This is a genomic window from Candidatus Baltobacteraceae bacterium, from assembly GCA_036488875.1.
Lineage (GTDB): Bacteria > Vulcanimicrobiota > Vulcanimicrobiia > Vulcanimicrobiales > Vulcanimicrobiaceae > JAFAHZ01.
Genome location: DASXGW010000001.1, coordinates 1 through 57,671, shown reverse-complemented (window position 1 = coordinate 57,671; position 57,671 = coordinate 1). Strand labels below are relative to the sequence as shown.

Genomic DNA, 57,671 nt, shown 5'->3' with positions numbered 1-57,671 from the left:
CGTGAAGGTGCTTCCGCTGATCGTAAACGGATAGGATCGCGTACTGTAGTTGTCGGCTTCCACCGCGCCGCTGTAGCCCTGCTCGTTGTTATTGACTCCGCAGCGGTTGCCGGTAAACGTGCTGTTCGAGATCGTTTCGGGACCGTATTCAGCCTCCGTGCCGACCGCGCCGCCGTCGCAGTACTGCGCGTCGACGCTGTTGGAGGTGAACGTATCACCGTTGAGACTCATGGCACCGCTGTAGTAGTTGTAGATCACCCCGCCTTCCACTTCATACACCGGTTGCGTCAGCGAAATCGGGGTGACCGCGTTCGACTTGAACGTGTCGCCGGTCGAGATCAGGGCGGGCGCGTAGGCGTAGTACTCCAGATAGATAACCCCGCCGTAGAGGTAGGCATCCCCCGGATACGTTGTCGCGCTGGTATTCGACGTAAAGGTATTGCCGCTCGAAGTAAGCGTCGAATAGCTCGCGATCGTGCCCCCGTAGAGTTCGTAGCCGTACGCACCGGCCGCCTTAGCGGCATTCGACGTAAACGTACTTTTCGTGAGCTTCAGCACGTCGTTGTTCTCGATGACACCGCCGTAGAGATAGCCGTCCTCGTCGGTGGCCGAGGTCGTCATCGCGACGTTGCCGGTGAACGTGTCGTTGTTGAGAACCGACGGATCGTCCGAGTAGATAAGTCCGCCGTCGATGTCGTAGGCCGACGTCGCGGAGTTGTTGCTGAACGTGCTGTTGCTCATGGAGATGCCGTAGTTGGCAAAGATCGTACCGCCGATAACATAGGGCTCCTCTTCGCACGGACCGCCCGTAGCGACCGCTGAATTACCGGTGAACGTGTTATTACTGCCTTGGTCCGGCTCAGAGTAGTTGAAGATAGCCCCACCAGCGATCACGTAGTGGGTGTGGAGAAAGATGTACATGGAGAATCCCTCGTCACCGCTAGCGGTGTTGTTGAGGAATTTGTTGTTGTCGAGTTCCAGCGGGCTGCTCGCCTCTTCGTAAATCGCGCCGCCCTGGCCGCCGGAGCAGTTCGTACCGCCGCCGGCGAGATTACCGCTAAACGTGCTGCCGGTAATGAGAGGCGCGGTCCCCTCGAGGTCGAGGGCGCCGCCGTAGCCTTCGCTGTCTTCGGACTTGCCGCCGGCAACGTTATTCGTAAACGCGCTGTTGGTAATCGTTACACCGGGCCCGCTGACGTCGTAGATCGCACTGCCGTCGCCGAACGCGTAAACGCTGCAGCCGTTGCCTAAGCTGCAGTTATACGGGGCGCAACCGTTAGCCGACCCGCAACCCGAGTTGGCGGCGAACTGCGACGAGTCGACGCTGACTTGACCGTAAGTTCCGTCGTTGTAGATCGCGCCGCCCTCTGAAGCCGCATTATTCGAGAAGACGCTGCCGCCGCTGATGAACAGCGAGCCGTCGACATCGTTATAGATGGCACCGCCTTCACCGTAGTTGCCAAGGCCGCTGCCTCCGTTGGCCTCGGTGCACGTGTTGGCGACGCTGTTTCCGTCGAAGGTCGTACCAATAATGTTCACGGTGCCGTTGTTGTACATGGCGCCGCCGTATTGGGCGGTCGCCGTGCACGCGTGCGGGTGCAAGGTCGCATTCTTATCGTTGTGAGCGACCTTCGGTGCCTTCTGCGCCGGGTGTTTGTGGTGCGACGGTTTGTGCGCACGCTGAGCACGCCGCGCGTGCGGCCTGCGCGCGATGGTCGTTACCACCGAGGTGTTGTCGGTTATCGCGTCGCCGCTGAGCGTGAGATTGCCGAGATTCGAAATAGCGCCGCCCGGCTGAGTGGCGACGGACGCCTTACCGGCCGTAATGACCATGCCGCTAATCGTCACGTTCACGCCGGTTTTGATGATGAAGATCTGATTGGCGTCTTTGCCGCTGACCGTCGTTCCGGTAAAAGTGCTGTTCGATTGGAGACCGTGACGGTTGCGGCGGGGACGATCGGCCTTGGTGACGCCGGCGCCCGCGATGTTGACGTTCGTTGAAATCGTGATCGGCGTAGTCAGCTGCACCGGCGAGCTCGCGGGCAGCGCGAAGACGATCGTGTCGCCCGAGTTCGCCGTGCTGACCGCGTAGCGCAGCGATCCCATTCCGGTATCTGCCGTCGTGCTGACGAGCGGTCCGAGCGTGATCTTCGGCGCGTTTGCTTTTCCTTTGACGATGTTGAACTTCGCGGTGCCGCGATTGAGTGCCGTACCGGTGCCGCCGGTCGCGCTATACGTCGTCACGACGAACGTGTCCAAACCCGAGGGTGCGCCGACCATGAACGTACACGTTCTGCCGCTCGCGCCGCTCGTGCAGTTCGGTGATGCAGCGTTGGCGTTGAAGACTTGCGCTTTGCCGCCGTTGACGGCAAAGCTTACGGATTGCGTCTGCGACGAAATCGTTGAAGGATGAATCGGCGTGCGTTCGCCGCGCTGATGTCTCGGAATGCGCATCCGAACGATAACGGGCAGATGTCGACCGCTTCCCTCGGGAGCGATACCGTACGTTCCGCTATCGCGCGACATTGTGTTATCGCTCGACATCCCGTTTGGACTGCCGACACCGGGAAGGAAGCGGTTAGCGCCGCCTCCCATACCGCTGCAACCGGCAACGAAAATGAGGGCGATACAAACGGCAATCCAACGCTTCACTGTACCTGTCTCCTGAACGAGCAACGGTATGAGGCTAAGGGCATGATAGATTCGCGAAGCAACTAGACGCCCACCTGCGCATACTTTTTATAAGTTGGCCAAGCCGAGCAAGCGTGCGCACGCAAACACAAAGCAAAAAGAAACCCCGGTCTAGAGCCGGGGTTTCGCAAATGGCTCCCGGTGCTGGACTCGAACCAGCGACCCGCTGATTAACAGTCAGCTGCTCTACCAACTGAGCTAACCGGGAACGGACTACGGGATTGTAACGGATGGCGGGGTACTTCGCAAGGATGAAACGAGACCCCGCGGCGCGCGCTGCCCTCCGCTTTGTATTAATGATGGGCGCCGTGAACTTGTTCGCGGATTTTACGTACGAAGGCGGACGCGGCATCGTCGGGGAGTTCCTCGGGCACCTCGGCGCGAGCGGCGCGATCGTCGGGCTCGTCGCCGGCGGGGGTGAGCTGGCCGGATACGCGATTCGCTCCGTGTCGGGCGCGATCGCCGACCGCACGGGCCGCTACTGGATCGACGCCTGGGTCGGGTACGCCATCAATATGCTCTGCGTGCCGGCGCTGGCGCTGGTAGGCGCGTGGCCGGCGGCCGCCGGTCTGGTCGTGGGCGAGCGCGTCGGACGCGGGATCCGAAAGCCGGTCATGTCGGCCATCATCGCGCAGGCGGGGCGCGACATGGGCGGCGGAGGCCTGGCCTTCGGCATTAACGAGTTCCTCGATCAGCTCGGCGCCACGGTCGGACCGCTCGTCGTGGCATACGCCATGGTTCGCGGCGGTGGCTACAGCCTCGGTTTCGGCGTCCTCATCGTGCCGGCAGTCATCACCTTGCTCTGCCTGCTACCCGCCAGTGCCCTGGGCCGGCATCTCGTTCCGACGCCGGGAGACGCCGACGAACCGGCGCTCAAAGACCCGGCCGCATTCCGGCGCTACCTCATCGGCGGCGCGCTGATGGCGGCGGGATTCGTCGACTTCGCGCTGATTTCGCTGCGCTTCTCGCGCGACCACATCGTCGGAGCCGCGGGCGTATCGGTCTGGTTTGCCGTTGCGATGTTCGTCGCGGCGATCGCCGCGCCGGTTCTGGGCAAGCTCTACGACCGGTTCGGCGGCGGCGTCATTGCCGTGGGCGTCGCGCTCTCGGCCGTCGCGTCGCCGTTGGCGTTTCTCGGCACCGGCGGCGTCGCATTAGCCGGCGCGGCCCTCTGGGGCTTTGGGACCGCCGTCGTCGACGCGCTGCTTCTTGCCCTCATTGCATCCGTTATAACGAAGCGTCGGGGAGCCACGACGTTCGGGTTCTTCGATCTCATCTTCGGCGTCGCGTGGTTCGCCGGAAGCGCGGTCTGTGGGGTGCTCCTGGATCACTCTGTGGTGGCCTTGGCCATCTTCTCCGTGCTGCTGCAGCTCGCGGCCATCCCGTTCTTTCTCTAAGCGATCTCTTAAAACATTAGTTGACAACGCGACGTTCCGGCGCTACACTGATCTCACCAACTAATGATTTAAGAGCTTTGGAGGAGCCCCGTGAAGTTCGGAATCGCCGTCGCCCTCGCGTCCCTGTTCAGTGTGGCCGGCCTTAACGCCGTGGCCGGCTCGTTCACCCTCCCCGCCTTTCACGACGGGATGGCCGCGCCGAAGACCATCGCAGTGGTCACGGCACGGCCCCATCGGATCGCCCCCAACCTCGTCGGCGTTCGCTAAACGCGGCGCCTTAAGGGTGCGAAGACTGCCTGCGCACCGTGACGGTCTGGCTGAGCTGGACCGTCGCATTGGCCCCGGCGGGAATGATGAAGTTCGATTTGTTGTTAGCGCCGAGCATGGCGCCGCCGATCAAACCGACGGCCCCGCCCCCGCCGGCGTGAAAGATCGTCTTGCCGATCGCGTTGCCGACGAGCATGCCGACGAGCGCACCCGCAACCGCTTTGCTGGCCGTGTTACTCGTGCTCTTGTTTGCCGCAATGCTGGACACATCGCCGTACACCGTCGCCATGCTGCCGTCGGCAAGACGCAGGTAACGTGGATGAATCACGATTTCGGGATTGCGGCCTTGGCCCGCACGCACGACCTTCGTCACGACGCCGCTGATCGTCGCGCCTTGAAAGAGCGGGTTACCGCTCGGATACGGCGGGATCACGGTCATGGTAAACGTATCGCCGACGTTGGCGTTGCTGCTATCAAGCTGTTCGTTCAACCGCGCGTTGATCACCGTTCCGTTGTACAAGGTCACGGTGTTCTGCGCGAGCGCCGACGCCGTCGTTGCGGCAAAGACGACTGCCAGCGCCATCGCGGCCAGGCTTTTCACAAACATCTTTTCTCCTACTGAAGAACGAGGTTGCTCGTTAGCTTGATCGTAACCGGCGTACCCGCCGGCATAACGATATTCTCATTAGATTTTGCTGCGTAAATGTATCCGCCGTTGGCAACGCTCGGCGGCGGCGTGACCGAGGGCTTGCTCCCCTCGCGGAACGTGATTTGAAACGCAATCGGTCCCGGCGTCACGGTGCCTCGCGGCATCGCGGGAAGCAAGAACTTCTCCCGCTCGCGCTTGACCGCCGCCATGTCGATCTGCGTGATGTTTTCTCCGAGGACTTCGGCGTGAATGCCCGCTCGCTCGCCGTTGCGCAACCGGATGTTGCTCAGCACGAAGCCGATGCGCGCCCGGTCGAGGCCTTGCGGTTGAGCGACGTCGGTGACGTGACCTTTGATCCAAGCTTCGTCGAGCGCCCCCTGTGACGGATCGTCGACGCGTAACAGAAAACCGGTGCCCGCGATCAGCGTTCGCGAGTCGATGTTGTCGGCCAGCACGCAGTGCAGCTTCGTCCCTGCCGGAACGGTTCGCGAAACCGTCGTGACGGCAGACGCGGGCAACGACGATAAGAAAACGGCGATGCCCGAAACGAGCATCGCCAATATCGAATAACGCTTCACCAAGACTCCCCCTTGCAAACGGTTACCTTGCGAAGTTGGGAACTTTCAGCGCCTCTCCTGTGAACCCAGTCGCCTTGCGCAGCGCCTCGACTCGATCCACGCGCTCCCACGGCAGATCCAGATCCGGCCGGCCGAAATGACCGTATGCCGCGGTTTGCTTGTAAATCGGACGGCGCAGATTCAAGTAGTGGATGATCGCCGCGGGACGCAGGTCGAAGACCTCCATGACGGCGTTGGCGATTTGCTCTTCGGGGATTTTGGCGGTCCCGAACGTCTCGACGAGGATGCTCATCGGCTGGGCGACGCCGATCGCGTATGCCACCTGCACTTCGCAGCGCTCCGCCAAACCGGACGCCACGACGTTCTTGGCGGCCCAGCGCGCGGCGTACGCCGCCGAACGGTCCACCTTCGTCGGATCCTTACCCGAGAACGCGCCGCCGCCGTGACGCGCCATACCGCCGTACGTGTCGGCGATGATCTTGCGCCCGGTCAATCCCGCGTCGCCTTTAGGTCCGCCGATGACGAAACGGCCGGTCGGATTGACGTAGATGCGCGTGTTCTTGTCGTGCATCGACGCCGGAATGACGTGATTGATGACGCGTTCGGTGACTTCGTTGCGGATGACCTCGAGCGGAATCTCCGGATCGTGCTGCGTCGAAACGACGACCGCCTCGACGCGAACCGGTTTGTCGCCGTCGTACTCGACGGTGACTTGCGACTTACCGTCGGGACGCAGGTACGGAATGTCGCCGTTCTTGCGCACTGCCGCCAAGTGACGCGTGAGGCTATGCGCCAACACGATCGGGAGCGGCATCAGCTCGTCGGTCTCGCGGCACGCGTACCCGAACATCATGCCCTGGTCGCCCGCGCCCGTGAGCTCGAACTCGTCGTCGTCGCCCGCCTTGGCTTCCAGCGACTTGTCGACGCCGAGCGCGATGTCGGGAGACTGCTCGTCGATTGACACGCTCACGCCGCAGGTTTCGGCGTCAAAACCGACCGCCGATTTCGTGTAGCCGATGTCGGCGATCGTCTCGCGCACGATGCGCGGGATGTCGATGTAGGTCTTCGTCGTGACTTCGCCGGCGATGTGAATCTGGCCGGTGATCGCAAACGTTTCGACCGCGACGCGCGACATCGGGTCCTCTTTGAGGAGCGCGTCCAAAACGGCGTCGGAGATTTGGTCGGCGACCTTGTCGGGGTGACCTTCGGTTACCGACTCGCTGGTGAACAGCCGTCTGTAGGCCACGTTACGTTCCCTCCGACCACGACGCCATGTACTTCACTTGCTCCGGCGTCAGGGTGTCGATGTCGACGCCCATCGAGGAGAGCTTGAGGTTGGCAACTTCTTCGTCGATCTCGATCGGAACGTCGTAGACGTGCTTCTCCATCGTCTTATGATGCTTCGCGAGATGCGCCGCAGCCATCGCTTGATTGGCAAACGACATGTCCATCACGGCGGCGGGATGGCCTTCGGCCGCGGCGAGATTGACCAGACGGCCGTCGGCGAGAATGCAGACTTTGCGGCCGTCGTGCAGCTCGTACTGCTCGACGAACGCGCGCGGTTCGGTCTTCCCCTTGGCGATCTTCTTGAGCACGTCGAGATCCAGCTCGTCGTTGAAGTGGCCCGAGTTGCAAACGATCGCGCCGTCCTTCATGAGCTTGTAATGCTCTTCGCGGATGACGTGATAGTTGCCGGTCACCGTGACGAACACGTCACCGATCTTGGCGGCGTCGTTCATCGGCATCACGCGGTAGCCGTCCATCACGGCCTCGATCGCTTTACGCGGATCGACTTCGCAGACCACGACGTGCGCGCCCATGCCGGCGCCGCGCGACGCGATACCGCGTCCGCACCAGCCGTAGCCGGCCACCACGAGGGTGCGGCCCGCGAGCAGCACGTTGGTTGCCCGGATGATTCCGTCGAGCGTCGATTGCCCGGTGCCGTAACGGTTGTCGAACATGTGCTTGGTGAGCGCGTTGTTCACGGCGATCACCGGATACGGCAGCACGCCGTCCTTCTCCATCGCCTTGAGGCGGATAACGCCCGTCGTCGTCTCTTCGCAGCCGCCGAGCATCTCGTCGAGCAGCGGCTTGTGCTTCGTGAAGATCGTGTTCACCAGATCGCAGCCGTCGTCCATCGACATCTGCGGCTTGGTCGCGATCACCGACTCGATGTGCGAGTAGTACGTCGCGTTATCTTCGCCTTTGATCGCGTACGTCGGAATGCCGTAGTCGCACAACGCCGCCGCGACGTCGTCTTGCGTCGAGAGGGGGTTACTGGCGCACAGCGCGATCTGGGCGCCGCCGGCCTGGAGCGCGAGCATCAAGTTGGCGGTCTCGGTCGTCACGTGCAGGCACGCACCGATGCGCACGCCGTGCAGCGGCTTTTCGATTTCGAAGCGGTCGCGAATTTGCGCCAAGACCGGCATGTACGCTCCGGCCCACGCGATGCGCGAACGGCCGGCTTCGGCCAGGCCACGGTCTTTGACGTCCCCGGCGGTCGTCCGATCCAATACGGGCACTACTGTATCTCCTACAATTTATGAAGGGCTGCTAGATAGGGGCTGCGCCCACTTCGATGCAGACTACCATAGGTCCGGTTTCAAGGCCAGGCCTGTGGTCGTAGCCAAAGGGGGGCCCGTGGAATCGTTCGAGCGCTACCTTAACGATCTAGCTTCGGCCAATCCGACCCCTGGCGGCGGGAGCGCGGCGACGGTCGTGGGAGCCTTGGGAGCCGCGCTGGTCGCCATGGTCGCTCGGATCGACGCCGGCAACCCGAAGTACGCCGAACACCACGGCTCGGCCGTCCGCATCGCCGAAGCGGCCGATCGCGTTCGGGCCGAACTCGGCAACGCCCGCGACCGCGACGAACGCGCCTTCGGCCGGGTGGTCAACGCTCAGAGCCTGCCCCGAACGACCGATGAGGAGAAAGCCGCCCGAGCACGCGTGCTCGAGACCGCCCTGCGCGATGCGGCCGAGGTGCCGCTGAAGTCGTGCGAGTTCTGCATCGACGTGCTTCGGCTGGCGGCGCAAGCCGCCCTGATTCCCAACCGGTCGCTCGCCAGCGATTTGGGGTGCGCCGCCGAGTTTGGTGCGGCCGCTCTGGCGGCGTGTGCGTACAACGTGCGCGTCAACCACCGCTACATGCGCGATGCCGGCGCCATCGACGCGCAAGCCAAGACGCTGGTACGCTACGAAAACGAGTGTTCGACGCTGCTCAACGAGCTGCGCCGGGGCGTCGGCGCCGCACTTCGTGGGTAGTACCATGGCGTGTTGCTCGGCATCGCGCCGGCGATTACCGTCAGTGCGTTAGCATCGCCTAGCCCATCGCCCGCACCGGGCGCGCGGGGAACGCGTACGCGCCTTACGGTTTACGCCGGCGCATCGTTGCTCTACGTATCGCAGAGTGCGTCGGGGCCCGGCGCGGTCTTCCCGCGAACGCTGCACTTTTCGTACGATCCGCAAACGCCGTACGAATTCTTTTCCAGCACACCCGGCTCGACGGGATCGGGATTTCAGCAAACGTTCCAGTTCGGTGCGGCGTATCGGACCGGGCGCCTCGCGTTAGGCTTCAACGCCGCCGGCGAAAGCGTCGCCGGCAATACGACCAACGTTCTGTACTTGGGCGAACCGTCGATGCCGGAGCTCAATCCATTCGTCAGCTCGCGATCGATGCTCTTTCAAACGTATCTGGGAGCGACCGACCCGGTTAATCTGCAGCGTTCGTCGATAATCAGCGGCTGGATCGGTGCGGCCGACGGCTCGTGGAACCTCAAAGGCGGATGGTTTCTCCCGGCGCAGAGCCTGCCGTTCGTGTTTGCGCCGCCGCCGGTGCCCAACGCGATCCCCGCAATCGCTCCGCAAATCCCGGAGCTGGCGACGCCGGGCCCCGCACTTCCCCTGCAAGGCATCGACGCAACGGCGCGGGTCGGCCGGGCGTCTTTGGAGTTCTTCGACGGCGCGCTGCCGGCCGTGTATTACGATTCGACGTTCAACGATTTCGCACGCGCAGCATCCCTCTCCGTATCGTTTACGACGCCGCGCGGCGATCGCTTCGCCGTGCAAACCGCGCGTGTCGGCGAGGGGACGCTAGGGGGCATCAATCCGATAAGTGCGGGCGTCCTGTGGGGTCAAGGTCTCGAGACGTACGTCGGACCCGAAGGACCGCAGCCGGAAAGCGACGTCTTCGGACAACACGCCACGGTCGCCGGCGTGCAGGCCGTGCTGCACCCCAATGCCGGAACCGTGCTGACGGCGGAGTACGGCCGTTCGTGGTTTTCGGCGCAGTACATCAGCGCGCCCGGACGGCCGACACCGGGCGGCTACTATCACGCCGGCGTGACGCGCGATTGGTCGCGCGGCAACGGCGTGTCGCTCGACCTCTATCGCTTTGAGCCGACGTACGCTCCCAACGTGCTGCCCTACGGAAACGTGCTAAACGACTGGCCCGTCGCGTGGTCGTGGCCGTCGAGCTGGCTCAAGGGTGATTATCAGAGCGTCGCCAACGACGACGTCTCGGTCAATCGTCAGGGTTTTAAAGCCGCGTACGACTTCGCGCGCGCGCATCTCTGCGGCAACCTCTATTATTCGCAGTTCGCCCAAGTGACGCCGTACAACGCGACGACCGCGTATCTTCCCGGGTTCACCGATCCGTTCTTTACGTCGCTGCAGGACGCGACGCTGAGCTATCGCGGCATCGTCAAGGAATATGGCGGAGTCCTCGCTTGGCGCTTCTCGAACTACGCGCTCTCGCTCGATGCCGTCGAAGATCTCGTGCACCGCGGTGCGGCGCCCGGCCAACCGAGCCAAGCGATCGATCTCGACATCCCGCAAACGACGCTGACGTTGAGCCGATCGGTTCCCGGCGCCGTCTATGCGATCGGCGAAGGGCGTTTCGGGATCTTCGGCTGCTACGCGCTCTGCGGGTCGAGCGACGTGGACGTCGCGCAGCGCGTCTACTTCGCCGGCGCGAACGTCGACGTCGGGCACAACTCGACGCTCGTCGCGGAGTGGCGGCGCTACCTCGACGACGGCGTGCCGATTGCGGGTTTTCCGCTGCCTCCGCGTTATACGGGTACGCGGATCGTGATCGAACAGCGCTTTCGGCTAGGCGAAGACTTCAGCCAACTCTAGGAACGCCGCAATGTCGGCGGGTTCGACGTCCATCCCCACGCCTTTGGTGTGATAGCGGATGTCGTGGAAATCCATTCCGGCGGTCATCACGAGATCGTACTGTTTCGCCTTTTCGCGGAACAGCGCGACGTCGTCGGAGTCGTGGAGCGGATAGAACACCTCGAGCCCCACCAAGCCGTGGCCGGCCAGTTCGTCGATCAGCACGTAATCCTTGAGCCGTCCGGGATGCGCGAGCACGGGGATTCCGCCGACCGCCGCGATCGTTTCGATCGCCTGCTGCGGCGTCGTGTAAATCTGTGGAACGTAGCCGGGCTTCCCGCGCCCGAGGAGATCGCGAAACGCGCTGTCGATGTTCTCGGTCATGCCGGCGCGCATCAGCGCTTTAGCGACGTGCGGGCGACCGACCGCGTGGGCGCCGTCGGACTCCACCAAAACCTGTGCGTACGTCAGCGGATACCCGCCGGCGTTGAGCTGAGCGACCATCGTCTCGGCACGCTTGCGGCGCTGCTCCTGATTGTACTCGAGGAGATCGTTGATCTTCGACGGACCCAGCGGCACGTTATAACCGAGTACGTGCACTTCGTTGGCGCGCCAGGTGGTGTTGATCTCGATCCCCGTGACGTAGCGCGAACCCTTGGGCGCCTCGAACGCGCCGTACGCGCCCAGCGTGTCGTGGTCGGAGATACAGAAAATCTCGACGCCGCGCTCGCCCATGAAATCGGCCAGCGCCTGTGGCGTGAGCGTTCCGTCGCTCATGTTGCTATGTGAGTGGAAGTCGACTCGCACTAGGCGATCCCTCGCTGGAAGATGCGTTTGATTTCGCTGGCTTTGCCGGATTGCGGATCGATCGCGACAACCGCCGCGCAGAACTGTTTCGTGCCGGTTTTCTGCACGAAGAACCGCTCCGACAAGCTGGTTAAGAACCGGTCGAGTACCGGACCGGCGTCCATGCCGATGACGCCGTCAGTGGGTCCGGTCATTCCCACGTCGGTAATGTAGGCGGTGCCGCCGGGAAGAACGTGTTCGTCGGCCGTCTGCACGTGCGTGTGCGTTCCGTAAATCGCCGACACGCGTCCGTCGAGGTAGCGAGCCATGGCCACCTTCTCCGACGTCGCTTCGGCGTGCACGTCGACGACGATCACCGGCGTTTTCGCGCGCAGGTCCGACACGAGCGCGTCGGCGCAGCGGAACGGATCGTCGACCGGCGGCATGAAGGTTCTGCCCATAATGTTGAGCACGCCGACCGTCACGCCGTCGACCGCGAACGTGCCCATCCCGCGGCCGGGAACGGTGGGCGGATAGTTCGCCGGACGGATGACGCGGTCGCTGGCCTCGAGGTACTCGCGGAACTCGCGCTTGTCGAAGATGTGGTTTCCGCTCGTGATGAAATCGACGCCCGACTCGAACATCTCTTGGGCGGTCTGGGCGGTCAAGCCGAAGCCGCCGGCGGCGTTCTCACCGTTGGCGATGCAGGCGCGGACGTGGTGCTGTTCGCGGGCAAGCGCGACGCATCGTTTCAGCGTTTCGCGCCCGGGGGAGCCGACGACGTCTCCGACGAGCAGTATATTGAAGGTCGCGTGTGTTATCGGCGAGCCGACGCCTTGGCTTTCTTTTGGGATTTCAGAAAGTACACCAGTACGCGCTTCTCTTCGCGGAAACCCACCAGGCTCTTGGATTGCGCGGGATCGCGGAGCGCCTCGATGGCGTAGAGCGCCGCTTCGTCCTGCGCCGCGGGATCGGCGTCGAAGTGATCGTCGGGGACGGGATTGCGTACCAGCGCGTCGGCGTAGCGTTCGGTGAAGAGTGCGGTCTGCAGCTCCAGCTCTTCCTTTGTGAAACTCTCAAGATCGCGGGTAACATGCACGAAGGTCATGCCGCGGTCGCTTTCGCACTCGACTCGTAAGGTCTCGGCTTCGTCTTTGGCGAGAACGAGAAAGCTGGCCACGTGGTCTTCGATCGCCTCGGCAACCGCAGACTGCTTGGCGCGATCCAAACGATGCCGCAGCGCATACGTTAACCGTATGGTGCGATCGGCGGGCATGGACCGAATAGACGCGAGCTCCGGAAAGCGCACGAGCAGTGCGCAGACCAGACTCACGGTATCGGCATTTTCGACCAACGCGTGCGTGCCCATAACAAGAACTAGTCGCTCCTCCAGCCCCTTCGGGCTTCTATCCCACCCCATAAACGGGAAGCAAGGCCCAGGGATTCGCGGTCCGGCGCGAATCTCTTACGAACGCCTGTTCGAAGGCCGCCCGGCCCCCCGTGGCCAACAAGAAGGCGTGACCCTGCGCCGCCTTCCGGGCGCGATCGTCCTCGGACTGGTCGCCGCCCTCGTCACCCACGCCGTCCTCTTCGGCGGCGAGCATGCGTGGGGCGGAGCCTACCATAGCGCCCTCCTTCAGTTTACCCTCGCGGCGGTGACCGGCCTCACGGCGGCCGCCGGAGCCTTGCTCTGGACGGGCGCCGCGTGTGCGGCCGACGGAACCGTACTGGCCGCCCGCATGCGCTCGCTGCTGCCGGGCTGGTTCTCCGTGGCCGTCTGCGGTACCGGATGGTACGTACTCGGTGAGTGCCTCGAAACGGCGCACGCTGGGGTACCCCTACTGGCCGTCCTCGCTATCGTCGCGCTCTCGGCCTGGCTCGTCTTGCGTTTTGCGGCGATCGCGCTGCGCGCGCTCGCTGAAATCGTCCTTTTGGTCGTGCGTTTGCTCGACGTCCAGCGTCAGCGGCGCGTGGCCTTTGAACTCACTCGGCGCATCGCGCCGCGCTACGCTCAAGATGACAAAGCGTGGCGCCGCTTTACCCGTCCTCCTCCGGTCGAGTTTGCTTTAACACGCGCGTAATCGCGCAAAAGCACTCCCGTCTCCAACCTGAGGTACCTATGTCCCGCTTCGTTGCGGCGCTCGTCGCCGTGCTTACCTGCATGCTTGTGATGCGTTCGACCGCTCAGGCGCACGTCGTCTGCGGAGACCGCGTCTTTCCCACGACACTGACCATGGACGATCCCGGAGTCGGCGATGAAGTGTCGCTGCCCACGATCGGTTGGACTCCCACACCGGGCGGTCAAAGCAACAGCTACGGATTCGAATGGGATAAATCCATCACCGAAGACGTGACCTTCGCGATCAACGACGACTACGTCACGCAGCGCGGCGCCGGTCAGCATTTAGCCGGTTGGGACAACGTCCAGCTAACGCTTAAAGATCAGCATCCCTGCAGCGACGTTCACCCGCATCAGGAGTTCGTGTGGTCGGTGGGGCTAGTACGCGAGATACCGGGAACCGGCTCGGCGCAACTGCGCAACGCGGGCGCAATCGGCAGCGTCGGAAACACTTCACCGACGTTCTACTTCGGCAAAGGCTTCGGGACGGCAAGCCCGTATTTGCGCCCCTTCGCGATTACCGGTGAGATCAGCCGCTCGTTTTCCGACACGCCTAGCCAAGACCCCAACGCGTGGAATTACGCGTTTTCGCTGCAGTATTCGATGCCCTATCTACAGCAGAACGTCAAAGCGCAGAACATCACGCCGTGGTTTACGCGTCTGACGCCACTCGTCGAAATGTCGTGGACTAGCCCGGATCAAGGTACGCCGACCGGAACGATCGCTCCCGGCCTCTTATACGACGCACCCACGTGGCAGTTGGCTGGAGAGGCAGTGTTCCCGGCCACGAAAGCGACGTCGCAAGGGCAAGGCGCGGGATTCATCCTTCAGTATCACGTGTTTCTCGACACCTTCTATAAAAGCTGGTTCGGCAAACCCATCATCAAGACGAATCTCTGGAAATAATGACGATGCGTACAATCACTGCATTCTTTCTCCTCGTCGCAATGGTGTTCGCACCCGCAGCGGTTCGGGCGCACGCGTTCCTCGACCATTCCGATCCGGCGGTCGGCAGCACGGTGCCGTCCGCACCCGCGACCATGCATATCTGGTTCACGCAGGAGCTCGAGCCGGCTTTTAGCTGGATACAAGTCACCGATAAATCCGGAGCGTCCGTGAGCGACGGAACGTCCGGGGTCGATCCGGACAACAAACAAGAGATGGACATCAAGCTCAAATCGCTGCCGGCCGGCACGTACACGGTGAAATGGCACGCCTTGTCGGTCGATACGCACACGACCCAAGGAGACTTCACGTTCCAGGTCAAGGGGAGCTAAGGCGATCGACCCGCTCTTATCGTCGACGCGTCTGCTCCACTACGCGGCGAGCGCCCTGCTCGAAGGCACCTTCGTCTTCTGGTGCATGATAGCGTGGCCGGCGTTTGCGCGAACGCCGGCAGCGCATGCGCTGCGGGAACGGCTGGATCGACGGCTCTTTGCGCTCGCTTGGGTAAGCCTGCTCGTCGCAATCGTCAGCGGCGCCGGTTGGCTCGTCATCGTCGCATCGAACATGAGCGGGATGCCGCTCGCATCGGCTCTTCAGGGCAGCGTTCTCGGGATCGTCCTGACGCAAACGCACTTCGGCATCGACTGGATCGTTCGCGCCGGACTCACCGTCGCGATAGCGATCTGCCTCGCGCTGCAGGCACGAACGCGCAGTCACGCAGTGGGCTGGGTTGGTTTGCTCGCCGCGTCCGCGTTCGTCGCCTCGCTCGCATGGGCGGGCCACGGCGCTGCGACAGAAGACGTTCCGTTCGACGCGCTTCATGCGCCGGCCGACATCTTGCATTTGCTGGCCGCAGGCGCGTGGCTCGGCGCGCTCTTACCGCTCGTCATATTTCTCGTTCAAGCCTGCCGGGACATGAGTTCGCAAGCGGTTGCGGTCGCGCGGATCGCAACGCTGCGCTTCTCGGTGCTCGGTCTCTCGGCCGTAGGGACGCTGATCGTTACCGGCGTCGTCAACACGTGGTTCTTAGCCGGCAGCGTTCCGGCGCTCCTCGGAACGCTGTACGGTCAACTCCTACTGCTGAAGATCGCGCTCTTTGCGGCGATGATTGGTGTCGCCGGTATCAATCAGCGGCGGCTCCTCCCCCACCTCGCCGACAGCGCGACCGATGACAGCCTGTGCTTGCAAATCAGCCGGCGGGTATTCGGCAACGCGACGATCGAGGCGTGTCTCGGCGTCTTCGTACTTGCCATCGTCGGCATCATCGGCATATTGCCGCCTGGACTGCACACCGAGCCGCGCTGGCCGCTCCCGTTCCGGTTTTCTCTAAGCGAAGGATTCGTTCGCGCGTACCCGACGAGTTTTTACGCGTCGACGCAGCCCTATGCGGCGCCGTCAATAGCGCGCGGCGCACCGCTGTACGCGCAGAACTGCGTCGTGTGCCACGGAGCCGGCGGACGCGGCGACGGTCCGCTTGCCGGCAAGCTTTCCGTTCGGCCGGCAAATTTGACCGAACCGCACCTGTTCGCGCACAAGGTCGGCGAGATGTTCTGGTGGATCGGCCACGGCACCGACAACGGGGTTATGCCTGGCTTTGCCGACAAGCTGTCTCCAGATCAACGGTGGGACGTGATCAACTTCGTGCTCGCGCGCGCGGCCGGCGACCTCACGCAACACACCGGTTCGCAAATCAGCACGGCAGCGGCGGTTCCACTGCCGGATTTCGCCTTCGAGCAAAACGGTGCGCAAAATACACTGAGTCAGACGCTCAAGAACGGACCGGCCCTGGTCGTCTTGTTCGCGGGGCACGCACCGCGTGCGCGGCTGGAGCAATTAGCGAAATTGCAGCCCCGTCTTGCTGCCGCCGGGCTACACGTGATTGCCGTTGCGTTACATCCGTCAACGGAGAAGAACCCGTTGATCGTAGACGTGTCGCAAGACGTTCGTGAGACACTCGAGTTGTTCGACTCGCCCGCAGACGGCGGAGAGACGGAGCTGATGCTCGATCGAGGCGCCAACATTCGCGCACGCTGGATGGCGAGTGGGGCGGGCGGTCTTGCCGATCCCAGCACCCTTCTCAGTGATGCAGCGCGGGTTAAGAGTATTCCGGTTGCGGCGGCAAATCACGCCGGTCACGGCGGCTAGCGCTGTGACTCTGCGGCAGATTCCCGGCGCGATAGTCCTCGGTTTAGTAGCCGCCCTTGTGACTCACGCCGTTCTCTTCGGCAAAGAGCACGCTTGGGGCGGCGCCTATCATAGCACGTTCATAGAGCTTACCCTTGCGGCGGTGACCGGCCTCACGTCGGCCGCCGGAGCGTTGCTATGGTCGGGGGCTCGCTGTACCGCTGACGGCACCGTGCTAGCGGCGCGCGTTCGCTCGATGCTGCCCAGCTGGGGTGGCATTGCGACGTTGGGAGCCGCGTGGTTCACGCTTGGCGAGCGCCTCGAAGCCGCGCACGCCGGCGCCCCGTTGCTCGCGATCGTCGTGATCTTGGCGCTTACCGCGTGGATAATGCTCCGCTTCGTGTCCGCCGCGCTCCGGGCGCTGGCCGGAATCGTTTTTGCAATCGCGACTGCGTGCCGCGTTATCGACCTGTCCCTCGGCAAGCTCGGAATCGCGCGTGGCGCCCCACCTCTTAACATCGCACGCGACACGGTGTGGCGCGCACGGCTTCTCCGCGCTCCTCCGGTGACTGCGAACGCCTAACGCGCACGACGCGCGTCCTTTTCGTTCGCTTTTTCCACCGAAGGAGTTCTTATGTTTCGTATTGCTGCGGCGATTGCGGCCGCGTTTTTGACGTGTTTCTTCCTTTGCGTACCCGCAAGCGCCGACTCGATCGGCATCGTGCGCGGAACCATCACCCTCGACGGCCGCCCGGCTCCGCGGGCCACCGTCACCCTCGAAGGCGAGGGGTCGAAGTTTACGACAACGACAAAACCGGACGGCGCCTACGCTTTTGCACAGGTCCCATTTGGAAACTATCGTCTCATTGCGCACGCGAAGGGTGCTCACGACCTGCAGTCGCTCCTGACGGTCACGAGCGATTCGGTTGCGACGATAAACATCGCGTTGACGACAAAACTAGCGGAAATCGCCCATACCACGGTGACCGCAACGGGAAGCGGCGTGGAGAGCAACCCGCCCTCGGTCAACATCATCGATCGCGCTGCTCTCCAGACGTCGCCGGTAAACAATAGCCTCGACAAGGTTATTGCCACCCTTCCCGGCGTTATTCAGTTCTCGTACAACGAGCCGGTGATTAACGGCTTTCACGGCGTAACGTATAACATCGACGGAGCTCCCTTGCCGTTAGCCACAACGTCGAACTTCGCCGAAATAATCGATCCGAAAGACGTCGACTCGATCGAAGTGTTGACGGGAGCCATCCCGGCGGAGTATGGCGGGGACCGCATGGGCGGCGTCGTCAACATCATCAGTAATCGGCCGACCGACATCCCCCAAGGCGTCTTCGGATCGCTCACCGGCGGCTTCGGCAACCAAGGACAGTCCACCGGAGGTCTCTCGCTGTCGTCGCGGTCGGGCTCGACGGAAGTCTTTCTAAATGCGAACTCCGATACGAGCGACCGCGGCATCGACGCACCGACGTTCAATGCGATCAACGACGAGAGCAGTGACAGCGATCAGTTCCTGCGCTCCATCACGCAGCTATCGCCGCGGAGCACGCTGGCATTCGATTACGGCAATCAACTTTCGCAATATCAAGTTCCAATTAATACCAGCACGACCAACCCGTACGATCCTATCGTCAGCGCTCCCGGAACGCTGGACACGCAGCGCGAGTACGATCACTTCTCGAATCTCAACTGGACGACGGTCTCGCGCGACGGCAACGGGGTCTTCCAAGTCATTCCCTGGTGGCGCGACACCACCATCGATTACGACGGCGACCTGCCGCTCGACGTGCTGGCCACCTCACCCGACTTCTCGGTCTGTCCGCCGACGTGCGCGAACACCATCCATGGCATCGGCTTGCAGCAGAACACGTACGCACAATACCTTGGATTGCGCGCGTCGGACTTTCGCGCAACCGAGCACCATTCGTGGAAAATCGGCTTCGACGTCAACCGGGAAACCGCGATCAGCAATCAGCTCTTCGCTTGTTATTACGTCGATTGTAAAGCGAGCGGAAAAATCGCCGACCCGTATTTCGCGTCGCCGGCGGTTCCTCAGGGCCAAGCCGGATCCCAAATCGGCGTCTATGCCGAAGACAAGTGGGAAATGGGTCCGAACGTCACCTGGAACTACGGGCTGCGCTGGGATCATTCGACCGGCTACGTAGGCGGCTTCCAAATCAGTCCGCGCATCGGTGTGACCTTGTGGGACGGCGGTCGTAACGTCGGGCACGTTTACTACGGCCGTTTCTACGCCGCGCCCCTTCTCGAAGACGTCCGTGAGGATTGCGTCGCGCTCTCGCAACAGAGCCCCTGCGCTACCGCGCACCCCGCCTACGACCTCAAGCCAGAAAGCGATTCGTATTTCGAGGTCGGAATGGTTCATTCGTTCAACTCGAGCTTCACCGGATCGTTCAACGTCTTCACCAAAAGCGTGGTGAACATTCTCGACACAACGCAGTTCCTCAACACGCCGCTGTTCGCGGTCTATAACAACTCGATCGGGACCAACAATGGCGTCGAGTTCCGCCTGCAGGACCGCATGCTCGACGGCGACCAGTGGTTCTTTACGTCGACGATTTCCGGTTCGTACGCGGCCTGTATCTCGGGAGCAACCTTCCTCTTCCCACCCAACCCCACGGGTATCTCGTGCCAAGCGCAGCTCGGGCTAGAAGATCATAGTGAAACCGTCGCTGCAACGACCGGCTACACGCACCGGTTCGGCGGCCCGCAGAAGCTGTGGTTTGCAACGATCCAAGGCAACTACGGCAGCGGCTTCCCCGTTCAGTTCGAGGATGCCAACGTCAACTTGGCGGGAACGTTACCTGCGCACACGACCGTCGACCTTTCACTCGGCCGTACGGTGACGCCGGGACGTGCTGGGCAGGACCAGGGCCTCGGAATCCAGCTGCAACTACTCAACGTCCTCAATCATCAGTATCCGATCAAGGTGGCCAACGGCTTCAACACCACGCAGATCGCCAACGGAACGTCGGTACTGTTGCGCCTAACCGCGCCATTCTGAGGTAGGCTCGTCACAACGGCAGCTCGTGCCGCGCTCCTGTAAAGGTGCGCGCACGAGTTGCTGTGTTCTGCGTCGGCCTGCTTGCCGGCGGCTTCCCGCTCGCGACACCGGCGCAAACGCCGGCGCCGGTACGCACGCTCGTCTACGGGTACGAGTCCCGCTCCGGGCCCGGCGCCACCGGTCATCCGGATAATGGCGGGTACGGCGACCCGATCGGCGAGATCAGTCCCGACGATTGTTTAAGCGGCGGCCTTAAGGTAAGCGGCAAAATGAGCGGCGGAATGGACATCGGCAACGGCGGCATCGACTGGTTTCAAGTCGACTGCAAAGGCGGCTTTGGTTATCACGTTGGTGCAGACGCCCCGCGCGATCGCGGCTCGATCACCATTGGCATGATCGGAAAACAGACCGACGGCAGTTTGGTCGTGCAGGTGACCGAAGCACACGACCAGCGTGACGCTTCATCGGTAACCTGCGTCGTCTCTCCGACCACCGCGATCATCTGCGATCCGAGCAAACCCATCTCGTTAGAGGAAGTAACGTTGCTGCGCTTCCTTTCGCCCGGCGTGGTGGATTCGAAGGGCGATCAGACGCACTGGAAGCTCGAAGACGGCGGCCCGCAGTCGTCGTTTCAGGCGACGTTCGCGGTTCTGCATAATGCGGCCGGCGTGATGACGATCGACGAGCGGCGCAGCTCCAAGGGTGAAGCCGGGCCGTACAGCACCGGTGACAGCAGCTCGACGTTCACATACGACGTCGCGCGAGCCGTTCCGACGATAATCGACGAGACGCTCGTTCAGAAAACCGTCAGTTTAGGCCAGTACCGCACGACGGAGCGCGAAACGCTCTTCCGCCTGCAGACGCCGCCGTCACGGTGACGCGAAGCGCACGCCGAGCGCAAACGTTCGGCCTTGTGCGTAGTGGTTGCCCTGTGCGTTCTCGAACGTAACGAAGTACCGGTCGTTCAAAAGGTTACCCACGCGCATCGTGAGCGCGACGTTGGGTCCCAGCGCGATACCCTTCTCCGCGTCGAAGACGATGTGAGGTGTGTACGCACATTGAAGCGTTTGCAGCGTCGCGGCGCAAGCACTCGACGATAGGCCGCTGCCGTACTCGCCGTCGACTGAGAACCAGCCGCCGCGGGCATCGTTGAGGATTGCGCCGGAGGTCGCGCCCCACTGTTGCATGTGATTGGCCGGCGTCCAATCCGTCGGCGAACCGAAACACGGTGCTAATAGCTGAGTCTCGCAGCCCTTGTTCTCAGAATACGTGTGATTGGCCGAAACGTAGACGCGACCGTTGCGCGCCAGCGGCAACTGATAGTATACCGTCTGTGTGGCGATGCGGCCCTCCGCGTAGTTGATGTCCTCGTGAAACGCCGTAACGCCCACTTGCGTGTCGTCGATGAGATCGGTGGCGTTCTTCTGCATGACGCGCAGCCCGAGATCGCCGCTCCCGACCGGCAGATGCCCCCCAATCTCGTAGTCGGAATCCCGCTGAGGCTTTAGATCGAACGACGCCGGCGTGCGCTGCAGCGGCAAGTTCAGTAGATATGCGGCCTCCGGCGAAACGTTTTGGAAGCTAAACGGCGTAAAGAATCGCCCGTAAAAAGCGTAGACGCTCGCCCGCTTGCCGAAGAAGCGCGTGAACTTGGCGCGGGGGCTCAGCTGGGAGAACCCGCGCTGGAACTGCGTCGAGAAGAGCCCAAACGCGTCTTCGCGCAACCCGTAATCGAGTTCGTAATCGCTGCCCATCTGCCAACTGTCTTGAAGGTACAGCGATTCCGTGTGCCCGACGTTTGGCGCGTTGTCGGTGACGGTGTATGCGGCTCCAGGCGTCTGGGGCGTGTATATCGGCGCCAAGAAATTCATCGGCTGCAAGGTGACGGCATACGTTTTCGGCACGAGCGTTAGGTCGTAGTTCCCGCCCATTCGTACGTCGTGGCGTTCGCTGCGCAGATCGTAGTCGCCATTGAAGGCGACGTCGCTAGCCAGCGAGTTTCCGTAGAGCGAAAACGCGCAGGTGGTCGGCGAATAGTTTCCGGTCTTAACGGCAGTCGCGCAATCGCTCGGCGTGCCGCCGTTAGCGATGTTGACGGCTTCGCCGTAGATGAAATCGTTGTACGGATCGCCGTAATCGAGAATGTTCGAGCGTTTGTAGGACGGACCGAAGGTGAGCGTCCCGTGGTCGCCGATGGCGTGGTGATACTGCAGCGCCACGAAGGTGTCGTTTTGAATCTCGTTGTCGTCGGTGCCGGGCGGTTCGCCGCCGGCGATATCGTTGGGAATCTGGAACGTCTGCAGCGAGTGGCTAAGCGTGAAGTTGACGTAATCGCCGGACGCGCTGGGAAGCGTGTAGCGCAGAAATTGATTGGTGTTGCTGCCGTTATTGTGCTGCGACGCCGGATCGGGGGGATCGAGCGCGTAGTTGGTCTGTCCGGCGTGAGTGCCGATCACGAGCGAACCCGGACCGATCGGGGTGTGATACTCCATCGAGGAATCGAACGTTCCGAACGAACCACCCTCGGCGTACCCGGAAAATCCAGGTGTCGTAGCGCCGGCGCGGGTCCCGATGTCGATGATGGCCGCGAACCGGCCCCCGTATTGCGCGGGATACGCGCCTTCCATTACGTCGACGTAGGCGGCGTTGGCCACGTCGAACTCGCTGCCGACTTCGCGGTTGATCGCTTGCGGAATGGACACACCGTCGACGATGTAGTTGATATCGCCGTGATCGCCGTTGATGTGAATCACGCCGTTGGCGCCACGAGCGGCTCCCGGCAGCTGTGCCAACAGGGAGGGAAAGTTCGTGGACGCCGGCGAGTGAGCGAGTACCGTCTGATTGAGCGTCAGATCCGTGCCCGATCCGCGAACCGGAGGCGCCGCCGGCCGGACCACGACGGTCTGGTGAATCGTCGTCAGGGGCATCAGCGTCAACCGCACATCGGTGCCCGACGTCGTCAACTCCACGCGTGCCAGCGCCCGCAGGTCACCCTTGGCCGCCAGCAAGTCATATTCGCCGACCGCCAGCGTCGAGAAGGCGAACCGTCCGCGCTCGTCGGTTCGGGTGGAGAGGCTCAGATTCTGGCCCCTTGCCGTAACCGTCGCCAGAGCGGCGGGGACGCCGTCGCTACCGACGACGGTCCCGGTCAAGACGCCGGCGAACGCCACGCCCAGCAGCATATTTGCAAACAATTCCCAAATCATATTTGCGAACGATTCGCGGAATAGGGGTGCGCCCCTGCTGCCCTTAATAGAGGCCTCCGCAGCATGCACGAACTCGACCGCGGCACGATCGTCGTCACCGGGGGCGCCGGCCTTATTGGCAGCGCCCTGATCTGGGCGTTGAACCGGCGCGGCATCGATGACATCCTCGTCGTCGACCGCCTGGACTCGTCCGAAAAATGGAAGCATCTGGTGCCGCTGCGCTTCGCCGATCTGATCGACGCCGACGATTTCGAGAAGCGCGCGATCGACGGCGACGACTTCGGGAACGTCCGCACGCTCTTTCATCTCGGCGCGTGCTCGTCGACCACCGAAACCGACGCGGACTATTTGCTGCGCAATAACTACGAGTACACGAAGCATCTCGCGGCCTGGAGTGACGCCAACGACGTGCGCTTCGTCTACGCGTCGTCGGCGGCGACCTACGGCGCGCTCGAAGACGATCTCTCCGACGAGCTCGACCTGCGCACGCTGCGCCCGCTCAACATGTACGCCTACTCAAAGCAGCTCTTCGACCTCTACGCGCATCGTACGGGCCTCGACCGGCGCGCCTGCGGCATCAAGTACTTCAACGTGTTCGGCCCCAACGAAGACCATAAGGGCGACATGCGCAGCATCGTGCACAAGGCGTTCGAACAGATCCGCGACTCGGGCTCGGTGCGCCTGTTCAAGAGCTATCGCCCGGAGTTTCGCGACGGCGAGCAGCGGCGCGACTTCATTTACGTCAAGGACGCCGTCGACATCACGATCCATCTCGCGCAGTGCGGTGCGACCGGCATTTTCAACGCCGGCTCCGGAAAAGCGCAGACCTGGCTGGAGCTCGTGCGTCCGATTTTCCACGCACTCGAGCTGCCCGAGCGCATCGAGTTCATCGACATGCCCGCCCACTTGCGCGGCAAGTACCAATACTCGACGTGCGCGCGCACGGACCGGCTGCGCGCAACGGGATACGACCGGGCGCCGGCGGCACTGGCCGATGCCGTCACCGATTACGTCACCAACTACCTCGTGCCGCAACGCTGTCTCGATCCGAAAGAAGGTATTCTTGTCTAACTCTCGCGCCGATCGCCGCCGTCAAGGCCGCGGCGAGACCGCTACGCCGCCGCCGCGCGATCCCATGCGCCCCATCTACATCGGCGTCGGCGTCGTCATCGTCGCCGTGGTCGCCGTGTTCGGAATCATGCGCTGGCAGCAAAACGCGCAACAGGAGCGCATTACCAAGATCGACGTCGCGACACCGTCGCCATGGCCGTCGCCTTCGCCCAAGCCGATCCGGCTCAAGGACGGCGGCACGATCGGCGCGCCGCACTTTCAAATGGGCAACACACCGGCCGGCGGACACGGCGATCCGGTCGACGGCATCCAGTGCTTAGGAATGGAAGGCGGTGCCCTTCACATTCACGCGCATCTCGCGCTCTTCGCCAACGGCAAACAGTATCAAGTTCCCAAGCTATTGGGCGCGACGCCGTCCCAATCGCAGGGCGTATGCCTCTACTGGATTCACACGCACGACGCGAGCGGCATCATTCACGTCGAAGCGCCGCAAATCGTCGCGCCCGAGGGCAACGGTTTCTACACGCTTGGCAACATGTTCGACATTTGGGGCCAACCGCTGGGACCCAACGGCGTTGCCGGCTTCACGGGACCGGTCACCGCCTACGTCAACGGACAACCGTACACGGGCGATCTGCACGATATTCCGCTGACCTCCCACGAGCAAATCGTCTTAGAGGTCGGCAAACCCGTCGTGCCCCCGCCGAACTACATCTTCCCAGCGGGCGATTAAAGCACTTTCTTGATTTGGGCGGCTAAATCGTCGTACGAGATTTCGCCCGTTTCGAGATAGGTGACTTTCTTGTCTTTGCCGATGACGGCGATGGTGGGAAAGGCACCTTGCAGATACAGGTTCGCGACGGATTCAGGATTGTTGGGTTCGCGAATGAGCGGATCGTACGCGATCGGATAGCGAACGTTGAACTGCTTCGCGAAGTTCAAGACGTCGAGCGGCGACGATTCGGACGTATTGTCCATCGCCGTGTCGCTGCCCGAAACGGCCACGAACGCGACGCGCGAGCCATAGGCGGCATAGAGCTTGTCGAGAACCGCGGTCTCGCGCTGACAGTGCGGACACCACGTCGCAAAGACTTCGAGAAAGACCGGCTTATCGGTTTTTGCTAAGTCGAAGAAACCGCCGGTGGTCGACGCTTGAAACTCGGGCGCGATTTGACCGACTTTTGCTTTGCCGACGATCGGGGATTGCGAAGCGTTCTGCAACTGCCGCGACGGATGCGTGACGTACCACGCAACCGCCGCGGCGACGATGAGAACGACGATGCCGATCGTTGCGATGGCGAGTTGACGCCGATTCACGAGCTTTTTACGAGCCTCCGATCGACGGACAACGCGCCGGGTGCAGCGTACGCGATGAAGGCGCTCGCAAACGCGAGAACCAGATCGAATGCAACGTGCGGCCAATCGGCAACCGCGGCGTCGCCGGGTCCGAAGCATCCGCAGGCGGCGGGAATGTGACGCACGACCGCCGAGCCGATGGCCGCTGCGTACACCGCGAACTGCGCCGCGCACACGATGGCGACGATCCGCGTAAAGAGTCCCACGATGAGATAGATTCCCAACAGGAGCTCGACGTACGGCAGTGCGAGCGCCATCGGGCCGATCGCGCCGGCGCCCAGCAGGCGGAAGCCCGCGATCGCGGCCGCCAGCTCGGCCGGGTGGCCCACTTTGAGGATCCCGGTCGCCAGCAGCAATCCGCCGACCAGAATCCGAACGACGAAAACGGCAGCCTTCACGACCCAACGAGTGTCATAAATAAAGCCGATGTCCCTTTCGCCCCCGGTGAAGAACCTTGCCGCAGCGCTAGCCGCGGCACTGTTGCTTTGCTCGTGCAGCCGGGCGCCGGCGGCTCCCGGTTTCACGCTGACCGACGATACGGGCAGCTCCTGGGCCTTAGCGTCGCAGCGCGGAACGCCCGTCGTGTTGACGTTCGGTTTCACGCATTGTGCCGATACCTGTCCCGCCATCTTGGCAAAGCTCGCACGGCTGGCCGTCGGGCCGGGCGCTAAGACGCCGGTCGAGATTGCGTTGGTGACCGTGGACCCCCAGCGCGATTCCGTCGCGGCGATGCACCGTTTCGTCACGCGGTTTGGCGATGCAAACGCACGCGTCGTCGGGCTGACCGGGACGCCGGATCAGATCGATGCGGTCGAGCGCGCCTATCACGTCTGGGCGCAGCGCATTCCCGGCCGGCAGCCGCACGGCGCCTACGACGTCGCGCACAGCGCGGTGGTCTTCTTCATCGACCGCAACGGCGTCACGCGCAGCGTACACGACGACGACGATCCCGATGCAGTGCTGGCCGCAGCCCTTCGCGAAGCGCAAAGCTGATGCTCCACGCCTTGCTAGCGGCCGCCGCCCTTTCCGTGCTACCCGTTCACGGGGTCGTGGTCGACGCGCTGTCGCCGAGCGAGGCGATCGTTCGCACCGAAGCGGTGCCGCTGACGTTACCGCCGCTGATACGCCGCTATCGGCTGGCGCCGAACGTTCGCGTCGAGCCGGGCGTTTCGATCGACGCCTATCTCGATCGTTCCACGACGCCGTGGACCCTGCGTAACGCCGCGCCCGCGCCGGCATTCGCGCCGGGACTGCCCGATCGCGGCCGCGTCGTTCCCGTCGACGTCAACGCTTCGCTGCCCGCAGCCGAGCTGGTCGATCAGGATGGCCGCATGGTTACGCTCGATCGCGCGTTTGCGGGCAAGACGCTGCTGCTATCGTTCGTCTTTACGCGCTGCCCCGACCGCACGCTCTGCCCGGCGATCAGCGGGAAGTTCGCGTACATGCAGCAGCACCTCGATCCCAATCGGTTCGCACTGGCCGAAATTACGCTCGATCCGCCCTACGACTCGCCCGCGGTGCTGCGCGATTATGCGGCGCAATACGGCGCGCGCCCGGGAATCTGGACGATGATGACCGGAAAGGGATCGATCGTCCAACACGTGCTCGATGAATTTGGCATCGATTCGATGCGCGTGAGCACGTCGAACTACATTCATAACGACCGCCTCTACATCGTTTCGCCGCGAGGCCGGGTTGCCGACGTCGTGCAGACGGCCGGCTGGGATCCCGAGGCGGCGATCGCCCAAGCGCGCGCCGTCGCCGGCTTGTCCAGCAATCCATTCGAGCGCTGGCGGCTTTCGCTCATCGCCGGCGTCGTTGCGTTGTGCGGCGGCAGTCAATCGGCCGGCATCACTTTGCTCGAGACCGTCATGTTCTTCGCGATCTTTGGCATCGTGGCGACGACCCTCTGGGCCGTGGGTCGCGTGCTCTGGGCCCGCTCGCACTAGCGTGGCCGCGCCGCGCAAGCCGTTCGAACCGGCAACCCCCGAACAGGTTGCCTTCTTGGAAACGGCAGTCGAGCAATACGGCAAGGCGACCTATAACTTCGCGCTTCGCTTGACCCACAACGAGGCCGACGCGCGCGACCTCACGCAGGAGGCCTTCATTCGCGTCTATCGGGCCTGGCGCAGCTTCAAGCCCGGGACGTCGTTCCTGAGCTGGATTTATCGCATCGTCACCAATCTGCACCGCGACGAACTTCGACGGCGAAAAGGACGTTATCAAGAAGAGATTCCGGAAGACAACGAGCCTCAAGGCTACGGAACCGAGCGGCCTCTGGCGATCACGCCGATCGACGAATACGTCGAGGCCCAGCTCAGCGAACCGGTTTCCAAGGCACTTGCGGCACTGGCACCGGAACAGCGGCAAATCGTCGTCCTCGCCGACATTGAGGAGTGTAGTTATCAGGAGATCTCAGAAATCGTCGGATGCTCGATCGGTACCGTTCGTTCGAGGCTGCACCGCGCGCGGGGCCAACTAAAAAAACTCGTCACCCGGTACATGAAATCGTCTTCATCATGAAAACAAACGAACATCCTATGCTCGAAGAGTTGAACGACTACGTGCGCGGCGAGCTGCCGGCGCAGCGGGATGCCGACGTCCACGCGCACCTCGGCAGCTGCGCGTCGTGCTCCGAAGCGCTCGAGACGGAAGCGCGGCTAGGCGAAGTGCTTCGCGAGCACGCGCGCGCCACGGAACGCGACCTGCCGCCCGGCTTCGCGCAGCGCATCGTCGAGGCGGCAATTGCATCGCAACCGCAAGGCGCGCCCTGGTGGGAAGCCCTGACGCGTGCGTTGCGCCCCGCGATCGCCATCCCGGCGCTCGTGGCGATCGCGCTGATCGTCTATTTCGTGGTTGGCGGCCCGCACCAAGGCACGGTTCAGATGGCGACGATCGATGCGGCGACGTACCTCGACAATCACGCCGCGCTCGCGACCGACATGCCGTTCTCCGAAAGCGCGATCCAGCCGGCGGCATTCGCGTCGGAACAGGACGACGCACGGTGAAGGCCGTCGCGCTGCTGGCCTGCTGCGGGGCGTTGGTCGCCGGGATCCCTTCCGCCGGCGCGACGGGTGAGGAGCCCGCCGACGCGCTCGTCTACGACGCGATGGCGGCGCCCGCGACGATTTCATACGCCGGAACGGTCCAGATGGTGCGCATCGGCAACGCCGGTTCGCAAGCGTCGGTCTTCCGCATCGAGCACCGCGCCCCCAATATGACGATGCGCCGTTATACGACGCCTTCGACGCTCGCCGGCGACTACGTCATCACCAAAGGCGTTGCGTCGTATTCCGTCGACGTGAAACGCCGCCGCGTGGTCGCCGGAAAGAACGACGCCGTCAACGATCAGATCGCGATCGACAACAACTATCTGCTGCTCCGGCAGAACTACCGCGCCGTCAAGCGCGGCGCCGAAACGGTCGACGGCCGTGAGGTCGCCGACGTCGCGCTGGTCAGTCGCTACACGCGTCAGACGACGGTGATCGTGAAAATCGACACCGCGACGAAGATCGTGCTCGACAAGCAACAGTTTGCCGGCGACGGCTCGCTGCTCGCCGAAACGCGATTCGAAGAAGTGCGCTTCGGCGCGCCGATGCCCGACGCGGATTTCGCCCTTCCGCGCGGCTATGCCAACGTTTCCGGGCCGAGCTTCGCCACGCCGTCGGACGACCCGCACGCGGTAACCGCAAACGCCGGCTTCGCCGCCCGCGAACCGAGGTTTTTGCCCGACGGCTTTTCGCCGGTCGAGGGAAGCATCGTCACCTTGCACGGCGTGCGGACGCTGCACGTCCTCTACTCCGACGGACTGCGTACCGTCTCGCTGTTCGAAAACGACGCGTCGGCAACCGTCAACATGGGCCGGTTTCATCCGCAACCAACGACCATCGGCGGCAGCGCCGCCGATTATGCCGAGAGCGGACCGACGACCTTGCTCGCGTGGCGCGATCGCGGTCTGCGTTACGCGCTGGTCGGCGAACTCGAGCTCGCAGAGCTTAAACGGATAGCGTCCTCGATATGAAAAGGCCCCCGCGGTTGCGGGGGCCTTTCCTTTCCCTTATTCGTTAGGGGTTCAGGTCGAGATTAGATCTTGACCGTCGCCGTCACGAAGAAGTTGAACGGGCTCGACGTCGAGTTGCCGTCCTGGTTGAACGGTCCGAAGACCGGTCCATACGGGTATTTCACGAACGGTTGAATCCGCGATTGCCCGAAGTGGGTCGGGTTGTACACGTTTCCAACAGGGAGAATCTCGCCGGCGAAACCGCCGAGATCGTACGAGCAGATCGAACCGTTGTTGTAGGTCCACGGCTCGACCGATCCGCCCCAGCAGGTGTTGAAGAGGTTGGCCAGCACACCGGTTAGGTTGATGCGCGGGCTAACGTCGTAGCTCAGCTGGAGGTTCATGGCGATGTTGTTGGGTTGGACGAACGATCCCAAACCGTCGAACTGATTCGTGTACGTGTCGGGAATCGCGCTCAACTGGCCGCATCCGGCTGCGTCGTAACGACCGCCCCCGTTTGCACCAGCCGCACCCGCGAGGGTGTGCCAGCAGCCGGCCGGGTCGATACCCGGGTTGACCAGCGGAGCACCATACCGCATTCCGCCTTCAAACTGCAAGGACGGAGTAACGGCGAACTTGTCGTGCTTATAGTTCAGCAGCAACGTCGCTACGTATGGAGCGCCGAAGCCAGCGTTCGAGGACTGCATCGCGCCCGGGAAGATGCTGTAGGTCGGATAGTTGGCATCCAACGACCACAGCGTCTGCGGATCGTTCCAGTACGGGTTTCCAACATCACCGGGGGTACATTTGTACACCGCGGCGCCGCCGGTTCCGGTTGCCCGGTTGAACGGCGTGTAGCACGGAGCCGCTGCGGCACCCGAGCTCGTCACACCGCAGAACGGGACGTGGTTGGGACCCAGCTTGCCGACGAACTTCCCGCCAGGCGCGCACGCCGCCGTATAGGCGTTGTACTGCGACATGGCTTGGTTGATCGTCGTCAACACGCTCGTACCGTACAAGCCGGACGTAAGGTTACCGTACTTGATGTAGGAGTTGGTGTAGGCGAAGGAGAGCTGTCCCGAAAGGCCGTTACGCGAGAAATCGCCCTTCGACAGTTGGAACTCCACGCCTTGGCTGCGCTGGCCGCCGACGTCGAGACCGGAAACGAACGCCGTCTTCTGATCCAGGAAGAACTCCTGGTTCTGGTCCTGCGTTTGCCGCAAGAACGGCGTCAGCTTGAACGACCAGTCCGTGCCCTTGAGGTGGCTCTCCCACGAGAAGTCGGAGTTGAGCGAGTTCGCAGGCAGAATCGCACCGATCGGTGCGAAGCGACCGAACTTACAGAACGTGTTGCAGTCGTAGGAGGCAACGTTGTCCTGCGCGCGGTTGTATTGTTGGAACGCCGTCACCGGACCTTGCGTGTACCGCCCCATCGAGAAGCGCAGCACGTTGTCCGGATTGATGGTGTAGGTGCCGCTGACACGCGGCTGCCAGATCGGGAACGTGAACGCGCCCTGCGAGTTGGAGAAGTACGACGGCGTGCCCGGATTCGTCGTATTGGGTTCGTCTCCGCACGGTGCGCCCGGAGAGGTCCGTTGATACGGCTGTCCGGTGACCGTGTTGAAGCAGGTGTTCAGGTTGTAGGAGTTCACCCAGAACTGCCGAGCATTCGGCCCTTCGCCGGCGTACAAGCCGGTATTGGTGTTCTGGCCGATGTACGTGAAGTCGTCGAGACGAAGGCCGAGGTTGAGCAACCAACGGTCGCTCGGTCGGAATTCGTCGGTCAACGACGACGAGAAGAATCGCGGCGTTACCGCGTTGTACGTGCGGCTCAGGCCGTTTTCAGCCATGAGATACGTACACGCCGTCGACGCCACGTTCGGATCGACGCACTTGCCCGGCAATGCCGGAGCTCCGCCGCTCTGAATGGTGCCGAACGAGACCGTGTTCTGGTAGTTCCCGTTCGGACCGGTGCAAGCCACCGGCTTTTGCGTCTTGGTAGAGCCCGGCGTGAAACAGTAGCCGTCGAGCGGATCTGCCGCATTGACGACCACGGCCGCGCCGCTGCCGACACCGTAGAACGCGTTATTGTCACGAACCGTGCTCGACGTCGTGAACCCGGACTCGAACGAGAGCAGGTTCTGTGCGTTGAACTGGTTCTGGTACTGCAAGCTGAGGCCGCGCGTGTGCGAGGTCAGCTCGTAGTCCGGCGAACAGCATCCGGCGTAAGCCGCAAAGGTCGTCTGCGGCCCGTTCTGCAGCCAGTCGCTGTAGTACGTGTAGCCGTACAGCCGCAGAAACGACGTCGAACCGATGTTCTTCGTGTACTGCAGCTTGACGATCTCTTGATCGTTCCAGATCGAGTCACTCGCCGTATTCGGAATCACATTGTTCGGCGCCGTGCGATTCACGCTGCTCGGGAAGTAGTAGGTCTTGACGTCCCCAGCAAGCGAGTTAAGGCCGGATGCGCTGAACGTCGAGCCGATGTTCGACGCCGGACCCGTGTAGTGCAGGCCGTCGACATAGACCGGGGGAGAACCAAGGAGGCTGGTAGCGCAAGCCGCTCCGCCGACCGGGCATAAGCCGTTCGTGGCCGTGATGTCGTTGGTCGTGCTGTAGAACAGGTTGTGAATCGTTTCACTGTCCCACAGAACTTGGACGTCGTCGCGACCCGCATCGTTGTGATGCGGGATTCCGATGTGCACGTTTGCTACCGTGTCACGAACCTGTAGGTTCGAGAGCGCCGCGTAGTTGAACGGACCCATCGCATAGAACGCGCCACCCGCGTAACCTGGGTTGCCGACGGGGGCAATCGGCGCACCGGCAAAGTTGTCGGTGGCCTGATTGTTGTCTTGGGTCACGTAGTTGAAGTCTTGGTTGTAACCGGCAACGCCGACGTACCAAGACAGATTACGATCGGGGGTCGCTCCACCGGTCTCGATTTGAGCCTTGTGGTAGAACGTGGGCGTGCCGATACCGAGTTCGCCGTCGGCATAGCCCGGATACGTTCCCGACTTGATGACCTGGTTGATGTAGCCGGCGAGACCTTGGCTCTCGGCGTTGGCGTTGGCCGAACCAGTGTAAACCTGGACTTCGGCGTTACCAAGCGACGAGGCCGAGCTCGACGGATAGTTGTCGAACGAGCGGTTGACGGGAACGCCGTCAAACTCGTAGCCAACCTGGTCATAGTCACCACCGCGGATGACGACCGTTTGATAGTAACCCATTTGGTTCGGCGGTACGTACGCACCGGGAACCGACGAAATCGCAGAGTACGCCGAGTTGAGGCTTCCGCCACCACCCAGGGCCTGCGTCGCGCCGATTGCCGCGGCGTTTACCGAGTAAACGTCGTTCGTAGTACCGGATTTGACGAGCGCGCCGGCGCCCGTCGAGGTGACGTGAGCGATGGTCTTGAGCGCTTTGACCAGGCGCACCGTAACCGTTTGCACCGTGTCGGCGAAAACGATTTGGCCTGGAGCACTGACCGTTTGAAAACCGCTCTTCGTGACGGTCACGGTATACGTATCTGGCGATAACGTCAGAAACGTGAAGTGACCGGAGGCGTCCGTTGTTACGGTTGCGCTTTGGGACGGCGAGTTCGCCGTCACCGTCGCACCTGCAACGGGCGCCGAAGTATCGGCATCGACTGCAACACCGGTGAGACCGCCCGTCACGCCAGCCAGTGCCCATGTTCCCTGGCTAAGCATTGCGACGAGGAGAATCACAGCGGTGAGGCCGTGCCGGAGGGATCTCCGGATCATTCGTACCTCCTCAGGTAGCTGATATGACAAGACGACAAGGACGCCCGCGCGCGGGCCTCCCGTCGACTTGTCTAAGAACGCTAGTTCGCACCCTTGGGCTGGCTTCCTTGAAGAAATCCTGAGACCTGAGAGAGAAGTCCTTGAACCTGGGAAGGGGCTGCCGCCAGCTCGGCCCCGGACACGGCGACCAAACGGTCGTCGGCGGCGTCCGCAACGGCGGCGATCGACGTGAACAGCATCACCGGATCGTAACCGCCCTCCAGAACATAGGCGGCGCGGCCGTGACAAAACTCCCACGCAACGCCGTCGATCGCGGCCGCCAGCGAGGCAGCTGCCCCCACCTCGACGCCGAGATCTCCGACCGGGTCGCCGGCCACGTAGTCGAAGCCGGCGCTAACCACGATCGCGTCCGGCCGCAGTTGCCGGGCCGCTTCGCGCGCAAGCCACTCCCAGATCGCGACGAACGCTTCGGTCGAGACCCCGGAGACGGGCAGCGGAACGTTGAGCACGGCCCCGCCCTCGACGGCATAGCTGGCCGCGCCGGTTCCCGGATACGCCGGGTACGCGTGCGTCGAGACGTAGGAGAGCCCGTCGCCCGCAACGGCCTCGGTTCCGTTGCCGTGGTGGTAGTCGAAGTCGAGCACGAGGACGTTACCGCCATGCTGCGCTTGAAACGCGCGCGCCGCGACCGCGACGTTGTTGAACAGACAAAATCCCATGCCGCGCGCGGACTCCGCGTGATGTCCCGGCGGCCGCACCAACGCGAAGACCGGTTCGCCATAGCGAACGCTCGCGTCGAGCGCGGCAATCGCGCCGCCGGCCGCACGGCGCGCCACCGCGAGCGACCGCTCGTCGACGACGACGTCTCCGGTCGAAAGATATCGGGGGCCGTGCAGGCGCGACGTTTCACTTTTGACCAGCTCGAGATACGGGCGCGAGTGGACGCGTTCGAGCTCGTCGTCGGTTGCGTCGCGCGCGGGCAGCGCTTCGCCGATCGCTCCGAGCCGCTGTAAATGCGAAGCGACCACCTCCACGCGGTCGGGCGATTCGGGATGCCCGACGCCGCGGAGATGGTCGCCGTAGATCGGATCGAGAACGAACTTCACACGTTAGCCGGAATGTTTGGCACTCTTACAGGAATCGGACGCGGCTTTTTTCACGATTGCGTACTGTTTGGAGTCTTGCTTCAATCCCGGCATGTTCATGAGGCGCTTGAACGCGTCGTGCGATTTCGCGCATTGGCTCAGCGCCGAATACGACTTTGCCGCGATGAAGAGCATCTGCGCGTTTTGGTCGAGATAGCCCCGCGCAAAGCGGTCGAGCACGTCGAATATCTGCGCGGCTTCCCTATAGTTCTTCAGCTCGTAATCGGCGCCGGCGACGCAGCTGAGCGTGTCGGGATTCTTTTGAATCTCGAAGCTCTTGCCGCACGCGTCGCGCGCGCCGGAGTAATCGTGCACCTGCGAATACACTTGTCCGAGCATCGCGAAGCCTTGCGCGTCGGGAGAGACTTGGGTGTAGTGTTTGAGATAGCTGATGGCCTCGGTGGTATGGCCGTTCTGTTGCGCGGCCGTGCCGAGCATCAACAGCGTCCCAGCGTTATCGGGATCGATCGCGAGCGCCTGTTGCCATTCCGCGTTGGCTTTATCCCACTGATGCTGCGTTGCGAAAAACCGTCCGTACTCCGAGAACCCTTGCGCGACGTGGGGAAACTCCGTCGTGGCTTGCTTGAGAATCGCTTCGCCTTCGGCAAACTTCTTCTCGGCGATGAAGTACGTCGCCTTACGCATCATGATCGACACTTTTTGGTCGTCGGTCGCCGCCGCGACGACCGCATCGTCGTACGCCGCCGACGTTTTGGCATCGTCGTGCTGGTCGGCGTAGAGCGAAGCCTTGTAGGTCAGCGTTTGCACGTTCTTCGGGTCGATGGCCAGCGCGCGGTCGATGGTCTGCAGCGCCATCGGAATGTTGTTTTGCTGCGCGTAGGTCGTACCGATCTGGTAGAGCGGCCCGACGTCTTTGGGCTCGAGCGCGAACGCCGCTTCGAACTGCGCCCGGGCCTTGTCGTAGTAGCCTTCGTTGGCGTACACGCTGCCGAGCGTTTCGAGCGCCATGGGCTCGGTTTTATTAAACGTCACGGCGCGCTTGGCAACGCGCTCGGCGTCGCTGTCGCGCTTGGTCTTGATATAGAGGTCCGCGAGCTGCGAGAGCACGCCCATGTTGGTGGGATCGAGATCGGAGGCTTGTTCGAGATCGTACAGCGCTGCGGGAATGTTTCCGATCGACTCTGCCGCGAAACCGTCGTAGTAATACACCTGCGCCGTCTTATCGCCGGCTTGCAGCAGCTTCTGCGTGATCTGCAAGGTCAAGTCGGGTCGGTTTACCTGCAGGTATTCGGCTGCGAGTTGGGCGGCGCTTTGCTGGTCGCCGGGATTGGCCTTGAGCTTAGCCTGCAGTCGCGGAATGGCGACGCTGGGAGGCTCGGGACTGGCCGTCGGAAGCGCGGAGGGAGAAGGCGACGGACTCGGCGTCGTTTTGGCCTTACCGCTAAAGAGGCCGGCTTGCGCGCTCGGCGTCGTTACCGCGAACGATGCGACGGCGCAACCCAGCGCGACGAGAAGAGTGAGAACGATACGCTTCAACTTACGGCTTCCTTTTTGGCAGCTTCGACCATTTTGGTCAGCTCGGGTACGATGGCGAAGGCGTCGCCGACGACTATGAGGTCGGAGAACTCGGCGATGGGCGCCGACCCATCTTTGTTGATGGCAACGATCGTCCCAGCCGAACGCATGCCGACCTTGTGTTGGATGGCGCCCGAGATTCCAACGGCTATATAGAGGTTGGGTGTGACCGTTTTACCGGTTTGCCCGATCTGCAGGCTGTACGAGACCCAGCCCGCGTCGGCCGCCGCGCGCGACGCGCCGACCGCGCCGCCTAGCGCGTGCGCCAGGGGCTTGAGCAGGGTGTCGAACGGCTCGGGTCCGCCGAGGCCGCGTCCGCCGGCGACGACGACCGGCGCTTCTTCGAGCGCCAGTTCACCGGTGCTCTCTTCGTCGACGTCTTTATCGATGACCGCTGGGTAGGTCTTGCCCGCGGGTTTTTCGAGCTGCGCGATCTGCGCGCCGGCCCCGCCGGCACCCACCCCAAACGCGTTAGGACGAATCGTCGCGATCGCGTGATTGCCCGACTTGAGTTCGCAGGTCGTTACGAGCGCGCCGCCCATCTTCGGCATCACGCACTCGACCTTACCGCCTTCGATTTTGAAATCGGTAACGTCGGCGCAGACGCCCGCGCCCAACCGCGCCAACAGCTTACCCGCAACGTCGCGTCCCGACAGCGTGTTCGCAATCATGATCAGCGACGGACCGATCGCCTTCGCCGCGCTTTCGAGGTAGTCGACGACGGGATCGAGCAGAAACTTGTCGACGTCGGCATCCTCGTTGACGTGGATGACGTCGAGGGGATAGGCCTTGAGCTGCTCGGCAAGCTGCGCCGCACCGCCGCCGACGACGACCGCGTGCGCTTTACCGCCGAGCGCGTCGGCGAGACGGCGCGCCTCGGTGGCCATCTCGAACGTAACTTTTTTACTTTGACCGCCGCGGTGTTCGGCGTAAACGATGACGTCTTTCATCGGCTCGTTATACCAGCTTCTTCTCTTTGAGGAAAGCAAAAATGGCTTGCGCTCCGGCGGCGCCGTCGGCGGCTTCGACGGTCTTGCCTTTTCCCCGCACCGGCGGCGGCGCGAAGTTCAACAGCTGCGTCTTCGACCCGTCGGTGCCGACCGCAGTCTCCAACCCGAGATCGCCGAGCGTCAACGTCGCGATCGTCTTTTTCTTGGCGCCCATGATGCCTTTGAGCGAAGCGTAGCGCGGTTCGCCAAACGTCAGCGCTGTGGTCAACAGCGCGGGCAGCGCGACGTGCACGATTTGATGGCCCGTATCGGTTTCGCGTTCCACTTGGAGCTTGCCGTCGGCAATGTCGGCTTTACGCGCGTTGGTCACGCACGCCAAGCCGAGATGTTCGGCCAGCGCGCCGGGAACGGCGCCGGTGCTGCCGTCGTCGGTCAAGCCGCCGACGATGAGCAAATCGAATCCCGTTTTTTGCAGTCCGCGCGCCATCGCGTAGGCGGTGGCCCACACGTCGCTGCCCTCGAGCCCCGCGTCGCTGAGCATGACGGCGTCGTCGGCACCCATGGCCAGCGCCTTGCGAAGCGTCTCGCGCAGCCCCTCGGGACCCATGGTGAAGACGGTCACGGTCGTATCGCCGCCGGCGCGTTCCTTTAATTGAAGCGCGGCCTCGAGAGCGTACTCGTCGTAGGGATTGAGTACCGTCTCGACGCCGGTGCGCACGAGCCGCTTCGTGCTCGGATCGATCTTCTTCTCAGAGTTCGGATCCGGGACGAGCTTGACTGTCACCACGATCTTCACGTGGATATGACCTCCTGGCAAGGGGGATTCGGGAGCGGAACCCGGCGCTATTGGCACAAGGGTGGGATGCTACCTGCTAGGCCTGCCTGCCTGCTAGAGGCGCCCATCCACTAGGGACGGATCGCGTATTCCGTCGAGCTATCGAACTCGCCGTTGATGACTGACGAACGTAGGATGTAGCCGCCCAGCCGCGTCTTGACGATCGCAACGGGCATCTTCGGTATAATTGGAGCTTTGGCGATGTAGTCCACGCGATCGATCTTAATCACGGGATAGGTCTTGGCCGGAACGGCCACGAGATAGGTCTCCTCGTCAGAGCTATGCGGCGGCGTGTAAAAATTGGTCTTTTGATTTCCGGTTACCGTGCCGGCGCGCAGTTTTACAATCGAAAAGAGCAGCGCCACGGGTTCGCGCGGTACGTCGGCGTTGATCTTGACGTACGTTGGTGTATCGATGCGTTTGACGCCGCCCGTCGGCAGTCCGATTTTTTCGCCGTACACGTTGAGCGACTCCGCCGCGATGTCGACGCCGACGTCGCCCGTATTCTCGACGCGCTTGTGAATGGTGAGGAACGCGACACCGTCGATCGTCGGCCCCTGGTCCACCGTCGTCGGAAGCGAAAACTCCGGGGGCTCGGCCAGCGGTTTGATGCGCTGTTCGTACACGAACGTGTAGAGCGCCCATAGGCCCGCCGCAACGATGGCGATGATCTCTACGGCCGTCCGGATCTGCTCGGCGCGAGTGGGGACCGAATGAACGTGGAGCTCTCGACTCATGCAACGAGCCGTCAGGTTCGTGGTACTAGGACGGAAAGCCCCCGGGCACGGACCTTATCGTAACTGTCGCCCGGCCCACGGGACCGATTACGCTTGGCTCGTGCGCCGCATTGCCCGATTCGCTCTCGCTATTTCTGCCGTCATCGCTATTGCGGCGTGCGCTGGGACAGGGACTCCCGGAGGCCCGGAAGCGTCGTCAATTTTACCCCAAGCGCGGCCGGCCGGTTTGAGTGGAAACTACATCGATCACGTCGTCATCATGATTCAGGAAAATCGCAGCTTCGACAATCTGTTTTCGACGTTTCCCGGCGCCGACGGAACCACGAGCGGCATGACGCACACCGGTCAAGCCGTAGCACTCCATATGGGCAACCTCTTTAGCGCCACCGACGGCCAAAACGGTCACTCCGCATTCGTCAAAGATTACGACGGCGGCAACATGGACGGTTTCGACACGGTCCCGGTCGGGGGTCAACCAGCGGGCAGCACGTACGTCTATCAGTATGTCGATCCCGCGCAGATACGGCCTTATTGGAAGCTCGCCAAAGAGTATGCGCTGGCCGACCACATGTTCCAAACAGAAGGCAGCGGGAGCTTTATCGGTCACCAAGATCTCATTCGCGGCAACACCGCGCTCGATTCATCGCAAAGTCTTATCGACGAGCCCAATGGCGAGCCGTGGGGGTGCGATGCGCCCGCGGGCACGATAACGCCGGTCATCACCAGTAACGGCAAGTCCGTTACCGGTCCGTTTCCGTGTTTTAATTACGATACGCTGCGCGATCTGCTCGACGCCGCACACATCTCGTGGAGATATTATTTACCGGGCGAAAGCGTCGACGTCGGCGGCCTTTGGAATGCGTTCGATGCGATCCATGCCGTGCGGTACGGTCCGGAGTGGTCGACGAACATGTCGACGCCCGAAAAGAATATCTTCACCGATATCTCCCACCATCGACTGCAGAGCGTCTCGTGGGTGATTCCCGATTTTGCGAACTCCGATCATCCCGCAGCCGGTTCGGACACCGGTCCCTCGTGGGTAACTCAAGTGGTCAACGCGATCGGTCAAAGCCCATACTGGAAGACGACCGCGATCCTCGTCGTCTGGGACGATTGGGGCGGCTGGTACGATCACGTCGCGCCGCCGCAACTCGACTACGCCGGTCTCGGGTTCCGCGTGCCGATGCTGGTGATCTCTCCCTATGTCGATCGCGGCACGATTTCGCACAAGCAATACGAGTTCGGAAGCATCATCCGCTTCGTGGAGAACAACTGGAAGCTGGGGCGCTTACAACTCAGCACGGACAAACGCGCGCAGAGTATCGGCGACCTCTTCGACTTCAAACGGAAGCCCCGCAAGTTCCGGCCAATCGCTGCAAAATATTCCCGCTCGTTCTTCGAGCACCAGCCGCCGTCGAACAAGCCCGTCGACACCAACTAGGGGAGCCGGCCTAGCCGGTGACAAAGCCGGCTCTATGGCACAAGCGATCGGGTTTCTTGCGGGCTTTTTTGCAACCGCCGCATTCGTACCCCAGGTCGCGCACGCGTGGCAAACGCGATCGACGCGCGATCTGTCGCTGCTCACGATCGTAGCATTTAGTATCGGTGTCTCCCTATGGATCGCCTACGGCGTCCTCATCCACTCGCTTCCGATCATCGTCTGGAATATCATCACGTTAGCCCTGAATCTCGGGATTCTCGGCGCCAAGCTACGCCACGGTTAAGTACAACTCTGAAGGACGAGGCATTTTTGCGGCGCCTTCCAAACTGTTAGGCCATGGAGCCGCAACCGTGACCGGGCGCGAGCGCGAGCTCGGCACTCTGGCCGATCTGCTCGCGCGTAACCGCACCCTCTCCATCGTCGGTGAGGGCGGCATCGGCAAGACCTGGCTCGCGCTCGCGCTCGCCGCCGAATTGCGTCAAACCTTTCCCGACGGCGTCTGGTTCGTACCGATCGCCGGAGCCGACGACGACCTCGTGCCGGCGTTGGTAGCGCAGGCGATCGGCGTACGGAGCGTCCACGGCTCACCGCTCGAACACACGATCGCAGACGCGCTCGAGCAGGTACGCGGACTCGTGATCCTCGATCACGCGCAGGCTGCGCCGAACGGCGTGGCCAGCGTGGCATGGCGACTCTACCAAACCACGCACCATCTGCACGTGCTGATTACGAGCCGCACGCCGCCCAATCTCGCGGGCGCCGTCTTTCGTGTGCCGCCGCTGGAAGACGGGTTGCGCCTCTTCACCGACCGCGTCCACACCGAGGCACCGAACCTCGCGTTCGATGAAGCCTTCACGCAAATGGCCAAGCAGATCGTGCGGCGCCTGCACGGAAATCCGCTGGCCATCGAACTCGTGGCCGCGCAGTCGGCCAAGTTGGTTGCCGATCTCGAGGCGGGTCCCTATAAAACCGACTGGGTGCAGGCCTTCGATCGACCGATCGATTGGGCATTCGACCGGCTCGGCCCGAACGAGCAACGCTTTTTCACACGTCTTGGCGTTTTCGACGGCAGTTTCGACGAAGAGGATTGCGCGGCGGTTGCACACGACGCCGAGATCGCGGCCGGCGCTCAAGAAGTGCTTCACACCCTCGTCAGTCAGTGGTTCGTCTCGCGCTCGCTTTCCGCGCACCAGCCGCAGCGGTACATCCTCAACGACGAACTGCGCGCCTTCGCGCAAAAGCAGCTCAAGGCGAATCCGAGCGAACGCACCGCCACAGTGCGCCGATACACAACGCACTACCGCGAGCTCGCGCAGCGCCTGGATCTCTCGAAGGTCACCGACGAGAAAGCGGCGCTGCGGCGGCTCATCGACGAACACGCAAACGTTACCGGAACGCTGCATCTGCTCTTCGATGACAAGAACGAGCTCGCGGCGGCGCGTGAAATGGTCGTTTCGCTGCGACGATACTGGTTGGTGTGCGATCTGTTGAACGAGGCGCGCCGCAGCGTCGATCGCGCGCTGGAGCCACCCGATCCCGAACCGGCACTGCGCGCCGAACTTCTCCGCGAGGCGACGACGCTCGCGCGAGGCGCCGGCGAACTGCAGCACGCGGCAACGCTGGGAAAACAGCTCGTGCAGCTGCTCGAGAGCAGCGGCAATGGCGTTGCGCTGGGTGAAGCGCTCATTTTGCTGGGAACGACGAAGGCCGATCTCAACGATACCGGTGAAGCCGAGACGCTCTACCGGCGAGCGCTCGACGAGTTCCGCAAAGCCGGCGATGGCCGGCGAACCGCTAACGCGCTCTATCATCTCGGTTTAGTGCTCGCCGAACGGCATAACGAACGCGTTGCCGCACGCAAATTCTTCGACGAAGCCGTCGGGTTGCTCCGGCAAGAAGCGCCGTCGCGCGCGCTCGCCGATGCGATTGCGAATCTTGGCGCACTCGACGCGCTCGAGCAACAGCACGCCGGTGCGATCCAGAAAGCCGTCGAAGCCATCGCGATTTACGAACCGCTCGGAGAACGCGCGCAGTTGGCTTGGCAGTCGATCGCGCTGACCGAATATCTCATCGTCACCGGTGACCGCACCAAGGCGTACGCGCACTTGGCGGCGGCAAAGCAGGCGCTGCGCGAGCAGCCGCATCCCGCCTACCGAGCACTCTACCACGATGCGGCGGTTCGTCTGGCAGCGGCTCTCGGCGCGAACGAACTAGCGGCGGAGCTCCACGGACATGCAGAACACTACCGCACCCTAGAAAAGCTGCCGCGTACGCCCGAAGATCTCAAGGCCACCGCCCAACGCCTGGCCATCGTCGAGCACATCCTGGGGCGCGAGGTCTTCGCCCATCTCCAACACAAGGGCATGGCCGCAAAAGCGGCCGACTTCGACGAACCGGTCGACAAGCTTAAGGCGCGCGCGATTGCGTCGCAGGCGCTCGTAAAATAGGCCGGCGCTAAGGCGCGATCGAGTAAACGGTCCCGTAATCCGAGTTGCCGCCTTGATAGGTCGTGCCGTAGAGCCGTCCGCGCAAGAACGCCACGCCTCCGTAGGGGAACTCGCCGCCGCTACCGCCTGGAAAGCTGTAGACGACGCTTTCGCTGCCGCTCGTTGTAATTTTGAACACCGTCCCCGGACCAGTACCCCCGACTTGCGTAGTGCCGTATAACGTACCGTGCACGTTGATAAGATTCGCGTAGAGCGGGGTTCCCCCGTCGGGATTATCGGTGAACGAATGCAGCACACGTTCTTTGCCCGACGTGGTGATTGTATACACGGCGCCCCAGCGTCCCGAAGCACCCTGCGCCTCAGTGGTGCCGTAAAGCTGCCCCTTGACCAACGTCAGCCCTGACCAAGGCGCGGCCCCGTCGCCGTGCACCGTCCCGCCGAATCGGTGAATCACTTTTTCGTGTCCGGTAAGCGAGATTTTAAAAACGGTGCCAAGGCTGGAACCGCCACCGCCCGATCTCGTCGTCCCATACAGCGTGTGGCCAACGGCCGTTAAGCCGCCGAACGGCGCTTGGCCGTCATTTCCGCCTTTGAACGAATACAGCACCTTTTCTTTGCCGGAAAGCGAGACCCGAAAAACGGTGCCGTAATCGTTTTGGCCGCCTTCGGTCGTCGTGCCGTACAGATTGCCGTCGACGAACGTTAGGTTCCCGTAGGGGGCGTCGCCGTCGGGCGGATTGCCAAAGCGGTAGACGACGCGTTCTTTTCCGTTCGGCGAGATTTTATAGACCGCTCCATCGCCGTTACCGCCGTACGTCGTAACGCCGTAGAAATCGCCTTTGACGAAAATGAGCGGACCGGTACCCGGCTGCGAGCCGTCGGTGCCCTTTCCAAACTGATGGAGAACCTTGAGGGCACCCGTCGGCGTGATTCTAAAGACCGTGCCGGTGCCGTTCGTACCGCCATACGTCGTGCCGTAAAGCACGCCTTTTACCGCGATCAAATCGGCTTCCGGATGTTCCCCCTGCGGGCCGCTAAACGAGAATATCGTTCCTTCGGTCGCAAACGGCATCGTCGCGTTTCGAAACGCCGGCGCCGGTAATGGTGACGAAGTGAACGCGCGAGAACAACTCACGAGCAGCAGCGCGAAAATGGAAACCGCCAACGTACGCATAGCGCACCTCCGCACGACAGGTAGCCACTCGATTATACACCCCGCTCAAGCTCAAGCGGGCGCCCGCTCACCCCGCAGCAACCGAGCGCCAGATTTGGCGATGGCTCGTCGCCGGCGGTGACGAATAACCGCCTTAGATGCTTTTCGCACAAGCTGCGCCCGTTACGGCGTCCTCCGCGCAGGACGCCTACGGAATCTTCATGCGCGCACGTTCCGCAGTAAGCGCCGTGCAGTATCCGGGCCGTATGGACTATACAATTGCGATCAGCGGCTTGGCCGGGAAAACACCGGTGACGAACCATTATCGCGCCAGCACGCTCGTGGATGGAACGATTAGGGTTGCGCCCATTAGCCTAGAAGAAGCCGCATCGCCCCGGGTGCCTCACGGAATAAACGTCAGCATTTCGGCCGGCTTTTATGGCGCGGCCATCGTCATTCCGCTCGGTCCACCACCGCCATCGGCCGATTTAATCGGCGTCCCACTCATTGCGCCGACGTACATGTTCGGCCTAAAGTATCCGCAAACGACGCTCACGGCGCCCCCGACGGCCGATGCGTCCGGCCTGCGTACGATTGCCGTGGTTTCGACGGCGACAAAGGACTACAGCGTCATCCTGGTCGACACGCCGGTCGTAGACCAAACGCCTTGCTACCATTTGCGATTGGTCCCGCTTCGCAAGCCCCACGACAATCGTCTGCGCGAGCTATGGGTGGGAATGAGCGACTATCTGCCTCGGCAAGCTTTTATTGCGGGAAACTTTACGACGGCACCGCTTGTCGACGTGCCCTGGTCGATCGACTTCGCGGTGGTTGATTCCGTGCCGTTAGTCGTGCGAGAAGCAGCGGCCGCCACGCTTTACCTTCCACATCGTCGGGTCGTTCGCGAAGCGACGATCGCCTTCGAGAACATTCGGGCGGATGAAACGTCGATTTTCGACCGGCCGCTAATAACGCCCGCAATGACCGACACGACGCTGGTCGAGCCCTAAGGTAATAGGAATCAATGCCAATGAAAACTTCAGCGACCGACCGTTGCGCGATCGCCTTTTGTGCAGCAACTGCATTGCTTGCGGGGTGCGGCGAAACGCGGGCAACAACCAACGTATCGGGAGAGCTACCGCAAGCACCCGCGGCCGCGGCAGCTCGGGCTATCGCAAACGCCACGCTACCTGCGCCGTCCTTCAAGGTGCTGCATCGCTTCACACACTCCGACGGTGCATACCCTGACGGCAACCTAGTCAACGTGAATGATGTACTTTACGGCACGACGTGGGCCGGTGGTTTGGGATGCAGCGGCGGCTGCGGGACCGTTTACAGCATAACCGCAGCCGGCACGACGAACGTTTTGCATAGCTTCCGCGGGAGTCCCGACGGGGTGGCCCCATCGGGCGGCCTGATTAACGTGAACGGCACGTTCTACGGTACGACTCAGGGCGGCGGTTCCTCCAATAAAGGAACCGTCTACAGCATCCGTTTGAGCGATAAGGAAAAGGTGCTTTACAGTTTCACTGGCGGCGCCGACGGAGCAACGCCAACGGCGGGCCTGGTCAACGTGAACGGCACGCTGTACGGCACGACTTCGGGAGGAGGTTCGTCCGACAAAGGAACGGTTTACAGCATAAGCACGACCGGCGCGGAGAAAGTGCTGCATACATTTACCGGTGGCTCGGACGGCTTCGACCCGGAAGCGGGTTTAATCTACGTCAAAGGCGTGCTGTACGGTACAACCCGCTCGGGGGGTGCCTTCACTTGTTATAGCAGCGGTGATTCATGCGGGACCGTTTACAGCATAAGTACAGCCGGCGCGGAGAAGGTGCTGCACAGCTTCAACGGCCCCGATGGATATGGCCCGCTGGCGAGCTTAACCAACCTCAATGGCACGCTGTTCGGCACGACTTCCTCCGGGGGAGATGGCTGGTCCGCGAAAAGGGGATGGACCGGCTGCGGCACCGTTTTTAGCATGACCACGACCGGCGTAGAGAAAGTGTTGCACAGTTTTCACGCCGGCAGCGGATGTTTTCCCACGGTGGCCTTGGTCGACGTGGAAGGCACCCTATACGGTACGACGGACATGGGATCCGGTTATGGAGTTGCCTACAGCGTAAAAACGGGCGGCGCGTTCGAGGTGCTCCATCGTTTTACGCTCAAATCAAATGGCGTGTACCCTAAAACACCCTGGTCGCGATGAGCGGCACGCTGTACGGCACAACCTTTTACACGGTCCAAGGCAGCGGATGCACCAACGGCTGCGGTCTCGTCTTTGCATTAGCCCCCTAGACTTCAAGGCGTTGGCCCTACGGACCGGACGGGGATTAGCCGGACAACGCTCTCTACGAGGAACAGCAAGAACAACAGCAGGCTGAACGCGATGAAGAAACCACCCACGATTCGTGTATTAGTTCGCCAGAACTCCGAGTTTGCGTCGACAGTCAGCAATCCCCAGCGATCCTCAAACCGGAAGAAATCATCCGTACGAAAAAACATAAATGCGCCGGTCATCGCAGAGCAAATAGCGAAGGCCACTTCGAGTAGAGCTGATAGTGCGCTGTTCATGCTGTCTTTCAGACGCGTTCCTTACGCCGCAAGAGATTTACGACCTTGGCACCGGCGCTTCATTAACGAGGCTGCCGGGACTAAAACGACGTGTCGGGAGTTTCCGCCACTCGCGACGAATACACGTAAGATGCTCGGATGCAGAACGGTATGAGCGACCTCGTCCGCTACCCGTCGCCGGTGCAAGGTCCGCAGGGTCTGGCTTGGGATGGCGAGTCGATGTGGGTGACGAGCGCCGCGAACGGTCGTTTGTATGCGCTCGATCCCAAGACGTGGGACATTCGACACGAATTCGTTCCGCCGTGCGAATCCTTAGGTGTGACCTACACTGGGGCGGACTTTCGGCTGATACTCGCTCCAGCGATTGAGGAGCCCGATCTGGAGAAGGACCGGCGGTACGTTTATTCGTTTACGCCCGATGCGGGATTCGCCGCGTGCTTCCCATGCCCAGATTTCTCCGGATCGTTCCTAGCGTATGCAAACGGGACATTGTATCTCTCACAAGCGTGGGATAAGAAGCTGATCGAGCTCAACGAAGACGGAGCGCCCGTGCGCGAAGTGGGCCTCGAAAGGCGCCCCGTCGGTATGGCGATTGTTGACGGCGCGTTCTATTTGGCGACCGTTAACGAAGATTGGGTCGACGGTCAGCTCCAGCGGCTCGGCATCGATGCCGCCGCGTCATCGATCGAAACGCTGCAATCGTTTCCGTTTAATCCGCGTAGCGTAGCGTACGACGGCGAGCGGTTTTGGACCGCAGATCGCAACAACCATGCAGTCGTCTCATTTACGTTAACGATTTCCTAGGAAGCGTTCGGGGCTCTACGATGCTCTCGGTCGTCATTGGTCGTCGGGAGGCCGCAACGAAGGAGCATGTTGTAAGAAAAACGAGGCTGGGTAGGGTGCCGGAATCGCCGTGAACTCCGCAGGGCGGCGGCTGAAGTCGAAGCTTTGAACGATGCTCGCCGATCTGCGGTCGGTATATCCGGCAGTTAACGAGCCCAGCGCCGGCAACTTGAACGTCTGCTCGATGAACTCCAAAATGCTGCCGAACTCGTAGACCGTGTGGTCGACGTGGGGTGAGACGTATGGCGATACGATCAGACAACCGACTCGAATGCCCAACCCGCGGAAATCGAGCTGCGGCGGCGGGACGTTATCGTAGAATCCCCCCCAATCGTCCCAAACGATCACGATCGCTGTCGACTTCCAGGCCGGAGATTCTCCGATCGCGTTGACGATGGACGCGACCCAGGACGGCCCGTACGGCTTTCCGATGTACGGGTGATCCGACCATAGCGCATCTGGTACGACCCACGAGACGTTCGCTAAAGCGCCGCTTTTGGCGTCGGCCAAGATCCGTTGCGGCGGACTGACGACGTGCGCTCCCCAATCCGGGCCGTTGCGGACGCTCGAGATTGCATCGAAGGACGACCACAACCGCCCCCCGTTGTTTCCTGAGATTGAGGGCGCGTAGTATTTCCAGGAAACGCCGGCTGCGTCGAGCGTATCGGCCATCGTGCGAAACTGCGTGAAGCAGGGCGCCGGGCCGTCGCGGATGAGACGATCGATATTCACCGTTTCCGTTACCGTCCCGGACGGCGAATCGCAGCCCCATGGCGAGCCCGTCGGAAGATCTGCCGCCGACAAACGCGGATTGAGGTCGGCGGTACCGGCGATTAACGTGAGGTGCGCGGTGAAGCTTGGTCCGAACATGGTGGGGAACATGTGATCGGCTAATACGTAACGGCGCGCAATCGTCCAATAGGGCGCGACGGCACTGCGTTTCAAATAGGAATACGCAAATCTTCCGATAGTCCCACCCGCGGCCGCCGGGTTGAGATCGAACCTATCCATCTTTGCGTGATCCCAGTCCATGACGCCGGTCGAGAAATAGTGGTCCATGTCGCGGACTACAAACCGAATCTGCTGCAACCTCACCTTCGTTCCGTTGTGGAGGTAGCCGTAAGGCGACGTATCGGCACCCGGAAATCCGTCGAAGAGGTTGTCGAAGCTGCGGTTTTCTTGAATGACGACGACAACGTGCTTGATGTAGTTTCCAGGCGCGAGCGCCGCCGGTTCGGTCAGGACGGCGGGAACGGCCGGGGACGATGCACCGTTTGGCACGCCGGCACATCCGGCCAAGGCTCCGATCGACAGCAGCACAAAGAGGCGGAACACCTTACGAGCGCTCCGAGGCGTCCGTGCCGAATTGCGGATAATCCTGGATCGGCAGACGGTCGGCAATCATTCGAAAACCGGCGTGCACGGCACTGGTCAGCTCCTGCAGCGATCTGAGGAGTTCGCCGGCACCCGTTCCGTCTTTTGAAGTAAGAACGTCTAGGGTTGTTCCGACGCCGTGCGCCAGTTGCAGGATTGCGTCGGATTCGTCTGGAGCGTACGGCTCGCCCGAGCGTTTTGCTCCAAGTACGAGTGCACCAACTAGGCGGCCGCGCGCGACCATCGGAAATGCGAACTCGCCTTGCAGTTCCGTCCTCACATCATGCAAATCCACGATATGGTGGCGCGCCCGTAATGCGATGATTGCCGGATCATTCTCACTGACTGCGCCGTAGTGGTCGGAGCCATTATTTAAGGCAAACTCAACCGTAACGGGATCGGCGTGATCTCGTAAAACATCGGCCGCGCGTTCGATAACAACTCGTGGGTCCGTAATGTATCCTGCTTCCCGCGCGAATTCCCGTATGGCCTTTTCGTCTTCATGCCGCTTTCGGAAGAACAGTGAATCGAGCGTCCGGTCGACACGCAGATGGATAGCTCGAATCGATAGACCCAGCAGCAGCGCAAACCCGCCGCTAATGGCTAGGTTTGCGGCGTGACTTGCGCCACCCAGCCACTCACTGAGAGCCCATTCGAAAATAATGAAGATGCCCACCACGACCAACGACACGACCGAATAGACCATCGCCCGGTTTACGGCAAATCCTACGTCGAGAAGCCGGCGATTGAGAACGGTATAAACCAACCCCAAGGGCGCGAGGAAAATCATGTAGTTGACGACGAGCTCCGCGCCATGCGAGATAACGTACGGCACGGTTGGCGAAAGCGCTCCGTTCGTCACGCCCTCCGTTCCAAAGAAGATTGCCATTGGCAGCGATGCCCAAGTGACGCGCGCGCGTTCGGCAGGCGAGCACGTTGCGATCGTGAGAACGACGCTGGCCATAGAAAGGAGGCCAGGTAACGCCTGGATGGCATCCGCAACAGCCGTCGCCGAAAGCCACCCGCCAAGCACATCCCAAAGCGCAGTCCACGCACCCACAACGAGCAACAGGGATTGTATCGATGCGGCGGCGGCCGCGGCATAGCTCAGCCAAACGACTAAGCGTCGCCACAAGAGCCCAGCGCCGGAAAAGAGCGTCGTGTACGTTGCGAGCAACGCGATCCCGCCATAGTAGAAAAAGCCGAAGACAGAGTTGAATACCGCATCGAGCAGTGGAAAAGGTGTTATCGAATTCTGGCTCTGAAACATCAGGCCAATTTCCCAACACAGTAAGCACAGCGCAAGGACGCGCACCGACGCAAGGTCGGACCGTCGCCACGAGACAATCCCGGCGAAGATCAATACCCAGTACTGACCGATCGTCGCCAGCCACCACTCGAGCGGAAATTCGTAGCGTACTGGTCGAAGCGCGATCATCCGTACGCTGTTGCCACGAGCGACGGGAAGATCGGCGCGCTCGCCCAGCCACCACCAGCGCGTGAAAAATCGATAACGCTCGGGCAGCGAAAGCTCTCGAAGGTTGATAAGGTCCCCGCTCCGGAGGCCAACCTGGGCTAGGGGGTTCGAGGGTTCGAACGTCAATCGGTGGACCAAGGGTGTTGCGGTGCTTTCTTCGCCTGCGCTCTGGCCGGGCATACCGGCGGCGATGAGACCAGGGACCGCGGCAACGCTCGCAAGGTCCGTGAAAACCATGTAGCTTAGCTGAACTACGCCGAACGCGCAAACAGCGAGTAAAAGGCGACGCCAGTGCTGAGGTGTCATTGACTTGCAGTCGATTCGTGACCGCCGGGCCGCGCACCCTCGCACGAATATCGAGAGCACAACACTTCCACTTCGAGCGAGATGGTCAAGTTGCGCCTCTCTCGAAGGGGCACGCTATGAAGGGTTGGCTGCTCTTTCTGTGTGCGTTAGCGTTTGCGATCACGTTTTTCGCCGCTGCGGATAAGTTCGGACTCGGCGGCCGGCCGTGGTACGGCTGGTGGGATTCGAACTTCCATCCGATACGCGCTTTTACCGTCGGTATCGGCGCGCCCGTTTCCGGAGGCGCGTCGGCGCTTGGGGGACTGCGTAACGGCGACGTGGTCGATCTGCGCAAGCAAAACACCGACGCTCGGTTCGCGGTGCTCTATCAGCTCATGGGAACGCAGCCCGTGACGCTCTTGGCCGAACGCGGAACTTCGGCGGTGCGACTCGACGTAACGGGGAGCACCATATGGGAGGGTGCATGGGTTTGGAAGCTCGCCGTGATGCTGTCCGTTACAATAGCTAACCTCTGGTTCGTTGGCTGTGCGCTTCTCGTCGTTTTGCGCCGCCACGAGCGACGTGACGCAGCGACACTCGCGCTGGTGCTTCTTTTCATCACCGGCTTCCAACTGAATCCAACGTTTTTCGTCGTCCCGTGGACCTGGCTGCATCTTGTCCTCCTCGTGGGATCGCAGGCATCCCTTTGCGCAGCTTTGATCCTGCTCATTGCGCTTTCGTCCCGGTTCGGCGAGCGCAGCGCCGCTCGCACTTGGATAGAGTGGCTGGGCCGCGGCTTCGTCGGGTTGTTCTTTTTGAGCGCCGTCGCGGCGTCCGTCGGCATTGCCACGCTTTGGTTCGACCCGACGCCATTCGTTGACCGGATAAGTCCCGTTCCGGGAATGTTCGGCATTCCAGCTAGCCTGTTGACGGTGCTCGCCGCAGTGATGGCCATTTCGTCTTCCGCGGCGCCCGACCGGCCACGAGTTGCGTGGACGCTCATGCCGCTCCCAATTGCCATACTCGCATTTTCATCACTTGGCACCCTCGGCGCGCTCATCGTCGGCTCGTCGTGGTTTGCCATCGTCGGCGAGTCGGCATTCGTCAACGCGACGTGGCTCGCCGGTGCGTGGATTGTCACGTACGCGTTATTGAAGCGGCGTGTACTGGATTTCGAGTTCGTGCTAAGTCGCGCACTCGTCGTTGGTGCGGTGTCGGCAATCGTCGTCGCGTCGTTCGTACTGCTCGAATGGCTGCTCGGTACGACGCTCGCGGGCGTCAGCCATGCAACGGGGCTGATCGCTAACGGTGCATTGGCACTCGTGCTAGGACTTTCGCTCAATCCGATCCACAAGCGCGTGGACCGGTTCATTGAATCCTCCTTCTTCCACAAGCGGCACCAGAACGAGCGAGCCCTACTGGACTTCTCGAAAGAGGCGGCGTACGTCACCGATTCGCAGGCGCTGCTCGATCAGGCTGCCGAAAGGCTTGCGAAACACACTGACGCACGCGACGCCGCAATCCTCCTGGAAGCAGAGGGCGCGTTCGTCGCGGCGCGCTCGTTTGGAAACGGCACCATTGAAGCCATCGATGAAAACGATCCCGCGATTCTCGCCCTCAAGACGTGGCACAAACCACTTGACCCGCATCGCTATTCTGGTGCCATGCGGGGCGCGCTTGCCGCACCTATGCTCGCTCGCGGCCGGCTTCTCGGCCTGATCGTTCTTGGCGAGCGCAGCGGTGGCGAAGCGTACGCGCCCGATGAAATCGAAGCACTCTCACAGTTCACCCACGGTGTCGGTTCAGCGTACGACGTTCTGGTCAGCGCGCGCGACGACTCAATCGTCGAACTTCGCGCGTCGATGGCTGCAATGGCGGATGCTATTGCAAGGCTTGGGCGCGAAACGTCCGCACTCAGACGAGTTGAAGGCGGATAACATGAGGAGCTTTTCTTTCGGATGGCCGGGACTCGAACCACAACTCGGGGGTTCCAGCCGATACCGACGGTTACCGAAAAGTGTTATTCCGTAAGGCTGTTCCGTCACACTAGCTCGCGAATGGCCCCCGATCCCGACCGTTTCCGACCTTCCTCGGCTATTTGAGCGTTCTTTTTCGCGGTGCTACCTTGCGCGTCGCTATCGTTCTAAGGATCGACGACGTACCCAAAGAACTCGATACTGCCGGTACGATACCGCTTCCCCGACTTCGTCAGCAAAGTGAACGAGCCGTCGGAGCCCGTTGCGGGAAATCCGTTGAGGGTTAGCTTCATCGGTCCACTCGCCAGCAATTTCCAGCGCGAAGGCTCTGCGGCAATGTTCGGAACGGCGGTTAACACCGCATTCACGCCGCGCGCGATCGGCGTCCCGTTCACCGAGGTTAACAAGACGACGCATCCGCTGGTGCCGCGATTCAAGGTGAACGTCCCAAAGTACGTGCGTGTCGGCCGCGGAGTGGGGCCGGTCTTCGTCGCGGACTGCGGAGCTGGCTTCGGCGGGTTCGAGCCGTCCGGAGTCATACGGAAAACGAAATACTTGGCGCTCTCGGCCGACAGCGTGAAGGCACCGTTCTTGATATTTCCGGTAGCTTGAAACACCGTATACGGACCGGGGGCATTTCCGGACGTACCCGGACAGGTCGAGCTCCCCAAGTCCTTGGGCTGGAGCACCGAGGACTGCGACGATCCGGACCGCGTGAAGTCGTCGCTGCCCCCACGACAACCGGCCGCGACTGCGGCAATTCCAACCAAGCCGAGAGCGATCGCAAGCGTATGCAGTTTCATGTGCAAATACTCTTATAGGGGTTGTTGAGCATGGGCGTAAAAGCGTATCCGATGAAATTCGGAATGATCTCTACATGGGCCCGGGGGCTGGACCCATGGGGATTCACGGTGCATTTTTCAGTAAAGATGTCCCCGAAAAACACTACGTTACCCATGCACTGCGGCGAGGTCGTCACCGCTCCCTGTATCCAAATCTGCGGATTACCGGCAAGCTCCGGGGGGACGTCGTATCCAATCACTACTATACTGTTCTCGCCGGGCGCCATGCACTTAATCGCCCCGCGCTCAACACTCCAGTCTGCTTTGAGGACGTAGCTCCATCGGGGTACTATCCATACGTAGTGACCGGTCATGTTCAAAAGCACAACCTCAATGTTAAAATTGGCAACATGCGGTCTTTGCGTCGTCGCGGTAGCGACGCCCGGCGCGCAGACCGCGAGCGTCACGGCAACCAGCAGTGCGAATGGACGAAAAACGCAGTAGAAAAAGCGCATGTGACCCCTTGTCTCAAGCCCCACCAGAGAGATTGATTGTAGCATAAGGGGCTCCGAAGCGACTCCATCAGGCCCAAAAACTCTCGGGACGTCCTACTCGTCCGGCAAATTTGGGTTTCCAACCGCTCCGTTAGAAAATGTTTTAGCCCGGACGGGTCCCGGGCTTTAGCGCTTGTCCCGACGACATGCTTGCGCTCCCAGGTAAAACGGGAGGAAGCAGCGCGTATGACGTCGCGACGTGCTGTGCCACGTAGAGTAGTATGCGCGTTTCTTCCGGAAGATACTCCGTACGATCGCGTTTGCGACCGCATATGATGGCGCCCACCAGGTCGCGGCGCACCGAAAGCGGGACGATCGTACAGCCGCGAAGTGACTTAACCTCGCTGACGAATGGACGGTGGCGCTCGCACAATTGCAAGACGACGCGATCGCTGCGCTCGAGCAAGGCTGGGGTGCTCGGATTCGATGCATGCACGAGAATCAAATTACCGCCCACGTTCGTGAAGATCGCGATCTCGTCGGTATCGAGCGACTCCCGAAGCGCTTCGAACGTCGCGAGCAACAGCTCCGATCTCGTCTGAACTAAATCGGCTTCACGCCCGAAACTCTCGAGTAGCGATAGCCTGCGATTCTGCTCGCGAAACAGCACGGAGTTTACCCAGCGTTCGATCTTGGCGTGAAAGCTCCGTAAGTAGATGCCCATGAAGATCGCCGCGGAGAAGCTGACCGCCTGGGTAAAAACGCCGCGCCACAAACCTTCCTCGAGAATGCCGTCTGCGAGTTTTCCCGCCAACCATTCGACCCCGATAAAGCCACCCAGCATCAACATAGAAATTGCGGCAAACGCGGTCGATCGCGAAATAACGAGGTTGAGATCGACGACGCGATGACGTAGGGTCGCGTAGATCGGACCGATGAGCGTGCAACTGAGGAGAAAATAATAGACGAGCCCGATAAGCCATTGCTGTTCGCCGAACCAGAGCGGAGTAGCCGAGCCGATCGCGGCACCCAAAAGCCAGCAGAAGGCAATAGTCGATACGAACCACATCGACCGCGCGCGATGTTCTACCGGGCTGCTCAGCGCGATCGCCACGACGAGCACCATCAAGCTGAGGCTCGTGACCACGGCACCAACGTTTAGCACCTCGACGTACGCTAAGGGGGATGCCGGAGCGAAGACGCTTATGATGCTGCCGAACAAGACGGGATCGAGCGTGGACAACATGCCGAGAATCGGCGAAAGCCAAAGAAGCGCTACTCGCGCGCGCCGCATTCCCGCCGGTAGCTGCGCGACGGCCATCAACGCGAACATCGTGGTCGCCGCTTGCACGAACAGTTGGAAAACCATTCCCACTGTGAAGGCTAAGACCGGCGTCGGTCCCACCGCCTGAAAATCGGCTCCCACCGTGCCGATTTCCTCAGCGACCGCTAGCCACACGACCATACGCGCGAGGGGCAGATGTCCGGCTCTAAGCATAACGATAAAGCCGAAAACGACTTCGATAACGACGAGCGCTAAGTCGAAAAAGCGCGATGGCGAAGGCCACGCCTCCTGAATCGAAACGTCGACGACGCGCGGATTTCCGGCGCGAACGACGGGAACCGATAGGGTGCCTTTGGCGGCAGCTGCGAAGATGTCGATGCGCTGCGATAAGGTCGTCTTGGCGATGTCCAGCACGTCGCCGGTCCGCAAGCCTGCCGCTTGGGCGGGGCCGCCGTTTGGTACGGCGAGAAGAACCTGCGGCGTCCCGGAGAGGCGCCCGAGCAAATAGAGATAATTCCGGCCCGGCGTCACGACGTTATATAACGCCAGCACGATAGAGGCAATGCCCAGGGCTAAAACCGCAAGTTTCGCGGACCGCACCATGGTCGCGGCTTCAACACCTATGCGCTCAATCCCTCAAGGATCGTTGCGGACTGAACGCAGCCCTTCCCCAATTATCGTTCGTACGAGAATGACGCGTTAGATGCAATTATTTTGGGATGGCCGGGAGTCGAACCACAACTCGTGTTGCCCGGTACGAGGGCGAAGGGCCCTATTACTCGACGGCGCGCTTATGGGCCGACGGCATTAGACCGATCTACGGCTCCGCGGCCAGCGCGGTGGGCTGTGAGAACGCGGGGAGGTTGCGAAGGATCCTCGCGCCGTGCGCTCGGACTTCTCGAATTACGAACGTAGTGGAACACGTCGAGATTACGCAATCCGCAACGTAGAGATTCTCGGAGTCGTCGAGCGCCATCAGAAACGGATCGTTCATGACGATCGTGCGGCTCGCCGTCGTGGTTCCCGGCGGAAAAACCGCGACCGCTCCGTCGAATTCCGCGCTTCCCGACGACGACGAGCACGCGTTGGCGACGGTAGCTCCGGCCACATAAAGATTATCGGATGAATCGATCGTAACGGCAGTAACCGGAAGAAGTGGTGCGATTTTACGCACCACGGTCGTGCTCCTGGGCGCGAGTTCAGTCATCAACCCCACGGGTGCTGAAGAACTGCTAGAACTGCTCGAACAACTGAACGGAAGATTCGCCGTGCTCCCTACGTACAGGTTGTTATGCGAGTCGACGGCGAGCGACAGCGGTATCGAATTCCTGAAGGAAATCGTAAGCGTCGGCGCCTTGGCTTTGCGCGGATACATAGTTACGTTTCCGGTTCCGGCGCTGCTCGAATTGGAGCTCGTATTATTGGCGACGTAGAGGTTTCCATTATGATCGAAGGCCATCGCCGTGGGCACGTGCAAACCGGCGGTGATCGTATAGAGCAGCTTGCGGGTTGCCGGATTATAGACGGCGATCTGGTCGTCGGCATTGAGGACGTAGAGGTGCTTATTGAACGCCAGCGCCACCGGGCAAACGACCCCCCTGTCGATCGCGGCCTTGGCTTTTATGGAACCGGCCGGATAGCGAGTAACCGAACCAACGCCGCACGTATTGCCTACGATTCTTGCAGCCCCCACGTAGAGGTTGCTTGCGCGATCGAACGCAAGCGCCGTTGGCGTTCTCCCGGGTTGTGAGATCGTTGCGACGCGCGCTTTTCCGGTCGGCCCGAAGACCGCAATCTGACTCGCCATCGAGACGTAGACGTCGCCCGAAACTTTAAAGTTCGGCACCGCCCAGTCTGTCCGAGCGCTTCCTTGAAGAGATGGGATTGCGTTGTGGGATGCGCAGGCCGCCGACGCAATCATCGCCGCAACGGCGATAAAAGACAGATAACGTTTCACGATGGCATGCTCCATCCATCCTAAGGGGCGACTCCGGCGTATTGTGAATTGCAGTGCTATTGTACGACGCAAAAGACGAATTTCAAGCGTCCTATCGGCCGACGCCTTTGACGAAGCGGTAGTCCGATTTACGCGCTGCGCCGGGCACCATGGATCGCGGGGCGCGCATGCCCCTGTGTTTGCATCGCCGTGTTGATCGGCGGCTGCGACGAGCGATTCTTCGTGGTCACCGGCGATGATATCGCCGCAAAGAGCTCTCAGGCTTGTCTACACGTCTACAACGAAAGGGGCGCGGAGCCTCGTGAAATAAAGCGAATACTATTTGGGAGTCCGTGACAAAATGTGACACCGCCTGGTGGGCGATGCCCAAGGGACGGGACAACGGGAGCGACAAAGCCCTTCATCAGCAGTGCGCTTTTCGGAGGGATTTATGTCTTTGGCGCTCATCAATACATTTGCCACGCTCGGTACGTTCATCGTTATTGCGGCAACCGCCGGCGCCGCCATTGTTCAACTCCGCCACGCTCGCAGCAGCAACCAAATTGCTGCTATCAATGAGCTTGAAGAAGTGAGAGCTGAGCCGGACTTCGTAAGTGCCGAGCAATTTGTGATGCAAGACCTGCCTGTACGGCTACAAGATCCGCCGTTTCGGCATCAAATCGCGGTGGGCGACAAGAAAAGGGACGAGATACGCGATCTCAAGTCAAAGATAAATAAGGTCGGGAACCACTTCGAAATCATGGGAATTCTTGCCAAGGCGGGACTCGTCGATAAGAGACTCGTTTTAGAAATGTGGTGCGACGTCATTCTCTCTGTTTGGAACAAGCTCGCGCCGGTTACTGCTATAGAGCGCCGCACAATGGGTGACGGGCTTCTCGAGAACTTCGAATATCTCGCGGTTTTAGCACAGGACTGGATGGCGGCGCATCCCAACGGCGCCTATCCAACGGACGTACGGCGCATTGGCCTCAAAGATGATTGGCTCGAAGCCGACAAGGAATACGCCGCCTCGCTCGCACAGAGTTGAGAGCACATCTTTTGGGATGGCCGGAGACTCGAACCCTCACTTGGGGATTCCAGCCGATACCGATCGTTTCCGACCCGTCCGTGACAAAATGTGACAATGCAGGCGCTCTCCGCGATGCGTCGCATAGGCTTCCATTAAGGATGGAACCATGAGCTGGGAAGCGGTAGGGGCGCTGAGCACGGCCTTTACGGGCCTAGTGATCGTGGTGACGGCGTTTGCCGCTATCAGTCAACTCCGACAGCTGCGCGAACAGCGTC

50 protein-coding genes and 1 tRNA gene (1 of these 51 running past the window's edge) are annotated in these 57,671 nt (G+C 61.7%); 26 read left to right on the top strand and 25 right to left on the bottom strand.

Going from position 1 to position 57,671, the window contains the following annotated elements:
- Window positions 1–2,652, bottom strand: partial view of a choice-of-anchor Q domain-containing protein gene (locus VGG89_00255; protein HEY1974959.1) — the 5' portion only. The gene continues 1,008 nt to the left of window position 1, outside the view; 2,652 of the gene's 3,660 nt are visible here — the first part of the coding sequence; it begins with the start codon at window positions 2,650–2,652; its stop codon lies off the left edge, out of view.
- 171 nt (window positions 2,653–2,823) lie between these two features.
- Window positions 2,824–2,899 (bottom strand) — tRNA-Asn (locus VGG89_00250).
- A 100-nt stretch (window positions 2,900–2,999) separates the two neighbouring features.
- On the opposite strand from VGG89_00250, the gene VGG89_00245 reads away from it, so the two are divergent.
- Together VGG89_00245 and VGG89_00240 are read left to right on the top strand one after the other, a co-directional pair.
- Entirely contained in the window at window positions 3,000–4,088 is a 1,089-nt protein-coding gene (locus VGG89_00245; GenBank protein ID HEY1974958.1) for an MFS transporter, read from the top strand.
- Between the two features lie 90 nt (window positions 4,089–4,178).
- Window positions 4,179–4,355, top strand: a complete 177-nt coding sequence (locus VGG89_00240) for a hypothetical protein (GenBank protein HEY1974957.1) — start codon at window positions 4,179–4,181, stop codon at window positions 4,353–4,355.
- Between the two features lie 10 nt (window positions 4,356–4,365).
- Here the strand turns inward: VGG89_00240 and VGG89_00235 are convergent, their stop codons facing one another.
- Genes VGG89_00235 through ahcY form a run of 4 tightly spaced genes read right to left on the bottom strand, consistent with a single transcriptional unit; the run spans window position 4,366 to window position 8,104 of the window.
- Window positions 4,366–4,962, bottom strand: a complete 597-nt coding sequence (locus VGG89_00235; GenBank protein ID HEY1974956.1) for a hypothetical protein — start codon at window positions 4,960–4,962, stop codon at window positions 4,366–4,368.
- A gap of 8 nt (window positions 4,963–4,970) precedes the next feature.
- Entirely contained in the window at window positions 4,971–5,582 is a 612-nt protein-coding gene (locus VGG89_00230; protein ID HEY1974955.1) for a hypothetical protein, read from the bottom strand.
- A 22-nt stretch (window positions 5,583–5,604) separates the two neighbouring features.
- Window positions 5,605–6,828 (bottom strand): methionine adenosyltransferase, encoded by a 1,224-nt coding sequence (gene metK / locus VGG89_00225; protein HEY1974954.1) that lies wholly within the window; start codon window positions 6,826–6,828, stop codon window positions 5,605–5,607.
- A gap of 1 nt (window position 6,829) precedes the next feature.
- The gene (ahcY, locus tag VGG89_00220; GenBank protein ID HEY1974953.1) at window positions 6,830–8,104 is read right to left on the bottom strand and encodes an adenosylhomocysteinase; all 1,275 of its coding nucleotides are present in this window, start codon (window positions 8,102–8,104) and stop codon (window positions 6,830–6,832) included.
- 118 nt (window positions 8,105–8,222) lie between these two features.
- Between ahcY and VGG89_00215 the strand changes: the two genes are divergently transcribed.
- Complete coding sequence (locus VGG89_00215) at window positions 8,223–8,843, top strand: cyclodeaminase/cyclohydrolase family protein (GenBank protein ID HEY1974952.1); 621 nt, start codon at window positions 8,223–8,225, stop codon at window positions 8,841–8,843.
- 9 nt (window positions 8,844–8,852) lie between these two features.
- Entirely contained in the window at window positions 8,853–10,715 is a 1,863-nt protein-coding gene (locus VGG89_00210; protein HEY1974951.1) for a hypothetical protein, read from the top strand.
- On the opposite strand, the gene VGG89_00205 is transcribed toward VGG89_00210, so the two are convergent.
- The 3 genes from VGG89_00205 to VGG89_00195 are packed head-to-tail and all read right to left on the bottom strand — an operon-like array spanning window position 10,689 to window position 12,813.
- Window positions 10,689–11,471, bottom strand: coding sequence for a PHP domain-containing protein (locus VGG89_00205; GenBank protein ID HEY1974950.1), 783 nt, complete (start codon window positions 11,469–11,471; stop codon window positions 10,689–10,691). The two genes, VGG89_00210 and VGG89_00205, sit on opposite strands and share 27 nt — an antisense overlap.
- A 29-nt stretch (window positions 11,472–11,500) precedes the next feature.
- Window positions 11,501–12,277 carry a TIGR00282 family metallophosphoesterase gene (locus tag VGG89_00200; GenBank protein ID HEY1974949.1) on the bottom strand — a complete coding sequence of 259 codons (777 nt, stop codon included), beginning with the start codon at window positions 12,275–12,277 and terminating at the stop codon, window positions 11,501–11,503.
- A gap of 20 nt (window positions 12,278–12,297) precedes the next feature.
- Window positions 12,298–12,813 (bottom strand): hypothetical protein, encoded by a 516-nt coding sequence (locus tag VGG89_00195; protein ID HEY1974948.1) that lies wholly within the window; start codon window positions 12,811–12,813, stop codon window positions 12,298–12,300.
- A 184-nt stretch (window positions 12,814–12,997) separates the two neighbouring features.
- Between VGG89_00195 and VGG89_00190 the strand changes: the two genes are divergently transcribed.
- The 7 genes from VGG89_00190 to VGG89_00160 all read left to right on the top strand — a co-directional run bounded on the left by VGG89_00190 (window position 12,998) and on the right by VGG89_00160 (window position 20,580).
- Window positions 12,998–13,561, top strand: a complete 564-nt coding sequence (locus VGG89_00190) for a hypothetical protein (protein HEY1974947.1) — start codon at window positions 12,998–13,000, stop codon at window positions 13,559–13,561.
- Between the two features lie 38 nt (window positions 13,562–13,599).
- Window positions 13,600–14,505 carry a hypothetical protein gene (locus tag VGG89_00185; GenBank protein ID HEY1974946.1) on the top strand — a complete coding sequence of 302 codons (906 nt, stop codon included), beginning with the start codon at window positions 13,600–13,602 and terminating at the stop codon, window positions 14,503–14,505.
- The gene (locus VGG89_00180) at window positions 14,505–14,876 is read left to right on the top strand and encodes a copper resistance CopC family protein (protein HEY1974945.1); all 372 of its coding nucleotides are present in this window, start codon (window positions 14,505–14,507) and stop codon (window positions 14,874–14,876) included. Before VGG89_00185 ends, VGG89_00180 begins: the two co-directional genes overlap by 1 nt.
- Entirely contained in the window at window positions 14,827–16,689 is a 1,863-nt protein-coding gene (gene copD / locus VGG89_00175) for a copper homeostasis membrane protein CopD (protein ID HEY1974944.1), read from the top strand. The genes VGG89_00180 and copD overlap by 50 nt, the downstream gene beginning before the upstream one ends.
- 58 nt (window positions 16,690–16,747) lie before the next feature.
- On the top strand, window positions 16,748–17,251 hold the full coding sequence (locus VGG89_00170) for a hypothetical protein (protein ID HEY1974943.1): 504 nt from the start codon (window positions 16,748–16,750) through the stop codon (window positions 17,249–17,251).
- Between the two features lie 51 nt (window positions 17,252–17,302).
- Window positions 17,303–19,702, top strand: a complete 2,400-nt coding sequence (locus tag VGG89_00165; GenBank protein HEY1974942.1) for a TonB-dependent receptor — start codon at window positions 17,303–17,305, stop codon at window positions 19,700–19,702.
- Between the two features lie 62 nt (window positions 19,703–19,764).
- Window positions 19,765–20,580 (top strand): hypothetical protein, encoded by an 816-nt coding sequence (locus VGG89_00160; protein ID HEY1974941.1) that lies wholly within the window; start codon window positions 19,765–19,767, stop codon window positions 20,578–20,580.
- Here the strand turns inward: VGG89_00160 and VGG89_00155 are convergent.
- Window positions 20,572–22,908, bottom strand: a complete 2,337-nt coding sequence (locus VGG89_00155) for a TonB-dependent receptor (protein ID HEY1974940.1) — start codon at window positions 22,906–22,908, stop codon at window positions 20,572–20,574. The genes VGG89_00160 and VGG89_00155 overlap by 9 nt on opposite strands.
- Window positions 22,909–22,971: 63 nt before the next feature.
- On the opposite strand from VGG89_00155, the gene rfaD reads away from it, so the two are divergent.
- Window positions 22,972–23,979: an ADP-glyceromanno-heptose 6-epimerase gene (gene rfaD / locus VGG89_00150; protein HEY1974939.1), complete on the top strand. Its 1,008-nt coding sequence runs from the start codon at window positions 22,972–22,974 to the stop codon at window positions 23,977–23,979.
- On the top strand, window positions 23,972–24,712 hold the full coding sequence (locus VGG89_00145) for a hypothetical protein (protein HEY1974938.1): 741 nt from the start codon (window positions 23,972–23,974) through the stop codon (window positions 24,710–24,712). Before rfaD ends, VGG89_00145 begins: the two co-directional genes overlap by 8 nt.
- On the opposite strand, the gene VGG89_00140 is transcribed toward VGG89_00145, so the two are convergent.
- Both VGG89_00140 and VGG89_00135 read right to left on the bottom strand, forming a co-directional pair.
- Window positions 24,709–25,296, bottom strand: coding sequence for a TlpA disulfide reductase family protein (locus VGG89_00140; protein ID HEY1974937.1), 588 nt, complete (start codon window positions 25,294–25,296; stop codon window positions 24,709–24,711). The two genes, VGG89_00145 and VGG89_00140, sit on opposite strands and share 4 nt — an antisense overlap.
- Window positions 25,293–25,733: a MauE/DoxX family redox-associated membrane protein gene (locus VGG89_00135; GenBank protein ID HEY1974936.1), complete on the bottom strand. Its 441-nt coding sequence runs from the start codon at window positions 25,731–25,733 to the stop codon at window positions 25,293–25,295. The genes VGG89_00140 and VGG89_00135 overlap by 4 nt, the downstream gene beginning before the upstream one ends.
- Before the next feature lie 28 nt (window positions 25,734–25,761).
- Between VGG89_00135 and VGG89_00130 the strand changes: the two genes are divergently transcribed.
- Genes VGG89_00130 through VGG89_00110 form a run of 5 tightly spaced genes read left to right on the top strand, consistent with a single transcriptional unit; the run spans window position 25,762 to window position 29,356 of the window.
- Window positions 25,762–26,328 carry an SCO family protein gene (locus tag VGG89_00130; GenBank protein ID HEY1974935.1) on the top strand — a complete coding sequence of 189 codons (567 nt, stop codon included), beginning with the start codon at window positions 25,762–25,764 and terminating at the stop codon, window positions 26,326–26,328.
- Window positions 26,328–27,284: an SCO family protein gene (locus VGG89_00125; GenBank protein ID HEY1974934.1), complete on the top strand. Its 957-nt coding sequence runs from the start codon at window positions 26,328–26,330 to the stop codon at window positions 27,282–27,284. Before VGG89_00130 ends, VGG89_00125 begins: the two co-directional genes overlap by 1 nt.
- A gap of 1 nt (window position 27,285) precedes the next feature.
- Window positions 27,286–27,858, top strand: coding sequence for a sigma-70 family RNA polymerase sigma factor (locus VGG89_00120; GenBank protein ID HEY1974933.1), 573 nt, complete (start codon window positions 27,286–27,288; stop codon window positions 27,856–27,858).
- 17 nt (window positions 27,859–27,875) lie between these two features.
- Complete coding sequence (locus VGG89_00115; GenBank protein HEY1974932.1) at window positions 27,876–28,343, top strand: zf-HC2 domain-containing protein; 468 nt, start codon at window positions 27,876–27,878, stop codon at window positions 28,341–28,343.
- Complete coding sequence (locus tag VGG89_00110; GenBank protein ID HEY1974931.1) at window positions 28,340–29,356, top strand: hypothetical protein; 1,017 nt, start codon at window positions 28,340–28,342, stop codon at window positions 29,354–29,356. The genes VGG89_00115 and VGG89_00110 overlap by 4 nt, the downstream gene beginning before the upstream one ends.
- A 62-nt stretch (window positions 29,357–29,418) precedes the next feature.
- Here VGG89_00110 and VGG89_00105 read toward each other — a convergent pair whose 3' ends face one another.
- From VGG89_00105 to VGG89_00080, 6 genes are all read right to left on the bottom strand, one after another.
- Window positions 29,419–33,096, bottom strand: a complete 3,678-nt coding sequence (locus VGG89_00105; GenBank protein HEY1974930.1) for a carboxypeptidase regulatory-like domain-containing protein — start codon at window positions 33,094–33,096, stop codon at window positions 29,419–29,421.
- Between the two features lie 80 nt (window positions 33,097–33,176).
- Entirely contained in the window at window positions 33,177–34,202 is a 1,026-nt protein-coding gene (locus VGG89_00100) for a histone deacetylase (GenBank protein ID HEY1974929.1), read from the bottom strand.
- 3 nt (window positions 34,203–34,205) lie between these two features.
- Window positions 34,206–35,738 (bottom strand): tetratricopeptide repeat protein, encoded by a 1,533-nt coding sequence (locus VGG89_00095; GenBank protein HEY1974928.1) that lies wholly within the window; start codon window positions 35,736–35,738, stop codon window positions 34,206–34,208.
- On the bottom strand, window positions 35,735–36,727 hold the full coding sequence (locus tag VGG89_00090; GenBank protein HEY1974927.1) for an electron transfer flavoprotein subunit alpha/FixB family protein: 993 nt from the start codon (window positions 36,725–36,727) through the stop codon (window positions 35,735–35,737). The genes VGG89_00095 and VGG89_00090 overlap by 4 nt, the downstream gene beginning before the upstream one ends.
- A gap of 7 nt (window positions 36,728–36,734) precedes the next feature.
- Window positions 36,735–37,523 carry an electron transfer flavoprotein subunit beta/FixA family protein gene (locus tag VGG89_00085; protein ID HEY1974926.1) on the bottom strand — a complete coding sequence of 263 codons (789 nt, stop codon included), beginning with the start codon at window positions 37,521–37,523 and terminating at the stop codon, window positions 36,735–36,737.
- 110 nt (window positions 37,524–37,633) lie between these two features.
- The gene (locus VGG89_00080; protein ID HEY1974925.1) at window positions 37,634–38,299 is read right to left on the bottom strand and encodes a hypothetical protein; all 666 of its coding nucleotides are present in this window, start codon (window positions 38,297–38,299) and stop codon (window positions 37,634–37,636) included.
- A 100-nt stretch (window positions 38,300–38,399) separates the two neighbouring features.
- Between VGG89_00080 and VGG89_00075 the strand changes: the two genes are divergently transcribed.
- From VGG89_00075 to VGG89_00065, 3 genes are all read left to right on the top strand, one after another.
- Entirely contained in the window at window positions 38,400–39,740 is a 1,341-nt protein-coding gene (locus VGG89_00075; protein ID HEY1974924.1) for an alkaline phosphatase family protein, read from the top strand.
- A 34-nt stretch (window positions 39,741–39,774) separates the two neighbouring features.
- Window positions 39,775–40,023 carry a SemiSWEET transporter gene (locus VGG89_00070; protein ID HEY1974923.1) on the top strand — a complete coding sequence of 83 codons (249 nt, stop codon included), beginning with the start codon at window positions 39,775–39,777 and terminating at the stop codon, window positions 40,021–40,023.
- A 67-nt stretch (window positions 40,024–40,090) separates the two neighbouring features.
- Complete coding sequence (locus VGG89_00065; protein HEY1974922.1) at window positions 40,091–42,187, top strand: NB-ARC domain-containing protein; 2,097 nt, start codon at window positions 40,091–40,093, stop codon at window positions 42,185–42,187.
- A 7-nt stretch (window positions 42,188–42,194) separates the two neighbouring features.
- Here the strand turns inward: VGG89_00065 and VGG89_00060 are convergent, their stop codons facing one another.
- A complete protein-coding gene (locus VGG89_00060) occupies window positions 42,195–43,361 on the bottom strand; it encodes a choice-of-anchor tandem repeat GloVer-containing protein (GenBank protein HEY1974921.1) in 1,167 nt (388 codons plus the stop codon).
- A gap of 137 nt (window positions 43,362–43,498) precedes the next feature.
- On the opposite strand from VGG89_00060, the gene VGG89_00055 reads away from it, so the two are divergent.
- The 3 genes from VGG89_00055 to VGG89_00045 all read left to right on the top strand — a co-directional run bounded on the left by VGG89_00055 (window position 43,499) and on the right by VGG89_00045 (window position 46,718).
- Window positions 43,499–44,350 (top strand): hypothetical protein, encoded by an 852-nt coding sequence (locus VGG89_00055; GenBank protein ID HEY1974920.1) that lies wholly within the window; start codon window positions 43,499–43,501, stop codon window positions 44,348–44,350.
- 20 nt (window positions 44,351–44,370) lie between these two features.
- Window positions 44,371–45,549: a choice-of-anchor tandem repeat GloVer-containing protein gene (locus VGG89_00050; GenBank protein HEY1974919.1), complete on the top strand. Its 1,179-nt coding sequence runs from the start codon at window positions 44,371–44,373 to the stop codon at window positions 45,547–45,549.
- Window positions 45,550–46,064: 515 nt separating this feature from the next.
- Window positions 46,065–46,718: a hypothetical protein gene (locus VGG89_00045; protein HEY1974918.1), complete on the top strand. Its 654-nt coding sequence runs from the start codon at window positions 46,065–46,067 to the stop codon at window positions 46,716–46,718.
- A gap of 33 nt (window positions 46,719–46,751) precedes the next feature.
- Here VGG89_00045 and VGG89_00040 read toward each other — a convergent pair whose 3' ends face one another.
- Window positions 46,752–48,092, bottom strand: a complete 1,341-nt coding sequence (locus VGG89_00040; protein ID HEY1974917.1) for an alkaline phosphatase family protein — start codon at window positions 48,090–48,092, stop codon at window positions 46,752–46,754.
- Between the two features lies 1 nt (window position 48,093).
- Window positions 48,094–49,734 carry a hypothetical protein gene (locus tag VGG89_00035; GenBank protein HEY1974916.1) on the bottom strand — a complete coding sequence of 547 codons (1,641 nt, stop codon included), beginning with the start codon at window positions 49,732–49,734 and terminating at the stop codon, window positions 48,094–48,096.
- Between the two features lie 296 nt (window positions 49,735–50,030).
- On the opposite strand from VGG89_00035, the gene VGG89_00030 reads away from it, so the two are divergent.
- Window positions 50,031–51,830 carry a GAF domain-containing protein gene (locus VGG89_00030; GenBank protein HEY1974915.1) on the top strand — a complete coding sequence of 600 codons (1,800 nt, stop codon included), beginning with the start codon at window positions 50,031–50,033 and terminating at the stop codon, window positions 51,828–51,830.
- Between the two features lie 206 nt (window positions 51,831–52,036).
- Here VGG89_00030 and VGG89_00025 read toward each other — a convergent pair whose 3' ends face one another.
- From VGG89_00025 to VGG89_00010, 4 genes are all read right to left on the bottom strand, one after another.
- On the bottom strand, window positions 52,037–52,672 hold the full coding sequence (locus VGG89_00025; protein HEY1974914.1) for a hypothetical protein: 636 nt from the start codon (window positions 52,670–52,672) through the stop codon (window positions 52,037–52,039).
- Window positions 52,669–53,166 (bottom strand): hypothetical protein, encoded by a 498-nt coding sequence (locus tag VGG89_00020; GenBank protein ID HEY1974913.1) that lies wholly within the window; start codon window positions 53,164–53,166, stop codon window positions 52,669–52,671. The genes VGG89_00025 and VGG89_00020 overlap by 4 nt, the downstream gene beginning before the upstream one ends.
- A gap of 142 nt (window positions 53,167–53,308) precedes the next feature.
- On the bottom strand, window positions 53,309–55,033 hold the full coding sequence (locus VGG89_00015) for a GAF domain-containing protein (GenBank protein ID HEY1974912.1): 1,725 nt from the start codon (window positions 55,031–55,033) through the stop codon (window positions 53,309–53,311).
- A 214-nt stretch (window positions 55,034–55,247) separates the two neighbouring features.
- A complete protein-coding gene (locus tag VGG89_00010; GenBank protein HEY1974911.1) occupies window positions 55,248–56,387 on the bottom strand; it encodes a hypothetical protein in 1,140 nt (379 codons plus the stop codon).
- Window positions 56,388–56,796: 409 nt separating this feature from the next.
- Here VGG89_00010 and VGG89_00005 point away from each other — a divergent pair, with 409 nt between their 5' ends.
- Window positions 56,797–57,414: a DUF4760 domain-containing protein gene (locus VGG89_00005; GenBank protein HEY1974910.1), complete on the top strand. Its 618-nt coding sequence runs from the start codon at window positions 56,797–56,799 to the stop codon at window positions 57,412–57,414.
- Window positions 57,415–57,671: the final 257 nt, after the last annotated feature.

Excerpts from the sequence above, each read along its gene's own strand:
- VGG89_00235 (HEY1974956.1), bottom strand. The coding sequence starts at position 4,962 with ATGTTTGTGAAAAGCCTGGCCGCGATGGCGCTGGCAGTCGTCTTTGCC.
- VGG89_00205 (HEY1974950.1), bottom strand. The coding sequence starts at position 11,471 with ATGAGCGACGGAACGCTCACGCCACAGGCGCTGGCCGATTTCATGGGC.
- VGG89_00185 (HEY1974946.1), top strand. The coding sequence starts at position 13,600 with ATGTCCCGCTTCGTTGCGGCGCTCGTCGCCGTGCTTACCTGCATGCTT.
- VGG89_00180 (HEY1974945.1), top strand. The coding sequence starts at position 14,505 with ATGACGATGCGTACAATCACTGCATTCTTTCTCCTCGTCGCAATGGTG.
- VGG89_00165 (HEY1974942.1), top strand. The coding sequence starts at position 17,303 with ATGTTTCGTATTGCTGCGGCGATTGCGGCCGCGTTTTTGACGTGTTTC.
- VGG89_00155 (HEY1974940.1), bottom strand. The coding sequence starts at position 22,908 with ATGATTTGGGAATTGTTTGCAAATATGCTGCTGGGCGTGGCGTTCGCC.
- rfaD (HEY1974939.1), top strand. The coding sequence starts at position 22,972 with ATGCACGAACTCGACCGCGGCACGATCGTCGTCACCGGGGGCGCCGGC.
- VGG89_00130 (HEY1974935.1), top strand. The coding sequence starts at position 25,762 with ATGTCCCTTTCGCCCCCGGTGAAGAACCTTGCCGCAGCGCTAGCCGCG.
- VGG89_00125 (HEY1974934.1), top strand. The coding sequence starts at position 26,328 with ATGCTCCACGCCTTGCTAGCGGCCGCCGCCCTTTCCGTGCTACCCGTT.
- VGG89_00115 (HEY1974932.1), top strand. The coding sequence starts at position 27,876 with ATGCTCGAAGAGTTGAACGACTACGTGCGCGGCGAGCTGCCGGCGCAG.
- VGG89_00105 (HEY1974930.1), bottom strand. The coding sequence starts at position 33,096 with ATGATCCGGAGATCCCTCCGGCACGGCCTCACCGCTGTGATTCTCCTC.
- VGG89_00090 (HEY1974927.1), bottom strand. The coding sequence starts at position 36,727 with ATGAAAGACGTCATCGTTTACGCCGAACACCGCGGCGGTCAAAGTAAA.
- VGG89_00080 (HEY1974925.1), bottom strand. The coding sequence starts at position 38,299 with ATGAGTCGAGAGCTCCACGTTCATTCGGTCCCCACTCGCGCCGAGCAG.
- VGG89_00070 (HEY1974923.1), top strand. The coding sequence starts at position 39,775 with ATGGCACAAGCGATCGGGTTTCTTGCGGGCTTTTTTGCAACCGCCGCA.
- VGG89_00060 (HEY1974921.1), bottom strand. The coding sequence starts at position 43,361 with ATGCGTACGTTGGCGGTTTCCATTTTCGCGCTGCTGCTCGTGAGTTGT.
- VGG89_00055 (HEY1974920.1), top strand. The coding sequence starts at position 43,499 with ATGCTTTTCGCACAAGCTGCGCCCGTTACGGCGTCCTCCGCGCAGGAC.
- VGG89_00050 (HEY1974919.1), top strand. The coding sequence starts at position 44,371 with ATGAAAACTTCAGCGACCGACCGTTGCGCGATCGCCTTTTGTGCAGCA.
- VGG89_00045 (HEY1974918.1), top strand. The coding sequence starts at position 46,065 with ATGAGCGACCTCGTCCGCTACCCGTCGCCGGTGCAAGGTCCGCAGGGT.
- VGG89_00030 (HEY1974915.1), top strand. The coding sequence starts at position 50,031 with ATGAAGGGTTGGCTGCTCTTTCTGTGTGCGTTAGCGTTTGCGATCACG.
- VGG89_00025 (HEY1974914.1), bottom strand. The coding sequence starts at position 52,672 with ATGAAACTGCATACGCTTGCGATCGCTCTCGGCTTGGTTGGAATTGCC.
- VGG89_00020 (HEY1974913.1), bottom strand. The coding sequence starts at position 53,166 with ATGCGCTTTTTCTACTGCGTTTTTCGTCCATTCGCACTGCTGGTTGCC.
- VGG89_00015 (HEY1974912.1), bottom strand. The coding sequence starts at position 55,033 with ATGGTGCGGTCCGCGAAACTTGCGGTTTTAGCCCTGGGCATTGCCTCT.